We start from the raw sequence: 52,972 nt of genomic DNA, 5'->3' as shown, positions 1-52,972 counted from the left end.
AAGGTACACTGGCCAACAGCAACTACGCTATTACGTTCGTGCCGAAAGACTTTTCCATCACCGCAATGCCGATTACGGTAACGGCCGATGCAGGACAGACTAAGGTTTACGGCGCAGTAGATCCGGCTTCATACACTTATGCTTCATTGCCGACAGGTTTACTTTCCAATGGCGCAACAGTATCGTTCACCGGAGCACTTGACCGTGCTGCAGGAGAAAACGTAGGGGATTGGGCGATCGGACAAGGTACACTGGCCAACAGCAACTACGCTATTACGTTCGTGCCGAAAGACTTTTCCATCACCGCAATGCCGATTACGGTAACGGCCGATGCAGGACAGACTAAGGTTTATGGCGCAGCAGATCCGGCTTCATACACTTATGCTTCATTGCCGACAGGTTTACTTTCCAATGGCGCAACAGTATCGTTCACCGGAGCACTTGACCGTGCTGCAGGAGAAAACGTAGGGGATTGGGCGATCGGACAAGGTACACTGGCCAACAGCAACTACGCTATTACGTTCGTGCCGAAAGACTTTTCCATCACCGCAATGCCGATTACGGTAACGGCCGATGCAGGACAGACTAAGGTTTACGGCGCAGTAGATCCGGCTTCATACACTTATGCTTCATTGCCGACAGGTTTACTTTCCAATGGCGCAACAGTATCGTTCACCGGAGCACTTGACCGTGCTGCAGGAGAAAACGTAGGGAATTGGGCGATCGGACAAGGTACATTAGCCAACAGCAACTACGCTATTACGTTCGTGCCGAAAGACTTTTCCATCACCGCAATGCCGATTACGGTAACGGCCGATGCAGGACAGACTAAGGTTTATGGCGCAGCAGATCCGGCTTCATACACTTATGCTTCATTGCCGACAGGTTTACTTTCCAATGGCGCAACAGTATCGTTCACCGGAGCACTTGACCGTGCTGCAGGAGAAAACGTAGGGAATTGGGCAATCGGACAAGGTACACTGGCCAACAGCAACTACGCTATTACGTTCGTGCCGAAAGACTTTTCCATCACCGCAAGACCGATTACGGTAACAGCCGATCCTAAACATAAGTTTAGCGGACAGGTTGATCCTCCTTTGACTTACCAGATAAGTGATGTACTTGCAAGCACATTAACGGCAAGTGTTTCAAGTTATCCATTTATAGGAAATCTTTCAAGAATTGCCGGAGAAAGTAGTGGAATCTATCAAATCAATCAAGGCACAGTAAGTTTGGGTACAAATTATGAATTAACTTATGTTCCATCAAATCTAACGATTAATTGTGTGACTATTGACGCAAGCACCAGCAGTAAACCTGTACCGGTAGGATCTCTCGCCATATTGAGTGCCGCCGTTTCTCCTGTAGCTCCTGACATTACTGTAGTATTTACAGTTGATAATGGTAATGGTGTATTAGCTACGTATACAGCAATAACTAATGGAAGTGGTTTAGCTACAGCTCAAGCTACACTACCTGTAGAGGTATACTTGATAACTGCTACAGCCGGCACTGGGTGTGCTTCATCAGTAGCATACTTACCTGTATATGATCCTAATGGTGGATTTGTAACTGGTGGTGGCTGGATTATGTCTCCGGCTGGTGCCTATGTTCTTAATGATTACACTAAAACTTTATCAGGAAAAGCAAACTTTGGATTTGTAGCCAAGTACAAAAAAGGAAATAATGAGGTGGATGGAAATACGGAGTTTCAATTTCAGACCGGAAATCTTAATTTCAAAAGTAGTTCGCATGAAGCTATGTCATTGGTGATTGCCGGAGCACAAGCTACATACAAAGGCAAAGGAACTATAAACGGAATACCTGGCTACAGTTTTATGGTATCTGCAATAGATGGTGATAAGAAATCAACCGGTGTTACAGATAAATTTAGAATAAAAATTTGGAATGGATCAGGTGTTGTATATGATAACCAAAAATTATCCCCTGATAATGCCGAAGCGTCAACAGCGCTTGGTGGTGGTTCTATAGTAATACATGAGGTGAAGAAAAATGCAACTGCAAAAGTGGTAATTGTCGAGAAAACCCCAGAAATTGTACCATTCACTATAACGGCATATCCAAACCCATCTACCCAATATTTCATTATTGACATAAAAGGTGGTACTAATGAAAAAACGGAAGTGATTGTATATGATATATTAGGCAGAATGGTCAAACATATTGAGAATGGTGATAGCCAAGAAATCAAGTTTGGTGAAGAGCTTCCATCAGGTACATATATTGCGATTATCAATCAGGGTGTGAAACAAAAAACGGTCAGACTGGTAAAAAAATAAAACTGTTTTTGTAAAGATGGTTTAATAAAGTCATCCCGATTATAAAATCGGGATGACTTTTTATTTTTTCAGTTTTGGCTCATCCGGATTTAACGTTTAACTTTCTCAGGGTAACATTCTAAAGGATTGTAATTTGCCCAATTGACTGTAAAAAAAAACACTCTGAAATTTGATCTCAGAGTGTTTTTTTGATTTATTTCATAAAAATCGATCTATAAAAACTCACCGTGTTGAGAAATATCTAAACCTAATTCTTCTTTTTCTTCACTTACTCTTAGTGGAGTTATTTTGTTTACAATAAAGAAAAGGAAATAAGATGCTAAAAATGCAAATGCTGAAACGATTACTAAAGCGGTTAATTGGTTTAAAAATAATGTAGCATCACCAAATATAAGTCCTTGATTATCTCCTACTACTGAGTTAACAGTTTTAGAAGCAAAAACACCAGTTAATAGCATACCAACCATACCACCAACACCGTGACAGGCAAACACATCTAAAGCATCATCAATTTTACCTTTAGGAAATTTACTAACCACTAGATTACTAACAATACTGGCAAATATACCGATGAACATGGCATGAGGAATAGTTACAAAACCTGCAGCTGGAGTAATCGCTACTAAACCTACAACAGCACCTATACAAGCTCCCATAGCAGAAAGTTTGTGTCCAAGAATTTTATCAAGAAATACCCAAGCCATTCCAGCAGCAGCAGCAGCTACAGTTGTTGTACCTAATGCTTGTACAGCTAAACCATTAGATCCTAATGCTGAACCTGCATTGAAACCAAACCATCCAAACCATAATAAACCAGTGCCTAACAGTACGTAAGTAATACGGGCAGGATTAACTTTTTGTATTTTTCTTTTTCCTAAGAAAATGGCTCCAGCTAATGCAGCCCATCCCGCGCTCATGTGAACTACCGTTCCTCCGGCGAAATCCAATACTCCCATTTTAAAGAAAATACCATCTGGATGCCAAGTCATGTGTGCTAACGGTGTATATACAAGTAATATGAATAATACCATAAATAACAGGTAAGCCCAGAAACGAATTCTTTCTGCAAAAGCTCCAGTTATTAAGGCAGGTGTAATGATTGCAAATTTTGCTTGAAATAAAGCAAATAACATAAAAGGGATTGTTGGAGCAAGACTCCAAGCGGTATTGGTACCAACACCTTGAAAAAATAAATTAGGTAACGGATTACCAATTATTCCTCCTATTGAAGGGCCAAATGATAAACCAAAGGCGATAACTACCCATAAAACGGTAACAATTATCATGGCCATAAAACTTTGAAGCATAGTACTGATAACATTCTTCTTTCCTACCATTCCCCCGTAGAAAAAACCTAGTCCAGGAGTCATTATTAATACAAGTGCAGTTGCAACAATCATCCAAGCGGTATCGCCGGTATCAAATTTCACGGCTTCTGTTGGAGCAGGGCTGTCAATTATGAAATAATTTGAAAAAAGGGTTAATACCAAAATCGTGATTAATAGCACACTTAAAATAATTTTTCGCATTGTTTTGTAGTTTTAAATTTCGATAAAAATATAAAAATCATTAATAAGCCCCTTTGAAAAAACGGTTTAATGTTTTATTTTTATCATTTTTGTAAAATGACCCCTATTTTTTTATGGGTATGTTATAATTTAAAGTTGAAATTTGTAATTTGTTAAACTAAGGTTAAGAGAAATTGTCATTTTAGGAGATTATAGGGCAATTATTCTAAGAATTAATAGGTCTATATCTTAATGGTAAAAGTTGAATATCGTTTAAAAAAAAATGCACCAACTGAAATTAATTCAATTGGTGCAATTATTTTAAAGTAAATAAATAATGTCTTTATTTTAAAAGATGTTGGCTTAAAATTTTATAGATTTCATTGATATTGTTACCTCCTTTACCAAATTGTTTGACAATGGGTGTATTATCGTTATTTAACCAAATTTTTAATTCAGCATCCATGTCTAATATTCCGGCACTTTCTTTAGAGAATTTTTTGATGCTGGAGTAGGGGATTGACATATAATCAACTTTAGTCCCAACCAATTGTTTTTCGACTAAAATCAGCCTTTTATTGGTGAAAATAAACATATCCCGAATAAGTTTATACGCTTTTTCAATTATTTCTCCATCTATTAAGATTGGTTCAAATTCTTTTGAAACATTTTCAATGTTAACTTCAGATGCATTGCCTAAGATGGCGTTAAATAGTCCCATTATACTAATTTATTTTTGATTGTATTTTGTTTTATATCTGTCGTTCAGCTTGGTTTGATGGGTATCCAGACTAATCATCCTGCCTTGAATAAAAGCATTGGTCAACTTGTTTGTTCTCATATCCAAAGCATCGCCTTCAGAAATGAATAATGTAGCATCTTTTCCTTGCTCTAAGGTACCACATTGAGCGTCAATTCCTAATATTTTAGCAGTATTTGATGTGATTAGTTGTAATGCTTGTTCTTTATCCAGTCCATAAGCAGCACATGTTCCTGCTAAAAACGGTAAATTTCGGGTATTCATTCTTTCATGTGCGCCGCTATTTTCTAAACCTACCAGAACACCTTTGTCCGTTAATAATTTGGCTGATTTGTAAGGTAAATCAATATCATGATCGTCATTTTCTGGCATATCATGAACGCGTCTAAGCAATACGCCAACATTATTTTTTTGTAATAATTCAGCAGTTTTATATGCTTCGTATCCACCAACAATCACCATTTTTTTAACCCCATTTTCTTTTGCAAATTGTACTGCGTCGATAATTTGTTTTTCTTCATTGGCATGAATAAATAAGGTTTGATTTCCATCTAATAATCCTTTTGTAGATTCCAAAGTCAAATTTCTCTCTTTTGAACTATCCCCTAAATACGCTTTGGCATTGAATAAAAAAGAAGATAATTCTAAAACTTGTTTTGCATAATCCTTATTGGCTTCAATGCTTCCTGGTTCAAACCAAGAACCGCTTCTTCTAAAACTAGAAGGGAAGTCTAAATGAATTCCATCATTTTCTTTTATAAGTGCATCTTTCCAGTTCCAGGCATCTAACTGAACAATTGAGGAAGTTCCTGAAATTCTTCCACCACGCGGTGTGATTTGAGCCATTAAAATCCCGTTAGGTCTTACTGTTTCTATTACTTTTGAATCAGCAGTGTATGCGATAATACTTCTTACATGTGGATTCATGTTTCCAATTTCATCCTCATCATCAGAAGATTTAACGGCATCAATTTCAACTAAACCCAGTGTTGAATTAGGAGCAATAAATCCCGGATAAACATGTTTTCCTGCGGCGTCAATAGTAATGTCATACGCGCCTTCTGCAAGTCGAATCACTCTGGCATCTGCTACCAAATTAATTTTCCCGTCAACGAATCCTATAGCACTGTTCTCGATTATTTCACCATTTCCTAAATGTGCCGTAGCATTAAGAATTAGAACCGATTTTGATTGCTTAGGAGCGGGTGTTTGTTGTGCTTTTGTAAGTATTGATAAACTAAATACCAATAGCAATAGATATGTTTTTTTACTCATCATATTTATATTTTTTTATTTGGAATTGCTTTGCCTTTTTGCAAAAGCGCTCGCAGTGAATCTTAGATTTTATTTTTATTGTTCTAAAGTATCACAGTGGTATTCTTTTTTCTCCGCTTTTTTAGGCTCTTGAGTAATCATTCCTTTATTCTTTTCTTGTAATAATTGACCAATCAACTCATTTCGTTCTTTAGCAATAGCTATTCTTTGTTCTTCATCTTTTTGAAGATCATAATAAACTACACCTTCGATTAACGTTTTTTCAGCTTTTGCATAAATAGACAACGGATTGGCGTTCCACAATACAATATCGGCATCTTTACCCACTTTTATACTTCCTACTTTGTCATCGATACGTAATAGTTTAGCAGGGTTTAAAGTAACAAATTTCCAGGCTTCTTCTTCGGAAACATTACCATATTTAACTGCTTTTGCGGCCTCTTGATTCAATCTTCTTGACATTTCAGCATCATCAGAATTATAGGCTACTACAACTCCGGCATTATGCATTATTGGACCATTGAAAGGAATGGCATCATTTACTTCAAATTTATAAGCCCACCAATCTGAGAAAGTTGAGGCTCCAACACCGTGTTCTTTCATTTTATCGGCAACTTTGTATCCTTCAAGAATATGGGTAAACGTATTGACTCTAAAATCAAATTTTTCGGCTACATTCATCAACATCAAAATTTCAGATTGCACATAAGAATGACAAGAAATGAAACGTTCTTTATTTAATATTTCAGCTAATGTTTGTAGTTCTAAATCCACTCTTGGTGCTTTCCCTTTTCCTTTTTTACCAGTTGAGTTGTAATTTTTCCAAGCGGCATCATATTCTTTAGCACGTTGGAAATAATCCGTAAAAACCTGTTCCACACCCATTCTGGTTTGAGGAAAACGAGTAGGATTAGTGATTCCCCAGTTTGCTTGTTTTACATTTTCTCCCAAGGCAAATTTGATAAATCCAGGTTGGTCTTTGTAAAGCATTTCATCTGCTGAAGCGCCCCATTTCCATTTTACAATCGCTGAACGACCACCAATTGGATTTGCAGATCCATGCAGTAATTGAGAAGTGGTAACTCCACCGGCTAAGTCCCTGTATATATTAATGTCTTCAGAATTCACTACATCCTGAATGGTAACTTCGGCGCTGGAATTGTGTCCGCCTTCATTTACACCATTAGAAATTGCAATGTGAGAATGCTCATCAACAATTCCGCTGGTTAAATGTTTGCCTTTGGCATCAACAATTGTTGCTGAAGCGTCAGAAATGTTTTTTCCAATAGATGCAATTTTTCCGTTTTTAACCAACACGTCAGTTTCGACTAAAATACCGTCTTTTTCGTTTGTCCAAACAGTGGCATTTTTAAACAATAGTGTTTGTGTAGTGGGTTTTTTCAAATTACCATAAGCAACATTTGGAAATGTTGTTGGAATAATCATGTTGTTCTTTTCCAATTTCAAGGAGTCAATTGGTTTTATAAAAGGAGCCGTTCTGACAGCAGACCATTTCACCTCATTTCCATTGAATAAAATTGCTTTTCCTGAAAGTAATTGGATGTCATCGATATATCCAATTAACCTGGAGAAAGTTGTTTTTGTTGAATCCATAGATTTCATTACAGTTGAAATCCAATTATTCGAAACCGTAAGTTTTGAACTAACTTTTTTGGAATCAATTGTCGTAATTATCGATTTTGGAGCAGTAATATCGCCGCTAATTTTCCATTTGTATTGTTGATTAGCTACACTTAAATCGTAATCACCGCGAATGTCTTTAATTGTTATATCAGTTATAACAAATTTGTTACCCTGAACCCAGTTCTCGTAAAGAATTGTTTTCTCCTCAAAAATCTCACCGGATGTAATAACAAAATTGGCTAAACTTCCTGTTTTCAAGCTTCCTATTTCGTTGCTTTTTCCTAAAATAGCAGCGGGAATAGTTGTCAAAGCTTCTAATGCTTTCGTTTTATCAAATCCGTATTTAATGGCTCTTAATAGATTTGGTCTAAAATCTTCCAGCTTCTTTAACTTATCAGTCGTCAAAGCGAAAACAATTCCATTATCTGATAGAACTTTAAGATTGGTTGGTGCTTGATTCCAAAAACGCAAGTCTTTCAATTCCATTTGATTGGCTTGGTTGGGGTCAGAAACATCATAAGCTTCCGGGAAATTGATTGGGATAATAAATTTCGAATTTGTTTTTTTGATTTCTTCAATTCGCTCAAATTCATTTCCGTTTCCTTTCAATACATAATTTAAGCCAAATTCTTTCGCTATTTTGGCTGCTCTCAAACTGTTTAACTTGTCTTCAGAAGCAAATATTTGAACTAATTTTTCATTATTGGATAAGGCTTCCAAGGATAAATCTTTGGTTGTGGCATTTCCTTTTTTGTACCAATCTAAATCTAAATACATTTGACGAAGTAATGCCATCATTCCCATCAATGAGCTTGGATAGGCTTGATTTGTTGTGGCACTTTTAGTAAACGCAAAATGATTGGTTACTTTATCAGATAATAATTGGGTGCTTTTATCAAAGTTATTCAAAGCGATCAGCGTTCCTGACCCGCGAGCAATTCCGTCAGGGACGTGAGTTCCCACGATACCAAATCCTGCTTTTAATAATTCTTCGGCTTTAGTTTGGTCGTATTTAAAGCTTTCATATCCATTTACTTCTGAACGAATACTTTCATTCCAGTAATATCCCGATCTTTTAGTGTCATATAAAGGATTTCTTTCAGTACTGGTAATTCCTTTTGGTTTTTCAATCCCAAAACTGGTGTACATATCAATAAATGAAGGATAAATTGATTTTCCTTCTAAGTTGATTATCATGCAATTTTTAGGAATGGCGATGTTATTTCCTGCACCAATAACTTTTCCGTTTTGAATCAATAAGGTACCCTTTTCAATAATTTGTGTTGGTGTAACATAAATTTTTGCATTGGTAAAAGCGGTAAAATTGGTGTTTTTGTTTTGAACACTTTCATTATTGGGAAAGTATTCTTGTGCATAGGTTTTTGGCAATAAAACACTGAAATAGAGTAGAAGTAAGATTTTTTTCATAGTATAGTTTCTAATTATTCTCTAAAAGTAAAAAAAAGGAAATGTTAAGCATTATTTTTTTTGATTTTAACAGTTGTTTTTTGCAGAATTTGAATATTATTGAGCTACTCCATCATACTATTCTAATTATTTTGACATAAATCAGTACGATTCTCTATCGTTTCTAAATTTTGTAGGATTAATTATAGTAATTAAAAATGTTTTCTCTAATTTTAGAATCAAATAAGTAAACATGCTAGTTAAAGTTTTTGGAAGCGCTGTTTTTGGAGTGGAAGCTACAACAATTACCGTAGAGGTAAATATCGATAAAGGGATTGGGTATCATTTAGTTGGCTTGCCTGATAACGCCATCAAAGAAAGTAGTTACCGGATTGCGGCTGCACTCAAAAATAATGGATATGCCATGCCTGGAAAAAAAATAACCATCAATATGGCTCCAGCTGATTTGCGTAAAGAAGGTTCTGCCTATGACTTGACTTTAACCATAGGAATTCTTGTAGCTTCTGGGCAAATAAAAGCCGATGAAGTTGACAAATACATCATCATGGGGGAACTTTCCCTAGATGGCAGTCTTCAACCTATCCGAGGCGCTTTGCCTATTGCAATCAAAGCCAAAGAAGAAGGTTTTAAAGGCTTTTTTCTTCCAAAGCAAAATGTAAAAGAAGCCGCTATTGTGGCTGGTTTAGATGTGTACGGAGTCGAAAATGTTCAGGAAGTGATTGATTTTCTGGAAGGAAAAGGAACTCTTGAGCCAACAACAATTGACACCAGAGCCGAATTTTATAAAACATTAGATTTTCCTGAATTCGATTTTTCGGATGTCAAGGGACAAGAAAGCATCAAGCGTTGCATGGAAATTGCCGCTGCCGGAGGACATAATATTATCCTGATTGGTCCGCCAGGTGCGGGAAAAACGATGTTAGCCAAACGATTACCCAGTATTCTCCCGCCGATGACGTTGCGCGAAGCATTGGAAACAACAAAAATTCACAGTGTGGCCGGAAAGTTAAAAGAAGTTGGATTGATGAATCAACGCCCTTTTCGTAGTCCGCATCATACCATTTCAAATGTGGCGCTTGTCGGAGGAGGAAGTTATCCACAACCGGGCGAAATTTCTATGGCGCATAACGGCGTATTATTTTTAGATGAATTACCGGAATTTAAGCGTGATGTACTGGAGGTGATGCGTCAGCCTTTGGAAGATAGAGAAGTGACTATTTCTCGGGCGAAATTCACGGTTACTTATCCGTCCTCGTTTATGTTGGTGGCAAGTATGAATCCCAGCCCAAGTGGTTTCTTCAACGATCCGGATTCTCCACAGACTTCTTCGCCACATGAAATGCAACGGTATTTGAGTAAAATATCAGGGCCTTTATTGGATAGAATTGATATTCATATTGAAGTGACGCCGGTTCCTTTCGAAAAATTATCGGAAGATCAAAAAGCAGAAAGCAGTGTTGACATTCGAAAAAGAGTTACTGCGGCACGAGAAATTCAAACAGAACGGTTTGAGCAAATGGAAAACATCCATTATAATGCTCAAATGAATACCAAACACATTCGGGAATATTGTGCCTTGGATGATGTTTCCAAACAATTATTGAAAACAGCCATGGAACGATTGAATTTATCGGCTCGGGCGTATGATCGAATCTTGAAAGTAGCCAGAACCATCGCTGATCTTGATGCGGCTCCAATAGTTGTTTCCAGCCATATTGCTGAAGCTATTCAATATAGAAGTTTGGATCGTGATGGTTGGTTGGGTTGAATTAGATTACAGATTAAGCATCTTATAATGCTCCGTAAAGTCTTCGACTTTGAGGAAGTGACTTTCGGTTTTCAACCGATTTTGGTTTTCAAATGTTTGAATTTTAAGGTCAGTCGGCGACTGAAAAATAGATACTCAAAGTCGGAGACTTTGCGTAGCAGATTGCGTAGCTTTTTTTTATTAATTTAACTATAATTTCAAGAATACGGATAATATAATCAACAGTATAAAAGAGCATTTGGATACAATTTTAATAACAGTTTTAGCAATCGTAATCTTCTATTTTGTTTTTCGAACTAAAATGAAAAAAGAAAAGTATAGAAATAAATAAGTCAAAAAAGAGATTTCGATAGAAATCTCTTTTATTTTTGCCAAATGTTAGAAATTCTTTACCAAGACGAATATATTATAGCAATTAATAAACCAAGTGGATTGTTGGTCCACAAATCATTTTATGCGCGCGATGCAAAAGTTTTTGCTATTCAAGAATTGAGAAATCAAATAGGAGGGCGACATGTTTATCCTATTCATCGGTTAGATCGCAAAACATCTGGTGTCTTGTTATTTGCGTTGGATGCAGCCGTTTTAAAAATTATGAATGATCGTTTTGCCACACGCGAAGTCGAAAAAAAATATTTAGCAATTTTACGTGGTTGGTCACCCGAAGAACTAACGATTGATTATGATTTAACCAATGATGATGGCATTATACAAAATGCAATAACATACTTTCATCGATTGCAAAGTACCGAAATTGAGTTAGAATTTAACAATCAACCAACGTCACGATATTGTTTGGTAGAAGCGATTCCTGAAACTGGACGTATGCATCAATTACGAAAACATTTCAAACATATTTTTCATCCCATTTTAGGAAGTCGTCCACATGGTTGTAACAAACAAAATAAATTATGGTTGGAGAATTTTGACCTGAAAGGAATGATGCTTCATGCACATCAGTTAATTTTTAATCATCCAATAACAAATGAACAACTAATCTTGAATGCAAAGATTAATGAAGAGTTTAGTAGAGTAGGTACTATTCTTAATCTAGATTTGAATAAGTATGAATAGAATAATAATTTGTAAATTAATGCTTTAAATTATTGTTGTATTTTGAAACAACAGTTTTCAGTATAAAGATGAGCAGAGGAAGTGACTTTCGGTTTTTAACCGATTTTGTTTTTCAAATATTTGAATTTTAAGGTCAGTCGGAGACTGAAAAACACATCCTCAAAGTCGAAGACTTTGCGGAGCGGGAGATCCGCGTTGCAAACGCTATAATTTGTTTCTTAATTTAAGTAAGTACTCGTTGCAAACGAGCACTAGATAACGTAGATAAACGAGTGCCAGTGGTGGTGTTTATTGTACATACTGCGATTGCTAGCGCGAGCGCAATGTCATTAAGTTAAGGATTTATCTCGCTGATTTTTAGGTTATTATGTGTTTTATTTGTCTAGAAATAATAATTGATTTTTAAATTGAAATAAAGCATTGTGTTGCGTATCAATCATATTTTGAAAAGTGGCAATATTACTTTTAGTATATTCTTTATTATTTTTTAAGTCTTGATAAATTTTATCAGATAATCCTTTTTCATATTCTACTTTAGCAACATTCAGATATTGTTGAAAAGTTATATTAGGATATAGTAAATGTTCTGCTCCATTATTATCATCGATATACTTTTGAATTATGGATTGCACTTCTAAATGTAGCTTTTGAGTAGTTATAAAAACCGCTAATAAATTATTCCTTTCTTCGGTAGTATTAGGAGTAGAATTGAAAGTTTTATGATATGTTAACCACGCTATAAATAAACCTGCTATGCCTATTAAGATTTCCATTGAATTTCTTTTATAGACAAATATAAGTAAAATAAAAAAGCCTCAATTATGAGGCTTTAGTTTTTATAATAGTATATTTTTAAGCTTGAACATTATTAGGAGGAACATTTAGATATTCACCCTGATTTGCACTAAACATATCGAGTTGGATAGCGCAGTTTTGCAAACTGTGCCCACAAACGAGAGCAACTTTATTTTCAAAGATTTGAATAAAGGTCTTTAGAAAGATAATCGTTATTAATAGCCCCGATAGAAACGAAAAACCTTGTGAGGGCTGGCGTTTAGCTCTCACAAGGATTGTAGTGTATAGCGGGAAATAAGTTCTTAAAAAACGAACTCGTTCTGCTTCAAAAAAAAGAAAACGTATTTTCTTAGTTGTTATCTATTAGAGCGTCGGTCATTATTTTGACTCGGACGTCTTGGACCAAAACTATTGTTGCTGCTACGGTTTGTAGTATCAGTTTTTGGTTTCTTAGGAGTCGAATTGCGTTGTTGCCTTCCTTGCCCTTGTTTAATGGGTTCTTTTGAAGCGTTAGGATCTGGCTCAAAACCTTTGATATTTTCTACTGGCAATTTCAAGCCTACTAATTTTTCTATATCGCGTAAAAAGACAGTTTCGTCCGGACTGAATAACGAAATAGCTTCTCCACTTGCTCCGGCTCTACCAGTTCTACCAATGCGGTGAACGTAATCTTCAGGAATATTTGGCAATTCAAAATTAATCACATGTGGTAATAACGGGATGTCCAAACCTCGCGCTGCAATATCTGTAGCGACTAAAGCGGTCAGGCTTCCGTCTTTGAAACCCGCTAAGGCTTTGGTTCGTGCGCCTTGACCTTTATTACCATGAATGGCAGCTGCTTTAATGCCAGCACTAATCATGCTTTCAGTCAGTTTATTGGCACCTTGTTTGGTACGCGTAAATACCAAAATCTGCTTCCAGTTTCCTTCAGAAATAAGTTTAATTATTAGTTCTGTTTTTTTCTCTTTGGCAACAGGATATACTTTTTGAATAATAGCATCCACTGTTGTGTTTTCTGGGGTAGCTTCGACATGAACTGGGTTGTGCAAAATGCCCATTGCCAATTTCTTGATGTCTTTTGAAAAGGTTGCCGAAAATAGTAAGTTTTGCCTTTTTGAAGGTAATACTTTTAAGATTCGTTCTATATCTCGTAAAAATCCCATGTCCAGCATGCGATCAGCCTCATCTAAAACTAAGATTTCAACTTTTGCAAGCGATATTAAACCTTGATTTTGCAAATCGATTAATCGACCTGGAGTTGCAACTAAAATATCGACACCTTGACGCAATTGAGTTACTTGCGGATTTTGGTTTACGCCCCCAAAAATAACGGTGCTGCGTAAATCTAAAAACTCACTGTATTCTTTTATATTGGCAAATATTTGAGCTGCTAATTCTCGTGTTGGAGTTAATATTAAGGCACGAACGGGTCTTTGTCTTAAATGTTGGCCTTGCGATAATAATTGTAATATAGGTAGCGTAAAACCGGCTGTTTTTCCTGTTCCTGTTTGTGCAGATGCTAATACATCTTTACCTTCTAAAATGGGTGGAATTGCTTTTTGTTGTATCGGAGAAGGGGTTGTGTATCCTTTTTTGCTGATGGCTTTTAGTAAAGCATCAGATAAGCCTAATGAGTTAAATGACATAAATGGTGTTTATGAAGCAAACACAATTATTTAGTTTACTTCTTTAAGTGGGCGCAAAGGTACTGCTAATTTTTTCGATGTGCTTTTGATTGCTTGACTTTGTTTAAATAAAATCATAGTACTTCGTTTTAATCCGTTTACAAAACATAGCTGAGACGTTAATAATTATGGTGAATTCAATGGGGAAGCTAAAATCGTTATTCCTTTATACTTTTAGAAAAACAGTCCAATAATTATTGAAATGAAGCAACCACATTCTGTATTTAAGTTTTCTGCTTTTTGAATTTTGCCATTGAAATTGCCATTGAATTTTGCCATTGAAATTGAATCTATTTCAACTCCGAAAAGGTATTTCCTTGAGTAATGTCTCCCGTTTTATACCCTTTCATAAACCAATATTTACGTTGTTCTGAAGTTCCGTGAGTAAAGGATTCCGGAACAATATGACCTTGTATTTTAGATTGAATCGCATCATCACCCACAGCATGAGCTGCGCTTAAAGCTTCATCAATATCGCCTTCCTCCAAGAAATTGTTCATTTTTTGATTGTAATGCGTCCAAACACCAGCGTAAAAATCAGCTTGTAATTCTAAAGCTACAGATAATTTATTGGCTTCGGCTTCACTTTTTCCTTCTTGCATTTGCCTCATTTTAGCGGATGTTCCCAATAAAGTTTGTACATGATGTCCTATCTCGTGCGCAATTACATAGGCAGTAGCAAAATCACCTCCTTCGGCTCCAAATCTAGTTTTCAGTTCTTCAAAGAACGCCAAGTCCATATATACTTTTTGATCACCAGGACAATAAAAAGGTCCCGAAGCAGATGTGGCATTACCACAAGCAGTTTCTACTGCATCAGAAAACAACATTAAATTTGGTCTTTTATATTGCATATTGTTTTCCTGGAAAATTTTTCCCCAAACATCTTCTGTATCTACTAATATGGCTTCTATAAATTTGCCTTCTTCAATTTCTGTTGCGGTTAAGGCTCTTTGTTCAGTAGGAGTGCTTTGTCCTTGGTTCATTTGTTCTAATATTGGAGTTAGCATTTGGGCATTTTCTCCACCAAAAAGATTCAATAACAAGATAATAATACCAATAATTCCACCTCCTATAATTGTTTTTCCTCCTGAGGACATTCCTCTTCGGTCTTCAAAATTTTCACTTGAACGTCTACCACTCCATTTCATATTGTGTTATTTTTAGTTGTTATTAAAAAATGTATATATATAAAAGTATAAAATTTTAAACGATAAATATTCTTTTTTCGAAGATGTTAACGGGTCCATTTAGAAATTATTTCTTCAATGATTCCTTTTACTATTGGTTTTGAGATATAATCATTCATTCCTGCTGTAAGACATTTTTCTTTCTCTTCTTTTTCTGTACCTGCAGTTATTGCAATAATGGGTACTTTTTGTCCTGATTTTAAAGTTCTAATTAATTGGGTAGCTTCATATCCATTCATGATTGGCATTTGGATGTCCATGAAAATAATATCTGGATTTATCGCTTCAAATTGCTCTACCGCATCTTTGCCATTTATAACTTCAAAAATAGCGGAATTTATAGGTAAGTTTTTAATGATTGTTTTAAGCAATAGCATATTGATTTTGTTGTCCTCAACAATCATTATTTTTATTTTTTTTGAGCTTTTATTTGGTTTGCCTACAATCTCATTAGTAGTAACAGGAATTGTAATTTGCTTTACATCTTCTGATGGTTCATTACTAATTTCTAAATCTAAATAAAAATAAAAGGCGCTGCCAAAATTAACCGTGCTTACTAATTGCAAATGCGAATTCATTAAGCCTAATAACTGGTTTGAAATGGTGAGGCCTAAGCCAGTTCCCCCAAATTTTCTTGTTGTTGAGCTGTCTTCTTGAGAAAAAGCATTGAATATTTTCTTTTTGTTTTCTTCTTGTATTCCAATCCCCGTATCAATAACTGTAAAAAGAAATTTGGTTCTGGAATCATCTATTTTTTCAATAATGGAAACATTTAATTTTATAGAGCCTTTTTCTGTGAATTTTACTGCATTAGATAAAAGATTAATTAATATTTGTTTTAAACGAACACCGTCTGTCCAAAAATATTTAGGGACATCGGGTGCTATATTCAGTTCTAAACTTAATTTTTTTTGATTGGATTGATATACTATTAAATCCATAATTTGATTCAATAGTTCCTTAATATCATATTTTTCAATGAATAAATCGAGTTTTCCGGCTTCTATTTTTGAGAAATCAAGAATGTCATTTATGATATATAATAAAGAATGAGCCGATTGATTTACTGTGGTGATATATTTCTCTTGGGTTTTTCCAAGGTTGGTTTTCATTAATAAATCTGTAAAACCAATAATTCCATTCAAAGGCGTTCTGATTTCATGGCTCATATTAGCTAGAAAATCAGATTTTGCTTTGTTGGCAGCTTCGGCTAATTCCTTTTGTTGTATTACGGTCTCAGTTTGTTTTCTCTCTGTAATATCGATAAAAATACCTTCTATAAATGCAATTTTTCCTTCCTTGATAATAGTATCGCCAAACTCTTCAATCCAAACAATTTTTTTGTCTTTTCGAATGATCCTATAAGTAGAATGGAATGGTCTCCCTTTTTCAATAGCTTCTAATTGTTCTCGTATAGTTTGTTTTTTGTCTTCTGGATGAAGTAAATCAAGAAATGATAATTTGTTTTCCAGAAAATCAGATTTCAAATAACCAGTAAGTTTTTCTATTTCATCGTTAAGATAAATTTTGGTAGCATTCTCATCATATTTAGATAAATAAACCGTCCCGGGAATATTATTCGCTAATAATCGGAACTTTTCTTCACTTTCATTAATAGCAGTCTCGTTAGCAATACGCTCAATCGAAGAGGCGATGTTACTGGCTAATGTTTGTAAAATATTTACTTCATCTTCTGACCAGTATCTTTCATTTTGAGTATCATCAAATCCTAAAAAGCCATGAAATTTGTTTCTCACAAAAATTGGAAAAAGAATTAATGAGATTGCATCTACGTTGGCTAATTTATTTCTCAATGAAATATTTTCGATTTTTGGTATTACTGCTCTATATATTTTATTGTTTAAAAGTGGCGTTATCAGCTCTTCAAAGTACTCATGCGGTAAATTTTGAAGCTTAATATTATTCTCAGTTAATTTGAGATTATTGATTATCCACCTGTATTTTTGACTTATTAATCCTGTATTCTCATCATTTTCATAGTAATAGGCTCTATGGGATTTAGTTGCTTTCCCCATAATTATAAGTACATCCGAGAAAATATCGTTTATATCTTTACTGTTCAAAAATTTCTCTGTACAAAGAGCCATTGCTGATAAAAGTTCACTCTTGTACTCTAATTTCTTCTCAGCATCGTATCGACTGTGTGAGATTATTGCCAAAGAAATAATATCAGATATTGTTCGGACAAAATTGACATCTTCATTATCCCAATTTTTGTTTTGAGATGTAGTTTCGAAACATACTATTCCAATTAATTCACCATCTATAAATATAGGAATGTCAAGTAAGGATTTAATTTCATTTTGTAAAAAATAATTTTCAGTAAATTCAGATGCTTCCCATTTATTGAAAACATCGAATACACTAATAACTTTTTCACTTTTAATCGCTTCAAAATAAACTAGATATTTTTCTTTTTCTAAAATAAATCCTTTGCTAAAAGTATGTTTTTGTAATTCATATAAATTTTCACAGATAATTTTATCCTCAGTATATTTCCAATAACTTACCCGATTGCATTTAGAAACTATTGCAGCTGATTCAATGATTTGCATTATGCCAGAGTCCAGATTTTTATAATTATTGAAGTTTGTAGTTGATAATTGTTTAATCGTTTTGTTGTACTCTTCTACTTTTTCCTGACGTATTTTATTTTCTGCCTCAATATTTTTAAACGTAGTTATATCCCTTGCTATACCGGAGTAACCAATTACCTTACCCAAATCATTTCTACGTATAATTACTTTTTGAGAAATCCATAGTATTTCCCCACCATTTTTTAATAAAGGAATTTCAATTATAGGGAAATCATGTTCGTTTTCTTCCAAATTTTGATAAAAACTCATCATTTCATAGATATAGTCCGTTCGTATAAATTCGGAATAGTTTCTGGTTAGAATTTCTTTTTCTTCATAGCCTAAAGCTTTAATGGTGAAATCATTAACAAATGTAAAGTTCCCATCATCATCTACCTCAAAAATAATATCAGTAGCATTTTGGATCAAATTTTTATATTGATTCTGAATGAGAATTTCATTGGTAACATCTTGTCCAATTCCTATGATTAAATCGTCCGAAAATTTTTTATCGTTCCATTGTATGTGTTTATATTCTCCATTACTACATTTAACTTTTCGGATGAATACCTCGTCATCCTTAAACTTTGGATGATAATCTTCACCATAGAATTCAGGGTCTTCCGTGACTTTCCAGTAGCCCAATCCCATTACTTGCTCAACAGAATAGCCTAAAATAGTTTGTACATTTTCGCTGCAAAAAACAATTTCACCTTTTCTGTTTGTTGCCAGAATAAGCGAATTCCCTTTATTAATAATTTGGTTATTAAAACGAGATTCAACATCAATGTTTAACAATGATATATGGTGAATGTAATTTATAATCAGAATTATGGTGGAATAAATAAATAATGCAATGTTTGTCTTTAACGGTATTATTTCTAAAACATAAGATGTACCTAAGAAGATAAAAACAGCTACAACAAAATACCAATACACTTTTATGGGGCTTAACACATTATAAGCAAAGAAAAAAGAAACAACAAAAGCGGTTATGGGTATAAAATCAGTTGGGGAATAAATTAGATTGCGGGCTATAAAACAAAAATAGAGTAAGAATAGCGCAATGAAAATTTGTTTAATATTTCTAAATACTATAGCCGACTTGGTACTTACAAAATACAATAAAATTAAAGAAAAACCAATAGTACAATTTGGCACTAATAGACTAACAGGTCTAATTTTAAAAATTTCGAAAATGACTTCTATTGAAGGAAGTATGATGCCTAAAAAGAGTAGATAGAGTTGGTATTCTTTGTTTTTTGAAGCAGTTTCTGTGCCATTTTCCAGCAACTTACTTTTTAATGTAGCTTTTATTTTATAAATTTTATAAGCCAGAAAAATAAATAGAACAAGAATTATAATCCATAAAGGATTACTCATTATAAAAAAATTAGAAGCCCAAAATAAAACAAATTTTGAGTTGAAAATAGTCAATAGGCTACAGTATAATACCATAGAAGTATTTTGATTAGATTTGAAAGACTAGTTGTGGGATTCTATCTTTATGGATTTCAATGTAAGGATTTATTTTAAATAAAAAACCAAAATTTATTTAAATTTAAATTTTAATAAATTTTGGTTTTTAGCTATAAAAAATGTTTTTAGTTTCTGTTTTCAATCTCAGTTTCAGGATCAAATCCTATTATTTCGCTATAAATAGCATAATATAATGAATACATAAATGGAATAGTAAAAACGATTCCAATACAGCATCCAATTAATCCAACCAAAGTGGCTATGATTCCAATAGCAAATAATCCCAATAGAACCAACGGTTGTTTAGAAATTATTAAAATACTGGCTTGGATAGCTTCAACAGCTTTGAGCTTTCCAAAAATAATAAGTGGAATTGTAAGGAACGTAAAAAATGTAGTGAGTATAGTAATTAAAAACCCAACAAACGGTATTTGTGCATAGTCAATTAATTCTGGAACGCCAGTACTCAATAAAGAAATTAATAATATTGCAATAAATAGTTCTTTAAAATAAGGTGCTTTGTAATATTCAAACATGGTTGACACATGAAATTCTTCATCTCTTTCGGCACAATACGCCATTTTTATTAGTCCAGCAGAAAATGGACTAAGCAAACACGTTATTAAAATAGAGACTCCTGAGAACATTAACATGGAGTTTAAACTTAAATTTTCGGGTTGTAAATTTTCAGGTTTTAATTTTTCTAAAACAGTTTCGGAATCAAAAATTGAAAGAGCTATTATAGCTAACAAAATACTTATCAGAATAATACCCACAAACAATATTAAACCGCTATACAGTGCAATTTTTTTATAATTTTCGAATGCATGGTTGAAAACATTTCCAAAATCTAAGACGTAACCATTCTTTTTTATTTCCTCAATTCGGTCTTGAGTCGTTTTAATCATTTGGTTTTTGGTATTATTTGGTTTGTTAGTTTTTTATTTTTTAAAATAGACTTCTTCAAAAGGAACTCTGAATCGTTCCCCATATACGCCTTGTTCTTCCCTGATTCCACATCCTAAAATCATGTTTATTTCTGAAGATGCCGGTAAATGTAATATTTTTTTTAATTCTCAGCGAATCAAAACCTTCCATTGGACACGTATCATAATTTATAGCTGCCATACTGATCATGAAATTCTGCGCTGCAAGTCCCGCGCTTACTGGTTTTTCATTGGTTACAACCATTTTAATACTTTTTGAATGGTTTTTAATTTGTCTTTATAAGGCGCATAACGCATGGGTAAATCCAGCCAAGTTCCTTTTTTTACAATAGCTTTTTTATGGGAAAAAATATCAAAACTTAGTTTTCCATGATACGCTCCCATTCCGGAATTTCCAACACCGCCAAAAGGCAGGCGATTGTTAGCCAAATGAATTACCGTATCATTAATGCAACCGCCTCCAAAAGAATATTTTTGCAAAACTTCATCGATAAAAGATTTGTTTTGGGAAAATAAATACAAGGATAATGGTTTTTCGAAGCTCGAAATTATTTTTTCAATATCTGATTTCGATTGATAGGATAGTATAGGTAATATTGGACCAAAAATTTCTTCTTTCATCACTATACTATCCATATTTGGTTCGTCAAGTAAAGTAGGAGCAAGGTATAATGTCTCTCTGTTAGATTGTCCTCCAAAAAGGATTTTCTGATTCTCCAATAAACTTAATTGACGCTGCCAGTTTTTCAGGTTGATAATTCTGGCAAAATCAGATGATTCTTCCGGGTTTGTTCCAAGTGCTTTTTCAATTTCTTGAATCAGTAATTTCACGAAAGTATCCTTCATTTTATGGTGTACCAATATATAATCGGGCGCAACACAGGTTTGTCCGGCGTTTATGATTTTTCCCCACACAATGCGTCGGGCACTTAATTCTAAATTAGCCGTTTCATCAACAATACAAGGACTTTTTCCTCCCAATTCCAGTGTGACTGGCGTTAGGTTTTCGGCAGCTGCTTTCGCCACTATTTTCCCAACAGCAACACTTCCGGTGAAAAAAATATAGTCCCAACGTTTGTTTAATAATTCCTGTGCGATTGTTGCATCTCCAGTTACCACAACAACATCTTTTACCGCAAAAGTTTCGCTTATAATTTTGGAAATAATATTCGAAGTATTCGGGGTAAGTTCCGATGGTTTTAAGGTTACTTTATTCCCGGCAGCAACAGCAGCAACCAGCGGACATAAGGCCAATTGAAACGGATAATTCCATGGAGAAAGGATCAATACATTTCCGTAAGGTTCACTATAAATATAATCGGATGAGGGGAAATTCAAAAGAGAAGCGAAAACTTTCTTTGGTTTTGCCCAAGAATCCATTCTTTTTATGGTTTCTTTTAAGTCACTAATCACATAATTGGTTTCGGTTAAAACAGCTTCAAAAGCAGGTTTTTTAAAATCATCGTACAAAGCCTTAATGATTGCCTCTTCATTTTCTATAATGTTGTGCAATAATTTTTTAAGGGATTCTTTTCTATAACTGATGTCGTTCTTGTGTTTCATAGGATGATTTTAAAATTTGTAGAACCGTTATTTTAACCCAAGTCTGTATCCTATATAAAAATCAGCTTGTTTTGTGTCGCTTGTTAAAGCGGTTACTACAGAACTGGATCCCATATAAAAACCATACACTCTAAATCCTAATCCACCAGTTGTACCTGAAATCTCATTACTGGCCCATGAAGAATAAACCTCAAAGTTTTTTAATGAAAATCGTGGCGTAACAGAAACTACATTTTGAGTTGTTATTTGATTATCTTTAGTATCATCTCCTAGTTTTTGTTGGGTATAAAGTGCGACAAAAAATTTAGGAACTACTTTTATATCTGCATAAGCAGAGAAAACAGCAGGTAGGTTTACTTTGAAACTTTTACTGGATTCCGTTTTAGTTAAATAGCCATCGTTTTGTAAAATGGTTTCTACTTCTTGTAAATTTTTGGCATCTTGAAATTGGCTTAAAGCCAAACCATTTGGATTTGCTGGTGTAGATTGTATATTTAAGGCATAATCAGTAGATGAATTTGCTTCATCCTCAAAAGTCATTCCTCCAATATTTCGGACTGCTAAACCTGCTTTTATTTTGTAACTGTCTTTGTCTTTCCATAGATAATTTACGCCAAAATCAGCGGCAACCCCGTTTATTTTTCCAAAAACAGATTCTGAATAATTACTGAAATCAGTAAAACCATCTTTAAAGTTTCCTGAATAAGCAATATTGATATTTGCCTGGGTATTATTTAAATAGGCTTCGGCAGCAATATTGTTGATGGTTCCTTGAAATTTATCTACCCCTAAATTTGTGTAAGAACCTGGGAATAATAATTTTAATGTGGCACCGGCATTGAATTTATGGGTTTCATTTTCGAATAGGTTTCTTGCTAATGAGAATCCTACTTCTCCCCAGCTTGTTCCGTTTAAACGCTGATTATAATCATTGCTTATCGTTGAAGAACCAACAATGTTATCGGAATTAATCGCATCAGCAAGTTTTGGATCTATATCAATAAGATTTAATTTTGCAATTGCTTTTGTTGTAATGCCAAATGCCCATTTATCCAATCTCATGGCAAAACCAGGACCATAAATTTCAGCATCTACACGCATGTTTACAGGATCGTTTCCTTTAAATAATAAATCCTCGATATTTTCTCCGTTAACGATATCGCTAAAACCTATTTTATCGTTGGCAACATTTATACTCGTTGAAAAAAGATTTACTTCATATTTAGAACTTAAATTGGATAGTTCTGCCGGATTGATACTGGCATTAAGTAATCCTACTCTGTTAGACATGTTTATTCCTGAAAAATGGTCTTGAGCAGCCATATTCAAAAAAGAAATGAAGCAAAAAATTAGGTATTGTTTTTTCATAAATTTTGGTTTTTGTGAATGTTTAATGTTGGGTTTATGGAATGAATAAAAGTAAAAATACTATTTTTTAGTGTTAAATAACATTCCAAATCACATCATCCGGTGTTGGTGCGATGATTTCTATATTTTCTTTGGAAACTGGATGTGTGAAAACTAATTTACGGGCATGCAAATGGATTCCTCCATCAGGATTGCTACGGTCAAAACCATATTTTAAATCTCCTTTTATCGGTGAACCAATAGCCGAAAGTTGAGCCCTGATTTGATGGTGTCTTCCCGTGTGAAGATTAATTTCCAAAGCAAAATAATTGTTGAGTTCCTTGATTATTTTATAATCTAAACTGGCTATTTTGCTGTCAGGAACTTCTTTTAAATGCGCTTTTGAAGTGTTATTTTTTTCGTTCCTTTTCAGGAAATGAACCAATTTATCTGTTGGATTCGAAGGTTTGTTTTTGACAATACACCAATATGTTTTTTGAGTTTCACGATTGCTGAACAACTCATTCATTCTCGTCAACGCTTTACTGGTTCGGGCAAAAACGACTATTCCGGTTGTAGGGCGGTCCAAACGATGTACCACACCCAGAAAAACTTCTCCGGGTTTGTTGTATTTGTCTTTAATGTATTCTTTCACCACATCAGATAATGGTTTATCGCCGGTTTTATCGCCTTGTACAATATCGCCTACACGCTTGTTTACCACAATAAGATGATTGTCTTCGTGAAGAACTTGAAGGTTGTTTTTATTCGAAACTATTTTCATTTTTCAATTCCCCTTTGGGGTTTAGGGGCTTAATATTGTTCGCTGGAATTAGGGAAATCGCTTGATTTTACATCGGCAACATATTGACCGATGGCAGTTGTCATTCCTTCGTATAAATTCATGTATCTTCTCAAGAAACGAGGGCTAAATTCATTGTTCATTCCTAACATATCGTGAATCACTAAAACTTGTCCGTCAACACCGCCACCTGCACCAATACCAATTACTGGAATCGAAATACTTTGGGCCACTTTTTCGGCTAAATGAGCAGGAATTTTTTCTAATACTAATGCGAAACAACCCAATCTTTCCAGCAATTTAGCATCTTCTATTAGTTTATGCGCTTCTTCTTCTTCTTTGGCGCGAACCGTATAAGTTCCAAATTTATAAATAGATTGCGGGGTTAAACCCAAATGTCCCATAACCGGAATTCCTGCGTTTAATATTTTCTTGATAGAATCTTTAATTTCTTTACCGCCTTCCAGTTTTACCGCATGACCACCGCTTTCTTTCATGATTCGAATGGCAGAACGCAACGCTTCTTTAGGATCTGATTGGTAACTTCCAAAAGGTAAATCCACGACAACCAACGCTCTTTCGATTGCTCTCACAACAGATGACGCATGATAAATCATTTGGTCCAATGTAATAGGCAAAGTCGTTTCATGACCGGCCATTACATTCGAAGCAGAGTCACCTACTAAAATGACATCAATTCCGGCGGTATCAACGATTTTTGCCATGGTGTAATCGTATGCGGTAAGCATGGAAATTTTCTCTCCATTGGCTTTCATCTCAATCAGTGATTTTGTAGTAATCCTTTTATAATCTTTTTTTGCGACAGACATATTTGTTGTTTTAAGATTGTAAAGGTAATAAAATGTATATTTTTAACTCAAAAATGTAACAGTAATGTTATTTGTAGAACCAATTAATTATACTAAGAAAAGATGAAGAAATTTTTATTGATTTTTGTGTTATTTATATCCGCTAATTCTCAGGCTCAAAATCAAGAAATTCAAAAAGTGGTTGAAACTTTTTTCGAGGCTTTTCATGCCAAAGATACTTTGAAATTGCAGACTCTTTGTGACGACACAATGATTTTGCAATCCATTGCTGAGAATGCCAAAGGCACTAAATTATCCAATGAAAAACCACAAGTATTTTTTAAATCAATAGCTTCTATTCCTGCCGAATTAAAGTTTCAGGAAAAAATTATGAGTTACTCCATTCAAGTCGATGGAAGCATGGCGCACGCTTGGACGCCTTATGAGTTTTATGTAAATGGTAAATTAAGTCATAAAGGGGTGAATGCTTTTACACTTTTCAAGAAAGATACTCCCGAAACTTCGGGATGGAAAATAGTACATCTTATTGATACCCGAAGAAAGTAGTTTTGGTTTCACTTTTATGAAAAGCGAAATAATTTCTACTGGCTTTTACAAGATTTCAAGTTAATAGGTTTCGTCATTCAAGTCTGACTCTTCTTCGTTTGCTTTTTTGTAATCATTGTTTAAAAAATGGGTGTATTTTTTTTCTCATTTTGATTTTTTCTAATAAGAAATACGATCAAAATCACCACACAAATGGCTACAATGCTAACTATTATCCAATTGATTTCCATTACTGTTGGTTTAGGTTAAAGTGAATTGGTTAAATTATAGTATAAATAGATAAATTTTATATTATCAGTGTTTTAATTTTAGGTTATGTAAATAAAAGAACTATTTCTAACCCGTTGGGTGCAACTAGTTTTTAATTATAATTTTCGTCAGTTCGAGTGATTTTCGTTAGATCCCGAAGCTTCGGGAGTATCGAGAACAAGAAAAATTTGAATTAAAAACAATTCTCGATACATTTTTTGCTCCGTTTTACTCCACAAAAAACACTACCATTGACGTTTTTTATTACGTAGCCCTTCGACTGCGCTCAGGGTGACACAATGAATGTCATTTTATATTGCTTTTTTTGTAAAAAAAATAAGCCTCGAAATGACGTTTTGAATAATTAGACCCAACGGGTTATTTCTAATATTTAGCAAAGTTTGGTTCAAAACTCGTACAATAGTTTGTTATTAATAAACCAAATGTCATCTTTAATTTTCAGTTGCAGACCTAAACCGCAATCATGCAAAATCCCTGTGTGCAGTACTTGTTTTCCATATGATAATCATCAATCCAATTATAATAAATGGAATACTTAACATTTGCCCCATATTCAATGTCATTCCATTTTCAAAATCGACCTGATTTTCTTTAAAGAATTCAATTATAAATCGCGCTAAAAACAATAATGTTAGAAAAATGCCAAATAGTATTCCATTATTTTTTGCTGCAATTTTCGATTTGTAAATTACAAATAGAATTGTAAAAATTAATAAGTATGAAAATGCTTCGTAGAGTTGCGTTGGATGTCTAGGAATAAAATCGTCTTTTTGAAAAATTACACCCCAATTTCCATTTGTTGGTTTTCCATAGATTTCAGAATTCATAAAATTTCCAAATCTTATAAATGCGGCCGTTACTGGAACTCCAATTGCAATTCGGTCCAAAATCCATAGCATATTTACTTTAAACTTTTTGCAATACATTAGTATTGCAATAAACACTCCAACTGTTCCTCCGTGACTTGCTAAACCAGCATATCCAATAAATTTATATGTTTCGCCAACTTTTTTGATTGGTAAAAGTATTTCTATTGGGTTTTTCAAGAAATATGCAGGCTCATAAAAAAAACAATGTCCAAGTCTTGCACCTAAAAGAGTTCCAAATACAATATAGACTAAAAGGTTGTCTAAATCTTGAACAGGGATATCTTCTTTAATATAAATGCGTTTAACAATATAAAATCCTAGCAGTAATCCACAGGCAAAAAGTAAACCGTAATATTTTACAGGAAAACTATTAGTGATCCAAAAAATCTCAGAGTCAACATTCCAATTAATTATTGTATTCATTTTTTCTATTTACGATTTTGGGAGTATAACACACAATTGATAAATACATGCATTTTTAAAATTTAAAATTCAACTAAATATATTGATTTGTAGTTTTTTTGTATCTTAATAACATACGAAAAAGCATTTCGTTTTTTTGCATTATCAATTTCATTTTCGAATAAAAACGATTTTTATTAAACCAAATATATCTTTTTATCCTTACAAAAACAGCGGTTTAAAAATAAATAAATTTAACAATCCGCCAAATTCACGGCAATGGCTAATCCGCCTTCGGAAGTTTCTTTGTATTTGTTGTTCATGTCTTTGGCGGTTTGCCACATCGTGTCGACCACTTTGTCTAAAGGTACTTTAGCATTTTTCGGGTCGGTTTCCAGGGCTAGTTCAGCGGCATTAATGGCTTTTATGGCCCCCATCGTATTTCTTTCAATACACGGAATTTGAACCAAACCGCCAATAGGATCACAAGTCAATCCCAAATGATGTTCCATGGCAATTTCGGCGGCCATTAAAACCTGTTCTGGAGTTCCGCCCATCAATTCGCATAAAGCTGCGGCAGCCATAGAGGAAGAAACGCCTATTTCGGCCTGACAACCACCCATTGCTGCGGATATTGTAGAACCTTTCTTGAAAATACTGCCTATTTCTCCGGCAACCATCAAGAATTGTTTGATTTCCTTTTCTCCCGCATTGTGGTTTTCAATCACTAAATAATACATCAAAACAGCTGGAATAACGCCTGCACTTCCATTTGTTGGAGCCGTTACCACACGACCTAAAGCAGCGTTTACTTCATTTACCGCAAGGGCAAAACAAGAAACCCATTTCAGGATTTGACGAAATTTTACTTCGGTTAATCTAATTTGGTCTAACCAAGTTTGTGGTGAATTATAATTGGATAAACCGATTAATTTTTGGTGCATATCAAAAGCACGACGGCGCACGTTTAATCCTCCGGGAAGAATCCCTTCGGAATGACAGCCAATGTACATGCATTCGAGCATCGTGTTCCAAATGCGCATCAATTCATGATCGATAACTGCTTCGGTACGCATCGATTTTTCGTTTTCATAAACGATTTCCGATATGGATTTGTTCTCTTTTTTACAATAATCCAATAGTTCTGCCGCTTTCTCAATTGGATAAGGAAAAGCACATTTTATCTGGATTTTCTTCTTGGCATTGATGCGTTCTTCTTTGACTACAAATCCGCCACCAATAGAATAAAAGGTGGAGACGTATTCGCTATCATCAGTCATATAGGCCGTAAAAGTCATTCCGTTGGCATGAAAAGGAAGGAAATTTTTATTGAAAACGATGTCTTGGAGGAAATAAAAAGGGATTATTTTTTCGTTTCCTAAATTGATTTCGTTTTTAGATTCAATGGATTTGATAATTACATCAATATTTTCTACGGGAATGTATTCCGGATCTTGTCCGCTTAACCCCAGCATTACGGCTAAATCCGTGGCGTGTCCTTTTCCAGTTAAGGAAAGGGAACCGTATAAATCTATTTTTACTCTGTTTACAGCATGAATTAAATTTTCGTTTCTCAATTCGCCAAGAAAGCGTTCGGCAGCTCTCCAAGGTCCAAGTGTGTGCGAACTCGAAGGTCCGACACCAATTTTTAGCATGTCAAAAACTGAGATACATTCTTCCATCTGTAGTGTGAATTTTGTTGTCTGCAAATATAATAGAATGTAGCAATGATACTAATCCAAAACAGAATAATATTGTTTTTTAATACTGAATAATGTTATTCTTCTTCGACAAAAAAGGAATTAATAAAAACAAGGACTTTGATAAAATCAATATTTCATTAATCCAAAATTTAGCTTGTGCAATACTTCGTAAAAGGCTATTTTTGAAGCATAACTAACCCAAAAAAATATGAAAAAGACCGTTTTTTCTTTTTATCTAATGCTAACTTTGGTGCTGAGTGTTCATTCGCAAGTGCAAAGCCCTTCCCAGTTTTTACCCAATTACGGAAAACAAATAAGCTATTATCATCAGGCTGAAAATTATTTCAAGCATCTTACGGAAAAGTCCACTTTCATCAAACACCAGAAATACGGAGTTACTCCGGAACAAAGGGATTTGAATGTGTATTTTATTTCCAGTCCGGAGAATTTGGCTAATTTGGAACAAATTCGAAACAACAATTTAGCAGCTATTGGTTTATCTGAGAATAAATCCCAAATGATTGGCGATAAGTTAATTGTATGGTTGAGTTTTAATGTTCACGGAAATGAATTTGCCGGAACCGAAAGTGCTATGACAGTGGCTTACGAATTAGTAAATCCTTCGAATGCTGAAACTAAAAAGTGGTTAGAGAATACAATTGTAATCCTTGATCCATGCATTAATCCGGATGGATATTCCAGATACGGGAATTGGTTAAGAGAAATTTCAGGTAAAAAAACGCATCCTGAATTGTCAGACAGAGAGCACATGGAAGTTTGGCCGGGTGGCAGATTCAACCATTATATGTTTGATTTAAATAGGGATTGGGCTTGGCAAACGCAACCGGAAACCCAACAGCGTATTGCATTGTACAACCAATGGATGCCACAAGTTCATACGGATGTACACGAAATGGGATACGATTCTCCGTACTTCTTTCCACCATCAGCGGAACCTTTGCATGAATATATTGAGAAATACCAGAAAGATTTTCATTACACTTTAGGTAAAAACATTTCTAAAAAATTCGATGCTCAAAATTGGATGTACAATACCGGTGAACGTTTTGATTTGTTTTATCCAAGTTATGGCGATACGTATCCTACTTACAACGGAGCTGTAGGAATGACATTGGAACAAGGAGGAATAGGAGCGGGAAGAGAAGTTGTGATGAGTAACGGGATCAATTTGACTATAAAAGACCGATTAACGCATCACGCAACGGCAGTTTTAACGGTTGTGGAATCGGCGGCATCTCAAGCGGATGTTTTACTGAAAGGATTCAGAGGTTTTATGAATAATTCCCGAAAAACGGTTAAGGGAAATTATAAAATGTATGTGATGAAAAACAATCCGAAGTTAATTCAAATGGCGGATTTGTTGAAAAAAAATAACGTAGAATTCAGTTATGCCGATGCCAGTCAAAAAGCGTCGGGATTCAATTACAATACAAAAACAGAGAAAGGTTTTACGATTGAACCCAATGATTTAATAGTAAAAGTAGACCAACAAAAAGCCGTTTTTGCGCAAGTGCTTTTTGAACCGAACCAAAAATTGAATGACAGTTTATCGTACGATATTACCTCTTGGGCATTGCCTTTGGCGTATGGAGTTGAAGGTTATGCGCTGAAAAATAGTTTAGCCATTAAAACAAAAGCATCAATTGAGGCGAAGGAAAAAACGATTCCTCAAAATGTATATGCGTTTCATATTCCGTGGAATAACAGAATCTCAGCTCAGGTTTTGTCTTTGTTGCACCAAAATAATATTAAAGTTAGATCAGCGATGAAAAAAGCCGTTTTTGGTGATACAACTGTTGATCCAGGAGGTTTATTGGTTACCAAAACGGATAATCCTAAAGTAGTTGACTTTGAAAAAACGATTACTGAACTCGTGAAAATAAAAACAGATTTTAATTATATCTTAACTGGTTTTTCTTCAAATTCTAAGGATGTTGGTGGTGAAAATTTTAATTTATTGAAAGCTCCTAAAATTGTTTTATTGTCAGGAAAAGGAGTTGGTTCTACTGAATTTGGTTCTGTTTGGTATTATCTTGAAGAAACGGTGGAATATCCGGTAAGTGTTGTGGATGCTGATAACTTTAAAAGAATAAAATTATACAATTATAACACATTGATATTACCTGATGGGTATTACAATTTTTCTGAAGAGCAACAAAAACAAATTGCAGAATGGGTTAAAAACGGTGGAAAAGTAATTGCCATGAATAGTGCCCTTAGTTTATTTGAAGGAAAAGAAGGATATGCTTTGAGTCCTTTTGCTACTGATGAGGATAAACTTAGTTCCGAAAAAGAAGCTTCGGAAAACGAATTAAAAGAACGATTCTTAGATTTTCAGGAAACAGAACGCAGGTATATTTCTAAATCGATTCCTGGTGCTATCATTGAGAATCTGTTGAATAAAACGCACCCGATGTCTTTCGGTTTAGGAGATAAATATTTCAGTCTGAAAACGGATGACAGACATTATTCATTATTGAAAAAAGCGACAAATGTTGTTTACGTGCCCAAAGATTATAAGAGTTATGGTTTTGTTGGTAATGAAATCAAAAAGAAATTGAATAACACCGTAAGCTTTGCGGTGGACAAAAAAGAGAATGGCGAAGTAATTTATATGGTAGATAATCCATTGTTTAGAGGTTTCTGGGAAAACGGAAATCTATTGTTCAGCAATGCATTGTTCTTGGTGGATTAAATAAGAAATTAAGAATACTTTTTATAAACAAAGAGCACGATGATTTTCGTGCTCTTTGTTATTTATCCAGATCTTATAATTTTTAAAAAGGGTAGCCAATAGCCAAGTTGAAAATCAAATTTTCTTTTCGCCAAGTGCCACTTCCAAAATTAATTTGATCTAAAACCCAACGATCGCCATCGGGTAAATACGGTTTCCGAATAGGGAAGGCGAAATCCGTTCTAAGAATCAGAAACGAGAAATCGAAACGCAATCCGGCACCGGCACCAACGGCTATTTCATTCAGGAATTTTTTTGAAAATTTGGCTCCGGGTTTATCAGGATTATCATTCAATAGCCAGATGTTTCCGGCATCTATAAACAAAGCGCCTTTGACCAATCCGTAAATTTTAGCTCGGTATTCGGTATTAAATTCCAATTTTAAATCACCGGATTGATCGGGTAAAAAAGTATTGGTATTCGTTGATGCGCCATCAAAACTTCCCGGACCTATAGAACGTGCTCTAAAGGCTCTTAAACTATTGGTTCCACCAATGAAAAATTGCTTTATAAATGGCATTTCAGCTGAGTTTCCGTAAGCAAACCCAGCGCCTACAATAATTCGGCTGGCCAATTGTGCATCGGGACTTAATTTCAAATAATGTCTGAAATCATTTTCTATTTTGACAAATTGGCTAAACGGAACATCAAATAATTTAATGGTATCTCCTTTTTGAACATTCGCACCTGAAACTAATCCTGCCACGTTTCCAGCCAAGTCGATAGATCCTTTATAGTAAAAAGTATTTTTCTTTCTTTTTTGTAGTGTGTTCGTGTAAGTATAGGAATAGGTTGGTCCAAAAATCAATTGCTTTTCAATGACTTTCCCCAAAGATTCATTTGCAAGAATTTGCTCTTGGTACAAAGCAGTAACATTTTGCGGACTGGCATACGTAATTTCAGTAACATTTAATAAATGCTCTTTTCGTTCATTTTCTTTCCATAAATAACCAAACGAACCTTTGAAGGTTTGCAGGGAGTATAATTTGGTTCTGTTTTGGAATTCATATCCTAACGTTGCTTTTGTTTTGGGTACAAAACCACTTGGAGAATTTAGTTTAAAAGGAGCAACAAATCTAGGCCAAACTAAATTGGCTTCGGTACCGACTCTATAAACATTAAATCCATTGTTTTGTCCGGAAACTTGTGTTTCAACACCGCCAAAAGCAGAGATGGTAAGCAATTCAGCACCTCTAAAAGTATTTCGATTGCTCCAATTTAAATTGAGTTCGGTTCCTGTATAATTAGCTGAATTCGTTTTGGCTAATACTTCCAGTCGTATTGATTTTTTTGGTAATGGCGTGAGATAATAATACGCATCCAGATAATTTCCTGTTGTATCAGAAACTCTGAATTGATTTTTCACGAATTTGAAAGTTCCAAGATTTACTAATCGATTCAAGGATAAATTATGATTGGTACGGTTGTATAAATCGTTTTTTTTGAAATATAGCGCTCGATCAAAAATACGGGGTTTGAATAAATTCTCCGGATCAATAATGGTTAAATCATTGTATTTTTTGATGGAATCCATATTGGTTTTTACACTGTCAGAACCTATGGAATAGTTTGGATAAACGATGATTTTATTTATTTTGTATGGTGTTTCCGCCAGTTTTGGAGCTTCATCTTTTACTTTTACAATAAGATCCACCTGATGATCTGCAACGGTTGTATCCACTTGTACTTTAAGATAATCAGGATTGAAATAAAAGAATCCTTTTTCCTTTAGTCTGGCGTCAATGCGAATTCTTTCTTCTTTTATGGCATCAAGACTGTAGCCTTCTTCTTTTTTTAACAGACTTCTTCGTCTGGTATTGCGAACTGCAGTCGAAATTATGGAAGAATCCGTAGGGAATTTCACTTCTTTAATTTTATATTGTTTTCCGGGTTTTACAATATATTCTGCGGTTGCTTTTTTACCACGTCGGGTTGAATCTGCCGATGTTTTTGTGTTGAAATAGCCACTGTTTTCGGCAAAGTTTTGCAAAACACTTTTGTTGTATTCCAAATCTACTTGACTGTATAAAACGGGCGCTTCACCTACTTTGGTTCTCAACCAGTAGCGCCATCCTTTTTCTTTCTTTGGCGTCCCAGCCAAATTATAGATGTACAGTTTAGGTCTTAATCCTAAAATCGAGGAATTGGGCTTTGGTCTAACTACTTCTTTTAATGCCGTTTTTAATGCTTTTTTTTCTTTTTTAGAGACTTCTTTTCCTTCCACGGTTACTTTTGCACCTGTATACAATAGTTCTCCTTCGGGCAGAAATCTGGTATTACTGCATGAGGAAACGAACAATCCTAAAAAAAGAAAATATAGTATATGGCTCTTGTTCATCAATTCTATTATTTATTAAAAAAAATTAAATCATTAAGGTATTAAGTTTCATTAAGGAAAATCGATTGGTCTGTTTTCTTAATTTCTTAATGGTGCAAAAACTTTTATTTATTTTTTCGCCTTGCTTTTTTCGCCTCACTTTTGCGAAATAATTCACTGAATTTATTGTAATCCATAGTGATGATAAAAGCAATTCCGGTCTCCACAACTTCACCTTGAAGTGCTACTTGATATTTATTTATGCGATATGCCCTTATTTTATACCTTCCATCTTTTGAAAGTTGGTAATCTATCGAAACATCACCGGCAATATTATTGGCGTTTTGATTGACTTGCTGCGGTCCTTCAATTCCAAAACTGCTACCCACTGTTACTTTCAATCGGTCATTCAATAATTTCTTTGAAATCCCTACGCTCAAATCGGTTTTATTTTCTCGTTGACCGGTTGTATAATCATCAGAAGTATTCAAATCGAAATTAAGTTCTACACCTTCAATTAAATCACCCGCCAAATTATTAAGCTGTTGCGACAAAATTTTACTGGCACTTTCTCTTGCTAGCGACGAAACGCTTGTTCCTCCGGTTTCACTCGCAAATGGGTTTTCTCCAATAAAACGATTCAGCAGCAGTAAGGCAAAAACCTGTTTGTTTAATTCATCCGGTTGCTGACGCAGTTGAGTCAATTTAGCTTGTGTAGCATTGATGATTTCTGTTGAAACACTATTATTTCCCTCAGGCAAAATGATATCAAAAGAAATGTTTGGCTTCATTAATTCACCATTCATTTTCAATTCGGTTTCAAAAGGAATTTTTTGTTTGTAGGTGTTTCTCACTTCGGCAGTGACATCTCCTAATTGGTCATTTATCAAATCAATTGGAGCAGCTTCAGTTTTGTAAACCGCGGTGATATTGATATCAGCAGTTGTAGGCTCACCAGTCCACAGGATATAACTTCCTTTTTTGATGTCGAATTTTCGTTTTATAGCATTAAAATTCATTTCATAACTGCCTTCAGATAATTCATATCTTCCGGTCAAAGTCGTTTTTCCTGAGGGATCAATACCGCCGTTCAATTGCGCTTCTCCTTTTAATTTTAGGTAATCTCCGTTGGCTTTGTCAATCACAATCGACAATTCGGCATCTTTATCCACCTCAATATTTACCGATGCATTGATTCCTTTTATATTGGACTCACTATTGAATTCATCCATAACAATGGTCTCTACTAATTTCGGATTGTCTTGGTCAATGAATTCTACAATTCCTTCTCTGTCGGCAATTGATGGATCCGATTGTGGTAGAACAATAGTGAATTTAGTGTCTTTATTAATTTTGATATTTCCTTCAACAACGGGATTATCAAAATTTCCGGATATTTTTAAATGATTGTCCAAGTACAATTCACCATAATACAAATCATTGTCTTTTGCCTTAGAATTGACTGCTTTGAAATTATCAGCATCGATGGCTAAATCAAGACCAAAATTGCTGAAATTGGCACTGTCAATCTTTCCGTTGATGGCTAAATCATTGTCTTTTTCATCCTTAATAATAAAATTATCGAAAAGAATAGCATTGGGTGTAAATACAATTTTATCGTTTAAAGACTTGAATTTTGCATTGAGCTGTTTCACTTTGAAGCCTATTTCATTGAACTGTAATTCTCCAATTACGTTGGGCTGGGTTGTATTCCCCGTTATTTTAAAATCCCCTGTCAAAAATCCCGTGCTTTCAGTAATGTTATCCAATGTAAAGCCCTGAATGCTTTTTAAGTTCAATTTATCAATGTCGAGATTCATGTCAAAACTGCTGTCAGTCGTCTTATAATTTCCTTCTAAATTGACTTGATTTCCTTGGCCTGTAATTGCGATTACGGCATCATATCGATTGGCAATAGCATTGTTTACTTTGATACTGATGTTTCCGATTGTGTCTTTTTTGAAAGTAAAATTCTCAATATTCAAATCCGAAGTGAAAAACGGAGTAGTATTTAGATTTTTGACCAATGCATTTCCATTGATTTTACCACTCATTTGTAAATCATCTTTCTCAACGATACTGGTAATGGTTTTTATGTCAAAATCTTTGAAATCAATTGCGATTGGTGCATTTGCTTCCTGAGATTCTGATTGTATAAGGATTTTACTTCCGTCTTTACTCAATTCGAAATTATCAGCATAAATTCCTTTTTTGCCAAAGCGAATTAAATTGTCTGGTGTTATTTTCCAAGATTCATAGTTCAGTAACAAATTATTTGGATCAAGGTTTATTTCGTTGTTTCCGTTTGTTGCTTTTAATGTTCCTGTAATTAAGTATCTTTCTTTGTCTTTTAAATCTTTTAATTGCAAGGTATAATCCACAATATTATTTTGCACTTTTCCCGAAATATTGGTGTGAGGCAATTGAATTTGTTTGTTTTGAATATCATCAACAACAAAACTGTAAACAAGTGAATTGTCTTTGGTATCCACTTTAAGAACAGCATTTGTAATGGTATTTTCTCCATAAATTAATTTTGGAATTGTACCATTCAAAACAATAGAGTCGTTAACAGAGTTGTATCTTCCTTGTATATTGATTGGTTCCAGACTTTTCAATTCAGGAATAAGTTTTAATAAAATAGGACTGTCTTTTACGCCAATTTTAAAAACAAATTCTTGTTTCTCAACTGTTGTTTTTCTTGAATTTGGTTTGCTGTCATAATACTTCGAAATAGAATTTGATAATGCAGTCGTTATTTTTGATAACTTGTATTTTCCATTGGCGTCCACATCCAAAAACGGTGATTTCAATACTAATGTATTCTTTTCAGAGGTGGATGTTGCCACTGCACTAATAGAATCAATTACAAATTCTTCTTTTGCATTTACTATGGTAATGTTGCGCGCATATACCGTTCCGTTGAGGTAATCAAGATTTACCGACTGAATATCAGCATCTACAGCACCTCTTATTTTTAATGGGCCAGCGTGCAGATTTAGTTTTTCTAAATCAGCGATATCCACATTCAGTTTTAGTTTCCCGGTAGGATATTTGTCTTTAAAACTTCCGCTGCTCACCAAATCAAAAGTCAGATTAGGATCTTTTGCCAAAGCGGTTGCATTGAAATTTCCGTTGCGAATAGTTCCTTTTACGGCTACATTTTGGTACGTATATTTATTATAATATGCTTTTAGAATAGTTCCGTTTAAAGATGCTGTTGCCGTTTTTGGATCAAATCCAGTCCCTTTTATATTGGCTTTTAAAGTTACTTTTCCAATGGAGTCGTTTTTGATAAATTTCCCTAAATCAAAATTAGTAAGTTCCGTTTGGGCATCGTATTTCTCGTAATTTTTTCTGCTTTGGTCGAATGTAGCTTTGATTTTTGCATTTCCAAAACTACTTGCTATATTCATATTGGTATTGAAATTAGCAATGGTACCTTTAAAAATTCCTTTGGCGCTGAATTTTGACGGCAACTGAATCGAATTTGGAATTGTTCCTTTGGGCAAAAAGCCAACAAAATCTTTCGAACCGGATTGTAAATCTTTTATATTCAAATCAAAATAGGCTTTGTTTACATCTGGTAAACCTATGATTCTGCCGCTTGCCGCTACTTTTGTAGTTCCAATACCGCTGATCTCAATGGATGGGAATTCAATGTTTTTTAATTTTCCTTTTACAGTTCCATTGATTAGCAATATCGCATTTGGATTGCTCATAAACGGATTTACATTGACTAGCGTTGGAGCAAAAAGCAAAATATCTTTAATCCCCAATTTGCTTTTTTTCAAATTGGCAATAAGTCCTAATTCTCCTGGGTTTTTGGCTAAAGATTCAATGGAAGGATAGCCAATTCTAATTTCATCTTTCAGTTCCGTTTGAGGTGTTTTTAAATATAATTTTTTAAGAAAAGCATTCTTTTTGCCATAGAAAAATTCCGCATTAAAGGATTGAATGTTCAAACCGCTTTTGTCTTTAACGGTTAATGAATTCGCAACTCCTGAAATATTTTCGGGATTGTAATTCAGTAAATCCACTTGTAAGTTTAAATTGGTAAGATTTAAATGGTTGTAATCGATTCCTTTTTGAACTGTAGCAATAGTATTATTGTCGTAACGGAAATTTACCCGTTTGAATTCCGTTTTCTTTATTTTGACTTCCCAATTGTTCGATTCGGCATTTACAGCTTCATTTTTAGGTTTGATTTTATCTAATTTATCAAAGGACAGAGCACCTTCCGCACCAGTTAAATCAAGACTTTCTATAATTGCGAATTGATTGTTAAGGTCAATTTTATCAATTTTAACGAGCAGTTTTTTCAAGTAAAAATTAGTGGATAGCTTGGTTTCCTCACTTTTATAATCGAAATCAATTTTTGCCAAATCAATTTCACCCAATTTTAATTTTAAGATGGATTCCGGTTCGTTTTTTATCGCTGCCACTTTGGTCGCATTGGATATTTGAACCAAACCTTGCTTTAATTTGAATTTCAATCCATTGATTTTAGCTTTCGGGATTTCAAAGTTCATTTCATCTAAATCGAAAGTTTTAATTTTCGTTTCAAAATGCTTTAGATTGGCATAAATATCATTTTTTGTAACGGCATCAGTATAATTAAACTTGATGCGGTCGAGCTTAATTTCTGCTACAGAAAATTGCATTTGAGGTGAATCATTCTTTTGTTTCTCTGGCGAAGCAAACGCTTTTATGATGTATTCAAAATTAAAAACTGCTTTGGAATCTCTATTTAAATTGGCAGAAATCCCTGCCATTTCTAAGGAGTTGATTTCGACTTTATTGTTTATCAATTGAAACAGACTGATATCAGCAGCCAGCTTTTCTCCAGCAAAAAGAGTGTCTTTTTTTTGGTCTTCAAAATAAACGCCTTCGAGAATAACTTTTTTTGGAAATTCAATTGCGAGACTATCAATCCTCACTTTGGTTTTGATTTTTCCTTCCAGATAAGTTACCGCTTTTTCTTTGGCATAATTCTGAACGGAGGGAATTTGAATAGCCACAACCAGAATTAAGAACAACAGAATTATGGATCCTATTATCCAAAGGAAAATTTTTAAACTTTTCTTTACATATGTTTTCAAATGTGGTGTGTTTTTTTGTTAAAATTAACCAATTTAAATCAAAATTGCAATCTTCTATGTAAATGGGATTACTTGCAAAGATTAAAAATTGAAAGCGAAATACTTTACAAAATTCAAAAATAATGTTGCAAAATTACTGGAAGGCATTATAAGCGAATGAACAATTTTATGTTTTATAGATGGGGATTTCATTAAAATACTCCGCTTGTTTTTCTTCCAATAAAATTTCTTTTACTGCCATAAGCATCGCTTTATTCGAGGTGAAAAGTTCCCTGTTAAAGTTGATCACTGTGGTAATATCAATATTTTCAATTGGTGCGTGCTGTGCCTCAGTATAAAAATTATTGAGAGCGGAACTGTAATTAGTTTGGATAACATCAAAAATGGATTGAAGTTCTTCGAAGCTAGCTTTTTTATCCTGAGTGAGGAAAGTATTCAATTGAAGGTATAGATTTTTGGTTTCTTTTTTATGGTGTATAAAAAAATTGTATTTGATGTCTTTTGAGGAGTGTCTGAGATCCTTAATATTTGTTCCAATGTCTTTCACGCTTTTCACGGAGTGCATGGAACTGCGTACGGCAGAAATCAGTTGGTTAAGTTCAGCTTGTTGCTCTCCCTCTAATTTTGTTCTAAGTTCTAAATAAAATGCATGTAACTCGCCCTGTAATTGTTTTAGAAATTCATATTTTTCTTCTACGGTTTTCGAAAAGAAATCTCTTTTCTCATTGATGACTTTAAAATCAGCATTTTCCAGAAGCGATGGCATATCAATCTTGAATAACTCCAAATTAAAAAGCATCGAATTATGAATGAAATATTTTGTTTCTCTTCGGAATAAATCCAGAGCTGTCTCGGGTTCAGAGATAGTGGCATGTCCTATGAAAGCAGCTGTCGAACCATCAGCATCTTTGAAAAAACGTTCTAAAAATTTTGCGAATAAATCGAGAACGGGAAGAAAAATAACAATAGAGAGCAGATTAATAAGACTCGAAAAAGTAACTAAGCCAATGAGCGGATCCTTGATATTGAAAACATCGATTATCAGCGATAGAATAGGTTTTAACAATACAAAAGCAAATACCGTGAGGAAGATATTGAAAAGTAAATTACCAAGAACTACCCGCTTTTTTGAAGCATTGCCTCCGATGGCTCCCAACAGAATTTTAATTACAGTGCCTGTTTCCGATCCCAACACAATGGCAGCGGCTGCAGGAAATCCGATGGCTCCTGCATGAAGCGCACTTAGAGTAAGTGCCATAGTTACTGAGCTTGATTGAACAAGCAAGGTAATGATAAACCCAATGAGCAGAAAAACAGCGAGCGACATCTCGGCATATTTCGAAAAATCAAAGTCCTTCACCTGCGCTTCCATAGCCGTTTTCATAAAGGAAAGGCCCATGAACAATAAGCCAAACCCTAAAAGAAAATAAGAAACATATTTCATTGTCTTGCGGTTCCTAAATAGGATTAGAATAAAACCACCTAAACAAACGGCAGGGTAGGCTATGACTTCTATATTCGTTTTAAAACCAAGCGTGGCGACCAACCAACTATCGAGTGTGGTGCCCAGATTAGCACCAAGAATAACAGCCATGGCATTTTTCATGGTAAATACGCCAGCCCCCACAAATGCCAGCACCATCAGCGAAACCATTGAACTGCTCTGAAGAACAGCAGTTACTATGGCTCCACCAGCTACAGCGCCTATCTTGTTTTTGGTAATGCGCTGAAGGAAGAGTTTGAAATTTCTCCCTGAAAGATTCTTTAATGATTCCTCCAGTAAATACATGGCAAAAAGAAACAAGCCTATTCCGGCAGCAAGTTTAAAAATATGATTGAGGGTTTCCATAGAGTTATAAATAGTAATAAAGATAAGGATAAAATCCTCGAACATCAAATATGGAAGAGCTGCCTTTACTTTATATTAGATAAAAAAAATCATTATGGTTATTACTATAAATCATAAATAGTTACTTTCGTAATGAATAATTAATAAACAGACAATGAGGTCAATTAGTGTTTTTAGTATCCTTGCTATTCTTTTACTATCTATTGGTGTAAAGACAGAAGTTTTTTCCCAAGAAGATAAAAACAATCAGTGGTTTAATTCGGCTAACCGTCATAAAGACAATAAAGCTCCCGTTAAGGACGCTTCCCTGCAAAAGGGGAGTGCTGTCTTAGAGCCAACCCAGATCGATTCAACATGGAAAAAAATGCTGGTGGGCAACACGCTTTCTTCTTTTGGCTACCTGGTAAAACCGGAGGGTGTTTCAATTGAACTGGGGAAAAAGGAACGCATATTTAATTTGGTTTTGGCCCAAGATAAGAAGTTTTTGGTGGTGAAATCAGATGCACAGCTGTCAGTTGTTGATGCTGATAATTTCAAAGTAATGAGTCAAAATGCCTTTCCCGATAAAAATGACGGAGGTTCCATGTATGGACTTGCTTTAAGCAAAGATGACGCCACGATTTATTATACGGGACAGCAAAAAAACATGTACATAGGCACCTTAAGTAAGACTGGAATTTTCGAACAAACAAAAACAATTGATTTGTCTATTGATAAAAAGTTCACCAATCCGCTGGGAATTGGTCTCTGTAACAAATCCAACTTGGCATTGGTGGCTCTGGCTATTGCCAATCAGGTGGCGGTAGTGGATTTAAAAACCGAAAAAGTACTTCGCAACATTCCCGTAGGGGTTTGCCCGTATGCCGTTGTCATAAGTCATGATGAATCGACTGCATTTGTTAGTAATTTTGGAGGTCCTATTCCCGGAAAATACGATAAAACCGAAAAATCTGCCGGCTCGGATGTGGCAGTAGATGGCTATTCAATTGCTTTTCGGGGTTCCGTTTCGGTAATCGATATAAAAACCAAAAAGGTTATTGCCGAAATCAATACCCGAATTCATCCCGAATCGATGGTTTTATCTCCCGATGGCAAACTCTTGTATGTTACCGATGCCAGCGGAGACGGAATTAGTGTAATTGATATAGAAAAACGAAAAGTTATTGAGACTATTGACACCAAGCCCAATCCCAACTTGCCTTATGGGAGTTTGACCACCGCATTGGAATTTAGTTCGAACGGAAAAATACTTTTTGCCGCCAATGCGGGAAACAACGCTATTGCTTTAATCAACCCTAAAAAACCGAAAGAAGGGCCTTATGGGTTTATCGCTGCGGGTGGCTTTCCGGGAGCCCTTTGTATAAAAAATGACGATTTATTTATCGGTAATGTTGTCCCGTTAAAGGGAGGTTTGCAAAAAGTGACGTTGCCATCCAATAAAGCCGAACTCGAAAAATATACCCAAGAAGCCGAAAAAGGCTTTCATCTAATCGATATCATCAGAGCACAAGCCGAGGCCGAATCGGGAGTTGAGCCAAAACCGGTTCCTGCCCGTGTGGGGGAACCTTCGGTGATTAAACACGTAGTTTATATTATCAAGGAGAATAAAAAATTTGATCAGGTATTCGGCGATTTTGGAAAAGGAAATTGCGATCCCAATCTAGTTGAATTTCCAAAAATGGTGACTCCAAACATGCATGCGCTGGCCAGTCAATTTGTATTATTGGATAATTATTATTGCAATGGTATCCAGTCCAATGATGGTCACCAATGGGCGGTACAAGGCATAACGACTCCCTACCGCGAAAAGGATTATGCAAGTGTGCACTGTGCCTATGATTTTGGCACGGATCCCCTTTGTTATGCCGCAAGTGGATTTATTTGGGATCACCTTTTGCGTAAAGGAATTTCTTTCAGGAATTTTGGGGAACTCGATTATCCGGTTTTGGTTAAAGGAAAAACTTGGACTGATTTTTATAGTTCATGGGCCAACAAAAACAATACAGCAGAATTCCAATGTGTTTATACCTCCGACATGCTTCGCAAATACAGCGATTTGCGTTTCCCGGGCTGGCAAATGAATATACCGGATCAAGTAAGGGCAGATGCTTTTATCACAGCATTGTCGGAATATGAAAAGCAAGGAAATTTACCGGAATTTATGGTAATCTACATGCCCAACGATCATACCAATGGTCACAGTACAGCCAATCCAACTCCTAGAGCCTATGTCGCCGATAATGATTTAGCCACGGGACGCGTGGTTGATGCGCTTTCAAAGAGCCCATTTTGGAAAGACATGGTTGTGTTTATCAATGAAGATGACCCGCAAACCGGTACCGACCATGTGGATGGTCATCGTTCCTATTGCTTAGTGGCCGGGCCCTATGTAAAACGTGACGCCTTAGTGAGCACTTTTTATAATCAATCCTCGGTGTTGCATACTATTTGCCAGATTTTTGGGGTGCAACCCATGAACCAAACAGTCGCCATGTCTCCGCTAATGACTGAATGTTTTCAAGATACTCCCAATTTTACAAATTATACCTATTTGGAATCCAACATTGCCTTAAATGAGATGAATCCTGCCAAGAAAGACATGAAGTCAAAAACACAGGCGCGATTGGCTCCCAAAACGGAAAAATTGGATTTCTCAAGACCCGATCGCATAGATAAGGACGCCTTGATGTTCAGTAAATATGTATGGGCTACCATTTATGGAGATAAACCGTTCCCTTCCCAATATTTTGGGGATCACGGAAAAGGCCTCAAACAATTGGATTTAAAAATAGACACCAGCGTTAAGGATTTGGATGATTGATTCTTTGATATGACCTCTTCTATATTCTTCTTGACTATTAACATCTAAATAATAGATTTTTGTTTTACCAAGTAGGCATAGTTTCCTTTAATTGAAAACAGAATAGTTGTTTGAATGGCTATTATTGTTGATAATTTTAGCCCAAAAAAAAGCCTGCACTTGGCAGGCTTTATATCAAACAGAAAAACAGTAAATAATTGCTGGTTCTCTATCAAAATTATTATTCAATATTTTCAATTGCTTCAGCTCCTGAAGCGTTAAAATTATTGTTAGATTGGGCAATTTCATTCAAAGTAGCATTCGCTTTTTTCTGTTCATTTAGTGACATAGTAAGTAAATTAGCAGCTTTGTTTTCACCAAGATTTTCTGCAAATGTTTGTAAAGCATTATAAGTAGCTATTTCATATTGTTTTAACTTTTGTCCAGTAGCAATAATTCCAGCGTCACGCACAGCTCCTGTTTCGGTTTTTGCTATTATGTCTTTACTTTCGTTTATTAATCCTTCTATTGCTTCTGGTTTTTTTGCAACAGCTTTAATACCTGTAGATTCGAATATTTCCTCCAAGCGGGAAACATGTTCTTTTGTTTCGTTCAAATGATTTTTTAAGGTGTTGGCTAATTCGGGTGATGATGCATTTTCCACCATATTCGGTAAGGTATTCATCAATGCTTTTTCTGCTGAGTAAATATCTTTCAACCCAACTTCAAATAAGTCTCTTAAATTATATGCTGCTTCTGATTTTGCTTCCGCAAATCCTTTAGCTTCTTGTTTTCTATCTGTAGTTCCCATAACAGTTGTTTTTTAAATATTATTTTTCGAGTGGTATAAATTGCGTCTAATTATAAATTGACAATTTTATTTTGTAGTAATTTTAAAATTCATACACTCCGGCTTTAATATTTACATATTGTAAAGTTAGTTAAATTGCGAACTAAATGACTGTTAATTAACTAATTGTAAGTACGAATTGTATGATTCTAACAAAAAAAAGATGGTAGTTCACCTCCGAATGAAAAACAGATACAAACGTTAAGAGGGATTGCAGGGCTTTAACTCAGTGTGATCGGGACATTTAAATAAAAAAAACTACAACTTTTTAGAGTTGTAGTTTTTGTAGCTTAGGATTCAAATCCATTAGTAGTAACGGTTATTTATCGCTTAGTGATTTCAATTTTGAGGAAATAGGAACTCGGGATATAATTTTAAAGTCCTTCAAAATTTTCACTTTTAGGAAAAATACTCAAGGCTTCAATGGCGATTTCCGGAGTAGGAGACGCTAGTTTACGAAGTTTGGTATCCATCCAAGCACCATCAACAGTTATGGTTGCACAAAGTTTGTTGTCTTCATTTAAGAACTCATGCACAATAGACCAGCGGGAAGCATCAGCATTTACTTTTGAGGTTTTGGTATGCATGAAAATTTTGTCCGAAAGTTTTATTTCTCTTCTAAAAACACATTCTTCCCTAAAAAGAATAGGCCCAAAATGTTGTGCTTGCATCACCTTCATCGTCAAACCCAGGCTTTCCAAAATTTCGATACGGTGCTGTGCTCCAAAGTCATAATAAGCACTGTGGCGGACATGAAAATTAGGGTCAAGATCAGACCAACGAAAGGATAATTCTTTGCTAAATGAAGTCATTGTTGTTTTATTTTAGTTAATGTCGCTGTCCTTTCGGTTCAATTTAATACGAAAGAAGGACGAATTTACGATTTTGAAATTTCTTCCAATACTTTTTTTCCACTTTCATTATTTGGATCAAGTTCTACGGATTTTTTATAATTAAAAATGGCAAGCTTTTTATCCCCATTTTTCAAATAGGCTTCTCCCAAACTGTCGTATGCATTCCCTGATTGAGGAAACGCTTCAGTATTTAGCTTGAAAACTTCTATTGCTTCTTTTTCTTTTCCGGTTTGTAATAATTGGTATCCTGCGCTATTCATTTCATTTTCGTTGATAGCATAGGTATTTGAATTTTTATTTTCTTTAAAATACGCTAGTCCGGATGCGATTCCCTTTTCTAAAATAACATCTACTAAAGCATTGGCCAATGATTTTTTAGGCAAACTGTACGGTTTATTGTAAAGGATATTTCGAATCGCAGTATTCATCTCGTTTAATTTTGTACCGCCCGTATTATTTAACAATACCACTAGATTTTTGTCAGACGGAATGCGGGAAAGCAAGGTGTTGAATCCATTTATTCCTCCACCATGTTCAATAACCGTTAGACTTTCATTCTTTTCTCCATTGGAAGCCTTATTGATAAACCATCCGTAGCCATAATGTCCCGGTCCTGCAGGGATGTAGGAATTAAATAATAAATGGTTGTATTTTGTCGAAAGTAACTGGTCTGTGTAAAGCGCTTGGTCCCATAAATACAAATCGTCTACGGTAGAATACAAAGAACCGGCAGCGTAGGGAATAGACAAATCAAGATAACTGGCATTGCTGTAGTTTTTACCTTTTTTTTCATAACCCGAGGCTCTGTTTTTCAGAATCGTTTCATGATGGTCGTATCCTGTATTATTCATTTTGAGTGGCGTAAGAATATTGTCTTGTAAACACTGCTCATAGGTTTTACCAGAGACTTTTTCTATGATGTAACCCAATAAAAAATAACCGGAATTGCTGTAAGCAAATTTTTCACCTGGCGTAAATTCCAGTGGTAAGTCAGCGAATATTTTTGCAAATGCTTCCGGGCTATAAGGATTAAGACTTGTTGTTTTGAAGAAATTAGGAAACGAAGTGTAATTTGGAATTCCTGATGTATGTGTAAGCAAGTGATGAATGGTGATTTTATCTCCCGATGCTTTAGGATAATTTGGAAGATACGTAGAGATAGGTGCATCCAACTTTAATTTTCCCTGCTCGGCTAATTGCAGCATCAACATGGCGGTAAACTGTTTGGTAACGGAACCCAATCGGTGTTTCGTGTCTGACTGATTAGGAATATTCCATTCCATATTTGCCATTCCAAATCCCTTTTTATAAATGACTTTACCTGCGTCAGCGACAAGGATAGAGCCGTTAAATTGCCCGTATTCCGAATATAAATTCATCAACTTATCGATTTGATCCGCTTTGGTTTGCCCAAAGGAAACCGTTATTGTAATTAGGTGGATGAATAGACCAATTAGGATTGTCTTTACTGTAAAATGATTGGAACGTTGTTTCATGATGATTGTTGGTTTTAGTGATTGATGTTTTTTAAAGGTTTGAATTAGTTGTGAAGATTAGCGAAATGTCATTAAGGTTAAGGAAAAATGAATTGAATTTACTAGGATTGTCGAGCTACTTGTGTGATCTCTCCTTCGTCGAGATGACAAACTTTCTTGATAAAAAATACTGAACCACTCACGTTTTGTCATTCCGACGAAGGAGGAATCACATAATATTAGAACGCTAGTAGCTCTTCAAAATTGATAAAACAAAAAAACTTAACCTTAAAATGGCATTACGCTATCGAACTGTGGGTATCTGCATGGTCGGATAATTTTTATCAATAATGAAATGCTATTTGTGTTAATGCTAGAAATACAAAAAAGAGAACTAAAAAAAATAGTATAGCTAATAATGAACTTTTAGGGGATTCTATTATTGCAATATTATCTTTGTATAAGTCCATGACAACACCATTTGCACCGTAACCTAAAATTAGTTTGCAATCTACTTTCTGGTCGTTTTCAATTATTTTAAAATTGTGTTTAGCTCCAGTTATAGAACTTTTTTCGGATACAATTTCTCCATTTAATTTTATTGTTTCTTTTCCCATAAACGAATTAAAAATTTCTATTTTATTATTGCCTAAGTGAATTGTTGAAAATTTCATAGCTATGTTTTTTAATTTGACCAAATATAAGAATTTAATTCATGAAATTTCGTACAAGTGTGTTTGACAAACAGATTTTCCTAGCCCCGATAGCAGCGGCATCCTTTTCTTTTTTTCTTTAAAAAAGAAAAGATATAGCGAATAGCGGGAGAGAGCTCCAGAAAACTAAAGGACTTGACCCCTAAAGTTGCGTTTACTCAGCTGTTTGTACAAGCTTGTCACACATCAAAATAATAGCGGACGGTTGAATGTATAAAAAGTAATGTTTGTAAGACTTTTTGATTAAAAATGTGTTGTTTGTAATTTTTTCAATAAAAATATACTATTTTTAAGGTTGTTTTAACAAAAATACATAGGTTTGTGATCTTCAGTATTTGGAACTATTAAAAAACTATTTATGAGATTTAACCGTTTTATTTTAGGTGTATTATTTATGATAATAATGCCTGCAGTTATGAATGCCCAAACAATCAAAGGGATTGTGACGGACGAGAATGGGCAAGCTTTGCCCTATTCTAATGTTATAGATAAAGAGACATCCAATGGTGTGACCACGGACGGAAACGGTAACTTTGAAATTAAGGTAAAAGGATTGCCCGCTACATTGACAGCCAAATATGTGGGGTACCAAAATCAAAATATTGAGGTGACTAATGATACCACACCCATTGTTTTTAAGCTATTGCCTAATAATAGTTTAGATGAGGTTGTTGTTACAGGAAACAGATCAAAAGTGCGTAGTGTATTGATGTCTGCGGTTCCTATCGATAAGATTTACTCAGAAGATCTTAAATCAAGTGGTCAAGTTACCTTTGATAAAATGTTGGCTTACAAAATTCCCTCCTTCAATTCGAGTAATCAGGCTATTTCTGATGCTACAGCTCATTTTGACCCGGCAGATTTGCGTGGTTTAGGACCCAGTCGTACCTTAGTTTTGGTGAATGGAAAAAGAAAAAATCAAAGTGCATTAGTGTACATAAACGATACTCCGGGGAAAGGAGAAGTAGGAACAGATATGAAAAGTATTCCGTTTTCTGCAATCGAAAGAGTGGAAGTATTGCGTGATGGAGCGTCTTCTCAATACGGTTCTGATGCCATTGCGGGGGTAGTAAATATTATCCTTAAAAAGCAAACTAACTTTACTGAAGTAAGTCTTACTTCGGGAGTAACCTCCAAAGGAGATGGTTTCAATTTTGGAGCTGATCTAAACTCGGGATTTAAATTTGCTGATAAAGGGTTTGTAAATTTCAACCTTTCTTATTTGGATCAAAATAAAACCAATAGAGCTGGAAGACCAGGAAAAGATGATTTGTTTGGAGTAGCGGCAAACGATCCGGAATGGGGAGACTGGCTAAAAAACAATCCTGACTTAGGAATGACTATCGGACAGCCTGATTCTAAAATGGGAGCGTTAGTAGTTAATGCTGAGTATCCTCTTTCGGAGAAAACAACGCTTTATGCTTTTGGAGATGTCAATATTAGAAAAGGAACGAGTTTTGCACTTTACAGAACTCCTTATTGGGTTCCAGATCCTCACAATTTATTGCACAAGCCAGGAACTACATACAATGGTTTTCAGCCTACATTCAATACGGATGTGCTCGATCATCTAGGAAGTGTTGGGTTGAGATCTACTTTGTTTGGTTTTAATTCGGATTTCAGTTTTACAGCGGGTTCTAATGCGGTTGATTATACAGTAAAAAATACATTAAACGTTTCTTTAGGGGCTAATAGTCCAACTGAATTTAAATCGGGTGGATATACTTTTAGTCAGTTTGTAGGAAATGCTGATTTTTCAAGAACTTTTGACAAAGTGACACTTGGTTTTGGAACGGAATTGAGAAAAGAACAATTTGAAGCGAGAGCAGGTCAAGAGGAGTCGTATGTAGGTGGAGGCGCACAGTCTTTTCCTGGATTGCAACCGGCAAATGCATTAAAAAAAGACCGTAATAACGTAGGTGTTTATACTACCTTAGATTATGATGTGACTGAGGCTTTTTTAATAGGAGGCTCTTTGCGATATGAAAACTATTCTGATTTTGGGAATAATTTTTCTTGGAAAGTGAATTCTCGTTACAAAATAGGAAATGATATTGCCGTAAGAGCTTCTTACAGCACCGGATTTAGAGCACCGGCATTGCATCAAATTTATTTGAGTAATATTCAAACGCTTGTGTCTGGAGGTACGATTTCTAATCAAGGAACTTTTAACAATGTTGATCCGGCGGTTATTGGATTAGGAGTTCCTCAATTGCATGCGGAGAAATCTCAAAATTTATCGACTGGATTTACTTTTAGATCAGGAGCAAATTTTTCTACTTCAATTGATTTCTATCATATCAAAGTAAAAGATCGTGTTTTGTTTTCTGGGGCGATTGAATTTGATGATGATGATACCACAACAAACCCGGTTGAAGAAGTATTAATCAGCAATGATATAACAAGTATGAAATTTTTCATCAATGCTGTTAATACCATAACTAACGGAGTAGATATCGTGATGAATTATAAAAATATAGCATTAGGAAATGGGAAACTAGGATTTAGTTTGGCTTCTAATATTTCTAAAACTAAAATCGACGGGCAAATTGCTACACCAGCTATTTTAAAAGCAAATGGGTATGACATTTTTAACCGTAAAGAACAAGGCAGAATATTGAACTCCAGACCGAATACAAAAGTATTGTTAGGGATCAATTATGATATTAATAAAATGAGTATTATTTTTAATAATAATTATTTTGGAAAAGTTACTTGGCAGCATGCTACCGATATGTCAAAAGATCAAACTTTTGCAGGAAAAGTTATTACAGATTTAGGTCTTTCTTATAAATTTACCAGCACGATATCAGCCAATGTGATGGTAAACAATCTATTCGATGTCTATCCTGACAAACTGGATACTAAAGGTGATGTAGTTACTGACTTGGGAGGTCGTTTTGAATATCCGTGGGAAGTAAACCAATTTGGTTTTAACGGAACCACATTTACAGCGGGGTTAAACTTTAAATTTTAAAGAGGAATTAAAAGGACAATTATTAAAACGGGATTTATTCCCGTTTTTTTATGGAAATACTTTTTAAAGGGATACAATCTAAAAACGAATTTAAATCGCTGTTTTCTTTTGTTTGTGGCTTCACTCTTAAAAGGAATGCTGTTTTGTTTTATAGAAGTAATGACAAACCCACTGAAATGTCATCTTGTCAGATTTTTTTACGCCAATTTTAACATAAACTGACAATTTAATAGTTGGTTTTGTATTGGCACAAAGATTGACTTATCGACTTCGAGTCATTAAAACAAGTATACAATAAAATTAAATATATTAAAAATGGGTAAAATAATCGGAATTGATTTAGGTACGACCAACTCTTGTGTTTCTGTAATGGAAGGTAATGAAGCAGTTGTTATTCCTAATGCAGAAGGAAAAAGAACAACACCATCTATCATCGCTTTTGTTGAAGGTGGAGAAATTAAAGTAGGAGATCCTGCTAAAAGACAAGCGGTAACTAATCCAACTAAGACTATTGCTTCTATCAAACGTTTTATGGGTCACTCTTTTTCAGAGGTTTCTGCTGAAGCAAAAAGAGTTTCTTACAAAGTAGTAAAAGGGGACAACAATACACCACGTGTGGATATTGATGGTCGTTTATACACTGCTCAAGAATTGTCAGCTATGACACTTCAAAAAATGAAAAAAACAGCTGAAGACTATTTAGGTCAAACTGTTACTGAAGCAGTTATTACTGTTCCAGCTTATTTTAATGATGCACAACGTCAAGCTACAAAAGAAGCTGGTGAAATTGCAGGTCTTAAAGTAATGCGTATTATCAACGAACCTACAGCTGCTGCACTTGCTTACGGTTTAGATAAAAAAGGTAAAGATCAAAAAATTGCTGTTTACGATTTAGGTGGAGGTACATTTGATATTTCTGTTCTTGAATTAGGAGACGGAGTTTTCGAAGTATTGTCTACAAATGGTGATACTCACTTAGGTGGAGATGATTTTGACCACGAAATTATTGACTGGTTAGCTGCTGAATTCTTAACTGAAGAAGGTATTGACTTACGTCTTGATCCAATGTCATTGCAACGTTTGAAAGAAGCTGCTGAGAAAGCAAAAATTGAATTGTCTTCTTCTGCTGAAACTGAAATCAACTTGCCATACGTAACTGCTACGGCTTCAGGACCAAAACACTTAGTTAAAAAATTAACTAGAGCTCAATTTGAAAAATTAACTGACTCTTTAGTAAAACGTTCTATGGCACCAGTTGCTAAAGCGTTGAAAGATGCAGGTTTATCTGTTTCTGATATTGACGAAGTTATTCTTGTAGGAGGTTCTACTCGTATGCCAAGAATTGCTGACGAAGTGGAGAAATTCTTTGGTAAAAAAGCGTCTAAAGGAGTTAACCCTGATGAGGTTGTTGCAATTGGAGCAGCTATTCAAGGTGGAGTTCTTTCTGGAGATGTAAAAGATGTATTGTTACTTGACGTTACACCTTTATCTTTAGGTATCGAAACTATGGGTGGTGTTTTGACTAAATTAATTGAGTCTAACACAACTATTCCAACTAAAAAATCTCAAGTTTTCTCTACAGCTGCAGATTCTCAACCAACAGTTGAAATCCACGTTTTACAAGGAGACAGAGCTATGGCAGTTGACAACAAAACTATCGGTCGTTTCCATTTAGATGGTATTCCACCAGCTCCAAGAGGTGTTCCACAAATTGAAGTAACTTTTGATATTGATGCTAATGGTATCATCAAAGTTTCTGCAACTGACAAAGGAACTGGAAAATCTCATGACATTCGTATCGAAGCTTCTTCTGGATTAACAGCTGAAGAAATCGAAAGAATGAAAAAAGATGCAGAAGCTAATGCTGATTCTGACAAACTTTTAAGAGAAAGAGCAGAAAAATTGAACGAAGCTGACGGAATGATCTTCCAAACTGAAACTCAATTGAAAGAATTAGGTTCTAAATTATCTGATGAAAACAAAGTTGCTGTAGAATATGCATTAACTGAATTGAGAATGGCACACCAATCTCAAGACATTCCTGCAATTCAAACGGCTCTTGACAACATCAACGCTGCTTGGAAAAAAGCAACTGAAGCGATGTATGCTCAAGGAGAACAAGGTCAAGGTGAAGCACAACCTCAAGGGGATGCTGCTCAAGGAGACAATGTTGAAGACGTTGAATTCGAAGAAGTAAAATAATAATTTCCCGTAGAGACGGACTGCTGTCCGTCTTTATTGTTGATTTAAAAAACCGTTCGCCTTTGGTGAACGGTTTTTTTGTGGGATTAAATAAAAACCCGACCTGTTTTAGAAACGGGTCGGGTTTTGTTATTATTATTATTAACCCGTTTGGTGTAATTCAAAAAACATTTCTTTTCACCACATAGATTCTGTGTTGATTTCCAAATAAATCTATATTTTTTTTATACTTTTGTTTTTAAGTCAGTCATAGAACTAGACTCTATAGCGTGTTTAAGCCGTTTGTGTTTGCACGC

The 52,972-nt window shown here is 34.9% G+C and carries 30 protein-coding genes and 1 pseudogene; 8 read left to right on the top strand and 23 right to left on the bottom strand.

Going from position 1 to position 52,972, the window contains the following annotated elements; translation table 11 throughout:
* Positions 1-2,300, top strand: a 2,300-nt coding sequence (locus ACNQGX_RS15750) for an MBG domain-containing protein (protein WP_417977826.1), incomplete at its 5' end; no start/stop codon positions are given.
* 212 nt (positions 2,301-2,512) lie between these two features.
* Here the strand turns inward: ACNQGX_RS15750 and ACNQGX_RS15745 are convergent.
* From ACNQGX_RS15745 to ACNQGX_RS15730, 4 genes are all read right to left on the bottom strand, one after another.
* Positions 2,513-3,829 carry an ammonium transporter gene (locus ACNQGX_RS15745; protein WP_417977824.1) on the bottom strand — a complete coding sequence of 439 codons (1,317 nt, stop codon included), beginning with the start codon at positions 3,827-3,829 and terminating at the stop codon, positions 2,513-2,515.
* A gap of 322 nt (positions 3,830-4,151) precedes the next feature.
* Positions 4,152-4,529, bottom strand: coding sequence for a PH domain-containing protein (locus ACNQGX_RS15740; protein WP_417977822.1), 378 nt, complete (start codon positions 4,527-4,529; stop codon positions 4,152-4,154).
* 9 nt (positions 4,530-4,538) lie between these two features.
* Positions 4,539-5,843 carry an amidohydrolase family protein gene (locus ACNQGX_RS15735; protein WP_417977828.1) on the bottom strand — a complete coding sequence of 435 codons (1,305 nt, stop codon included), beginning with the start codon at positions 5,841-5,843 and terminating at the stop codon, positions 4,539-4,541.
* 75 nt (positions 5,844-5,918) lie between these two features.
* Positions 5,919-8,915 (bottom strand): amidohydrolase family protein, encoded by a 2,997-nt coding sequence (locus ACNQGX_RS15730; RefSeq protein WP_417977820.1) that lies wholly within the window; start codon positions 8,913-8,915, stop codon positions 5,919-5,921.
* 232 nt (positions 8,916-9,147) lie between these two features.
* On the opposite strand from ACNQGX_RS15730, the gene ACNQGX_RS15725 reads away from it, so the two are divergent.
* A complete protein-coding gene (locus ACNQGX_RS15725; RefSeq protein ID WP_417977819.1) occupies positions 9,148-10,683 on the top strand; it encodes a YifB family Mg chelatase-like AAA ATPase in 1,536 nt (511 codons plus the stop codon).
* A 375-nt stretch (positions 10,684-11,058) separates the two neighbouring features.
* Positions 11,059-11,757 (top strand): pseudouridine synthase, encoded by a 699-nt coding sequence (locus tag ACNQGX_RS15720; protein ID WP_417977817.1) that lies wholly within the window; start codon positions 11,059-11,061, stop codon positions 11,755-11,757.
* Between the two features lie 374 nt (positions 11,758-12,131).
* Here ACNQGX_RS15720 and ACNQGX_RS15715 read toward each other — a convergent pair whose 3' ends face one another.
* From ACNQGX_RS15715 to panB, 10 genes and pseudogenes are all read right to left on the bottom strand, one after another.
* Positions 12,132-12,530, bottom strand: coding sequence for a hypothetical protein (locus tag ACNQGX_RS15715; RefSeq protein WP_132071530.1), 399 nt, complete (start codon positions 12,528-12,530; stop codon positions 12,132-12,134).
* Between the two features lie 378 nt (positions 12,531-12,908).
* Entirely contained in the window at positions 12,909-14,198 is a 1,290-nt protein-coding gene (locus ACNQGX_RS15710; protein ID WP_417977815.1) for a DEAD/DEAH box helicase, read from the bottom strand.
* Positions 14,199-14,527: 329 nt separating this feature from the next.
* Positions 14,528-15,388 (bottom strand): KPN_02809 family neutral zinc metallopeptidase, encoded by an 861-nt coding sequence (gene ypfJ / locus ACNQGX_RS15705; RefSeq protein ID WP_417977813.1) that lies wholly within the window; start codon positions 15,386-15,388, stop codon positions 14,528-14,530.
* Between the two features lie 86 nt (positions 15,389-15,474).
* Positions 15,475-19,407: a PAS domain S-box protein gene (locus ACNQGX_RS15700; RefSeq protein WP_417977811.1), complete on the bottom strand. Its 3,933-nt coding sequence runs from the start codon at positions 19,405-19,407 to the stop codon at positions 15,475-15,477.
* 221 nt (positions 19,408-19,628) lie between these two features.
* Positions 19,629-20,411 carry a DUF2189 domain-containing protein gene (locus ACNQGX_RS15695; protein WP_417977810.1) on the bottom strand — a complete coding sequence of 261 codons (783 nt, stop codon included), beginning with the start codon at positions 20,409-20,411 and terminating at the stop codon, positions 19,629-19,631.
* A 33-nt stretch (positions 20,412-20,444) separates the two neighbouring features.
* Positions 20,445-20,667, bottom strand: a pseudogene (locus ACNQGX_RS15690) (nitroreductase family protein); the annotation flags it as partial.
* Positions 20,668-20,684: 17 nt separating this feature from the next.
* On the bottom strand, positions 20,685-22,013 hold the full coding sequence (locus ACNQGX_RS15685) for an aldehyde dehydrogenase (protein WP_417977808.1): 1,329 nt from the start codon (positions 22,011-22,013) through the stop codon (positions 20,685-20,687).
* A gap of 27 nt (positions 22,014-22,040) precedes the next feature.
* Entirely contained in the window at positions 22,041-23,381 is a 1,341-nt protein-coding gene (locus tag ACNQGX_RS15680; RefSeq protein ID WP_417977806.1) for a hypothetical protein, read from the bottom strand.
* A gap of 73 nt (positions 23,382-23,454) precedes the next feature.
* Entirely contained in the window at positions 23,455-24,144 is a 690-nt protein-coding gene (locus ACNQGX_RS15675) for an RluA family pseudouridine synthase (RefSeq protein WP_417977804.1), read from the bottom strand.
* A gap of 29 nt (positions 24,145-24,173) precedes the next feature.
* Entirely contained in the window at positions 24,174-24,992 is an 819-nt protein-coding gene (gene panB / locus ACNQGX_RS15670; RefSeq protein ID WP_113634592.1) for a 3-methyl-2-oxobutanoate hydroxymethyltransferase, read from the bottom strand.
* A gap of 102 nt (positions 24,993-25,094) precedes the next feature.
* Here panB and ACNQGX_RS15665 point away from each other — a divergent pair, with 102 nt between their 5' ends.
* Positions 25,095-25,538, top strand: a complete 444-nt coding sequence (locus ACNQGX_RS15665) for a Cif family virulence factor (RefSeq protein WP_417977802.1) — start codon at positions 25,095-25,097, stop codon at positions 25,536-25,538.
* A 731-nt stretch (positions 25,539-26,269) separates the two neighbouring features.
* Here the strand turns inward: ACNQGX_RS15665 and lgt are convergent.
* A complete protein-coding gene (lgt, locus tag ACNQGX_RS15660) occupies positions 26,270-27,100 on the bottom strand; it encodes a prolipoprotein diacylglyceryl transferase (RefSeq protein WP_417977800.1) in 831 nt (276 codons plus the stop codon).
* 233 nt (positions 27,101-27,333) lie between these two features.
* Positions 27,334-28,761: an L-serine ammonia-lyase gene (locus ACNQGX_RS15655; RefSeq protein WP_417977798.1), complete on the bottom strand. Its 1,428-nt coding sequence runs from the start codon at positions 28,759-28,761 to the stop codon at positions 27,334-27,336.
* A 229-nt stretch (positions 28,762-28,990) separates the two neighbouring features.
* Here ACNQGX_RS15655 and ACNQGX_RS15650 point away from each other — a divergent pair, with 229 nt between their 5' ends.
* Positions 28,991-31,498, top strand: a complete 2,508-nt coding sequence (locus ACNQGX_RS15650; protein WP_417977796.1) for a M14 family zinc carboxypeptidase — start codon at positions 28,991-28,993, stop codon at positions 31,496-31,498.
* Between the two features lie 82 nt (positions 31,499-31,580).
* On the opposite strand, the gene tamL is transcribed toward ACNQGX_RS15650, so the two are convergent.
* From tamL to ACNQGX_RS15635, 3 genes are all read right to left on the bottom strand, one after another.
* Positions 31,581-33,875: a translocation and assembly module lipoprotein TamL gene (tamL, locus tag ACNQGX_RS15645; RefSeq protein ID WP_417977794.1), complete on the bottom strand. Its 2,295-nt coding sequence runs from the start codon at positions 33,873-33,875 to the stop codon at positions 31,581-31,583.
* Positions 33,876-33,979: 104 nt separating this feature from the next.
* A complete protein-coding gene (locus tag ACNQGX_RS15640) occupies positions 33,980-38,956 on the bottom strand; it encodes a translocation/assembly module TamB domain-containing protein (protein WP_417977792.1) in 4,977 nt (1,658 codons plus the stop codon).
* 166 nt (positions 38,957-39,122) lie between these two features.
* Complete coding sequence (locus tag ACNQGX_RS15635; protein ID WP_417977790.1) at positions 39,123-40,805, bottom strand: Na/Pi cotransporter family protein; 1,683 nt, start codon at positions 40,803-40,805, stop codon at positions 39,123-39,125.
* A 154-nt stretch (positions 40,806-40,959) separates the two neighbouring features.
* Here ACNQGX_RS15635 and ACNQGX_RS15630 point away from each other — a divergent pair, with 154 nt between their 5' ends.
* Positions 40,960-43,626 (top strand): bifunctional YncE family protein/alkaline phosphatase family protein, encoded by a 2,667-nt coding sequence (locus ACNQGX_RS15630; RefSeq protein WP_417977788.1) that lies wholly within the window; start codon positions 40,960-40,962, stop codon positions 43,624-43,626.
* A 220-nt stretch (positions 43,627-43,846) separates the two neighbouring features.
* Here the strand turns inward: ACNQGX_RS15630 and ACNQGX_RS15625 are convergent, their stop codons facing one another.
* The 4 genes from ACNQGX_RS15625 to ACNQGX_RS15610 form a co-directional block, all read right to left on the bottom strand.
* A complete protein-coding gene (locus ACNQGX_RS15625) occupies positions 43,847-44,416 on the bottom strand; it encodes a DUF892 family protein (protein ID WP_417977786.1) in 570 nt (189 codons plus the stop codon).
* A 413-nt stretch (positions 44,417-44,829) separates the two neighbouring features.
* Positions 44,830-45,267, bottom strand: coding sequence for an acyl-CoA thioesterase (locus ACNQGX_RS15620; RefSeq protein WP_417977784.1), 438 nt, complete (start codon positions 45,265-45,267; stop codon positions 44,830-44,832).
* A 65-nt stretch (positions 45,268-45,332) separates the two neighbouring features.
* Positions 45,333-46,805, bottom strand: coding sequence for a serine hydrolase (locus ACNQGX_RS15615; protein WP_417977782.1), 1,473 nt, complete (start codon positions 46,803-46,805; stop codon positions 45,333-45,335).
* 323 nt (positions 46,806-47,128) lie between these two features.
* The gene (locus ACNQGX_RS15610) at positions 47,129-47,458 is read right to left on the bottom strand and encodes a hypothetical protein (protein WP_417977781.1); all 330 of its coding nucleotides are present in this window, start codon (positions 47,456-47,458) and stop codon (positions 47,129-47,131) included.
* Positions 47,459-47,855: 397 nt separating this feature from the next.
* Between ACNQGX_RS15610 and ACNQGX_RS15605 the strand changes: the two genes are divergently transcribed.
* Both ACNQGX_RS15605 and dnaK read left to right on the top strand, forming a co-directional pair.
* Entirely contained in the window at positions 47,856-50,474 is a 2,619-nt protein-coding gene (locus ACNQGX_RS15605; protein WP_417977779.1) for a TonB-dependent receptor, read from the top strand.
* A 315-nt stretch (positions 50,475-50,789) separates the two neighbouring features.
* Positions 50,790-52,676, top strand: a complete 1,887-nt coding sequence (dnaK, locus tag ACNQGX_RS15600) for a molecular chaperone DnaK (RefSeq protein ID WP_417977777.1) — start codon at positions 50,790-50,792, stop codon at positions 52,674-52,676.
* The last annotated feature ends 296 nt before the right edge of the window (positions 52,677-52,972 follow it).

Source organism: Flavobacterium glycogeni (genome assembly GCF_048286775.1).
Lineage (GTDB): Bacteria > Bacteroidota > Bacteroidia > Flavobacteriales > Flavobacteriaceae > Flavobacterium.
The sequence above is the reverse complement of the archived record's forward strand: the minus strand, read 5'-3'. Positions and strand labels throughout refer to the sequence as shown.

Coding starts and splice junctions, on each gene's coding strand:
- ACNQGX_RS15630 (WP_417977788.1), top strand. CDS start 40,960: ATGAGGTCAATTAGTGTTTTTAGTATCCTTGCTATTCTTTTACTATCT.
- ACNQGX_RS15685 (WP_417977808.1), bottom strand. CDS start 22,013: ATGAAACACAAGAACGACATCAGTTATAGAAAAGAATCCCTTAAAAAA.
- ACNQGX_RS15655 (WP_417977798.1), bottom strand. CDS start 28,761: ATGGAAGAATGTATCTCAGTTTTTGACATGCTAAAAATTGGTGTCGGA.
- ACNQGX_RS15735 (WP_417977828.1), bottom strand. CDS start 5,843: ATGAGTAAAAAAACATATCTATTGCTATTGGTATTTAGTTTATCAATA.
- ypfJ (WP_417977813.1), bottom strand. CDS start 15,388: ATGAAATGGAGTGGTAGACGTTCAAGTGAAAATTTTGAAGACCGAAGA.
- ACNQGX_RS15625 (WP_417977786.1), bottom strand. CDS start 44,416: ATGGGAACTACAGATAGAAAACAAGAAGCTAAAGGATTTGCGGAAGCA.
- ACNQGX_RS15675 (WP_417977804.1), bottom strand. CDS start 24,144: ATGAAAATAGTTTCGAATAAAAACAACCTTCAAGTTCTTCACGAAGAC.
- ACNQGX_RS15710 (WP_417977815.1), bottom strand. CDS start 14,198: ATGTCATTTAACTCATTAGGCTTATCTGATGCTTTACTAAAAGCCATC.
- ACNQGX_RS15730 (WP_417977820.1), bottom strand. CDS start 8,915: ATGAAAAAAATCTTACTTCTACTCTATTTCAGTGTTTTATTGCCAAAA.
- panB (WP_113634592.1), bottom strand. CDS start 24,992: ATGTCTGTCGCAAAAAAAGATTATAAAAGGATTACTACAAAATCACTG.
- ACNQGX_RS15650 (WP_417977796.1), top strand. CDS start 28,991: ATGAAAAAGACCGTTTTTTCTTTTTATCTAATGCTAACTTTGGTGCTG.
- lgt (WP_417977800.1), bottom strand. CDS start 27,100: ATGAATACAATAATTAATTGGAATGTTGACTCTGAGATTTTTTGGATC.
- ACNQGX_RS15605 (WP_417977779.1), top strand. CDS start 47,856: ATGAGATTTAACCGTTTTATTTTAGGTGTATTATTTATGATAATAATG.
- ACNQGX_RS15725 (WP_417977819.1), top strand. CDS start 9,148: ATGCTAGTTAAAGTTTTTGGAAGCGCTGTTTTTGGAGTGGAAGCTACA.
- ACNQGX_RS15610 (WP_417977781.1), bottom strand. CDS start 47,458: ATGAAATTTTCAACAATTCACTTAGGCAATAATAAAATAGAAATTTTT.
- ACNQGX_RS15680 (WP_417977806.1), bottom strand. CDS start 23,381: ATGAAAAAACAATACCTAATTTTTTGCTTCATTTCTTTTTTGAATATG.
- ACNQGX_RS15620 (WP_417977784.1), bottom strand. CDS start 45,267: ATGACTTCATTTAGCAAAGAATTATCCTTTCGTTGGTCTGATCTTGAC.
- ACNQGX_RS15715 (WP_132071530.1), bottom strand. CDS start 12,530: ATGGAAATCTTAATAGGCATAGCAGGTTTATTTATAGCGTGGTTAACA.
- ACNQGX_RS15745 (WP_417977824.1), bottom strand. CDS start 3,829: ATGCGAAAAATTATTTTAAGTGTGCTATTAATCACGATTTTGGTATTA.
- ACNQGX_RS15635 (WP_417977790.1), bottom strand. CDS start 40,805: ATGGAAACCCTCAATCATATTTTTAAACTTGCTGCCGGAATAGGCTTG.
- ACNQGX_RS15695 (WP_417977810.1), bottom strand. CDS start 20,411: ATGATTAAAACGACTCAAGACCGAATTGAGGAAATAAAAAAGAATGGT.
- ACNQGX_RS15615 (WP_417977782.1), bottom strand. CDS start 46,805: ATGAAACAACGTTCCAATCATTTTACAGTAAAGACAATCCTAATTGGT.
- dnaK (WP_417977777.1), top strand. CDS start 50,790: ATGGGTAAAATAATCGGAATTGATTTAGGTACGACCAACTCTTGTGTT.
- ACNQGX_RS15720 (WP_417977817.1), top strand. CDS start 11,059: ATGTTAGAAATTCTTTACCAAGACGAATATATTATAGCAATTAATAAA.
- tamL (WP_417977794.1), bottom strand. CDS start 33,875: ATGAACAAGAGCCATATACTATATTTTCTTTTTTTAGGATTGTTCGTT.
- ACNQGX_RS15665 (WP_417977802.1), top strand. CDS start 25,095: ATGAAGAAATTTTTATTGATTTTTGTGTTATTTATATCCGCTAATTCT.
- ACNQGX_RS15740 (WP_417977822.1), bottom strand. CDS start 4,529: ATGGGACTATTTAACGCCATCTTAGGCAATGCATCTGAAGTTAACATT.
- ACNQGX_RS15700 (WP_417977811.1), bottom strand. CDS start 19,407: ATGAGTAATCCTTTATGGATTATAATTCTTGTTCTATTTATTTTTCTG.